We start from the raw sequence: 52,985 nt of genomic DNA on the forward strand, positions 1-52,985 counted from the left end.
CAACCGGGCCGGCGAAGACGCCACCGGCGAAGGCCAGACCAGCAACGGACAGCACACTCTTACGCATGATCGTGTTCATGGGGGTAGCTCCTTCGAGGGTAGGAAACACCCGCGTGACAAGCCGGGTGTGAGCACCTCGTCCGGCGCTGCACAAAGACTTTGAGGAAGGTCGGCGGCCTGCGAGCGGGGCTCGCGGCGCCGAGATCTGGGTGTAACCAACCGGGGGCCGGGGTCATTCCGGGGGTGGCCCATCCGGCGGCACCCACATTTCGGCGGTGCCTGGGGGTCTGTGTAACGACCGGCGGACCGGGGTCATTCCGGGGCCGGCGGCACCCACATCGAGGCGGCGCCCGGGGGTCTGCAACGACCGGCCGACCGGGGTCATTCCTGGCGGCGGCCCATCCGGTGGCACCCACATTGCGGTGCCTGGGGGGTCTGCAACGAGCGGGCAGGCCGGGCAGTGGGGCCGGGCGATGAGCCGTGGTCCTGCGATCGTCAGGGTATGTAACGACCCCCGGCCGGCCATGATTCCGCCGCACCGGTGCGACCGGTCACAACCCACACGAACCCAGACCGGACAAACACCCCAGCCGGACACGCCGGGCGGGCACCCAGGGCGCTCAGGGCGCTGATCCACTCCATATCGCCGATACGGCGGCATCGGGACGCCGGGACACCGCCATATCGGGGATGTTGTTTCGATCAAGGCCGGTCGATCATGACGAAAGGGATCCAAGGGACAACGCGCCCTTCGGGGGCCAATTGTCCGGACTCCGGAGGCCTGAAGCCGACCGGACCGGCGCGGCGCAACGCGCGCATCTCGGCCGACCGTCACGGATCGCCCGTCTAGCGGTCGTTGGCGGGCCACGAGCCGCTGCGGTAGAGAGTGCCGCGACCGCCCGGGTCGGGCACCCCGTTCGGCGAGCGCTGTTCGGGGGCGGTGGGTTCGGGGTTCCGTGCGGCGCGGCGGGCGCGAAGCACCCGGGATCCGACGAACCACGCGACGCCCGCCACACAGACCACGATGACCACCTTCTGGAGCGTGCCGACGTACCCCTCGACGAGGTGCCAGTTGTCGCCGAGCAGGTAGCCGGCGAGCACGAAGGTGGTGTTCCAGATCAGGCTGCCCAGCGTCGTGTAGAGCAGGAAGACAGGTACGGGCATCCGCTCCACCCCGGCCGGGATGGAGATCAGGCTCCGGAAGATCGGGATCATCCTGCCGAAGAAGACAGCCTTCACGCCGTGCCGCAGGAACCACGCCTCGGTCCGGTCCACGTCGCTGAGCTTGATCAGCGGCAGCCGGGCCGCGATGGCGCGCATCCGGTCGCGGCCCAGTGACGCGCCGATCAGATAGAGGGCCAGCGCGCCCACCACCGAGCCGAGCGTGGTCCAGAAGATCGCACCGAACAGGCTGATCCGGCCCTGCGCGGCGACGAACCCGGCCAGCGGCAGGATCACCTCGCTCGGGATCGGGGGGAACAGGTTCTCCAACGCCACCGCCAGGCCCGCGCCCGGGCCGCCGAGCCGTTCCACCAGGTCGCTGACGTAGCCGACGATGCCGCCCTGCGGCGGTTCCGCGGCGGCGGCAGGGGTTCCGGTGGCGAGCACGGCGTGCGACGTTCGAATCATGCCCACACGCTACGAACCGATCCTGAGAGCCAACCGAGAGACCGCCGTACGCGCGGCCGACCGTACCCCGCTGCGGCTCGCGGCAGCGCAGCCACTGTGCGTACCCCTTGATGTCGCGGCCAACGCGCGGGCGCACGCCGACGCGGTCCGCGCGGCGCGTGCCCGGGTGGTGGTCTTTCCGGAGCTGTCGCTGACCGGGTACGAGTTGGACGGCCCTGTCGTGCCCACCGACGACCCGCGGTTGGCGCCGCTGGTGCGGGCGTGCGCCGACACGGGGGCGCTGGCGCTGGCCGGCGCGCCGGTCGCCGGTGACCACATCGGGGTGCTGGCCGTGACCGGTGACGGTGTGAGTGTGGCGTACCGCAAGATGTGCCTGGGTGACGCGGAGGCCCGCCGGTTCCGGCCGGGTGACGTGCCGGGTGTGGTCACTGTGGACGGATGGCGGCTGGGGCTTGCCGTCTGCAAGGACACAGGCGTCGCCGCGCACGCGGAGCGCACGGCCGCGCTCGGCGTCGACGTGTACGCGGCGGGGGTGCTGGAGTCGGCGCGCGACGCCGCCGTGGTGGACCAGCGGGCGCACCGGATCGCCGTCACGCACCGGGTGTGGGTGGTGGTGGCGAGCTTCGCCGGGTCGACAGGTGGCGGCTACACGGAGGCGGCGGGGCGTTCCGGCGTCTGGACGCCACAGGGCGAGGTGTGCGCACGGGCAGGTACGGCACCGGGAGAGCTGGTTCGAGTGAGCATCGACTGAGCCCGGTTAGGGTGACGGGATGATCCCAGGACGGCTGGTGCAGCTGCGGCGATACCCGGTGAAGTCGTTGCTCGGCGAGCGGATCCCGGCCGCCGAGGTCGGTGTGGCCGGCGTCGTGGGTGATCGTGCGCTGGCCCTCGTGGACCGGGCCAGCGGACGGGTCGCCAGCGCCAAGCAACCGCACCGATGGCGCGACCTGCTCACCCTGCGGGCCACCGGCGGGGCACCCGACCCGGTCCGGATCACCCTGCCCGACGGGCGGCACCTGTCGGCCGTGGACCCCACCATCGACGTCGCGCTCAGCGCGGCGGTGGGCCACGAGGTGATCCTTGTCGACACCCTGCCGGACGGTGCCACCCTGCTGCGGTCCCACCCGGACGCGGTGCTCGCCGCCGGCCTGACCGACGAGCTCCCGGCCGACGAGAGCCGACTCGGGGCGGTGGCGCCCGGGACCTTCTTCGACTTCGCCCCCATCCACCTGGTCACCACAGCGACCCTGGACCGGATCGCCGGGAGCCTGCCGCCCGGGGCCGGCACTGTCGACCGTTACCGACCCAACCTGGTGCTCGACACGGACGCGGGGGCCTTCGCCGAGAACGAATGGGTGGGTCGGGAGCTGCGGGTCGGCCCCGACCTGGTGCTCGCCGTGCTCGCTCCGACGCCGCGCTGCGCGGTGCCGACGCTCGCGCACGGGCCACTGCCCCGCGAGGCCGAGGCGCTGCGGGTGCCCGCCCGACTCAACCGGGTCGAGCCGCTGCCCGGGATGGGCCCGCAGCCGTGCGTCGGCGCGTACGCCAGGGTGGTCCGCGCCGGCCGCGTGGCCGACGGCGACCGTGTCACAGTCGGTTGAGCGTGCCGTGGTTGCTCTCGACCGGCCGGCTTGGAATGCTTCCGTCATGACCGTTTTCCCGCCCACGTTCGCCGAGGATGTCGTCGGCCAGCCGGCGCAGGCGCAGTTCGAGGCGTTCATCGACGAGCACCGCCTGGCGCTCGACGGTTACCTGGATGGGTTGACCGAGGAGCAGGCGCGCCGGTCGTTGGTGCCGTCGCGGACCACGCTGCTGGGTCTGGTGAAGCACACGACGTTCGTCGAGAAGGTCTGGTTCGACGAGGCTGTCACCTGCCGCTCGCGGGCCGAGATCGGCATCCCGGCGACGCCCGACGAGTCGTTCGTCCTGGACGACGCCGACACGATCGCCACGATCCAGCGGGCGCATCGTGAGGCGTGCGAGGCGTCCCGCCGCGCCACGGCGTCGCTCGGGCTGGACGACCTGCTCCGGGGCAACCGCCGTGGCCCGTTGCCGCTGCGCTGGGTCTATCTGCACGTGCTGCGCGAGCTGGCGCAGCACTGTGGGCACGCGGAGATCCTGCGCGAGCAGATCCTGAACGACTGACCGGGCCGTCGCCATGACCGAGCTGACCGTGCCCACCGTCCGTCTGCACGACGCCTGATCGTCTGCGCGGAGGACAACGCCGCGTCGGCGCGGACGATAGAACGCTGCGGCGGCGTCCTGGAGGGCATCGGGGACACCGAGCTAGGCCCGGCGCGCAGTTACTGGATCACCCTCTAGCCCACCCGGCGGTGTCGCCGAAGCGGTGCAGGGCCCAGCGGGCCGGTGGCCAGGCGCCGGTGTCGTGGTCGGTGGTCCACTCGGTGATCGAGGCCGGCGCGATGACCAGGTCGAACCCCCGGTGCAGCGGCTGGGCGGCGAGCGCGTGGAAGGCGACCTCAACGGTCGCGGTGTGGCCGACGAGGACCACTGTGGAGCCCCGGTGCCGCTGGGCGATCTCCATGATCGCCCGGCTGATCCGGACGACCAGTTCGGCCCAGCTCTCGTTGCCTGTCTCGAACGGCCGGAACAGCCCTCCGCCCACCGCGGCGTGCTCGCTCCGGAATCGGGTGAGCGGCAGGCCGTCGGCGTACGGGGGCGTGTGCCAGGTGCACAGACCGCAGTCGGCCACGGCGCGCAGGCCGAACGCCGCGGCGATCGGTTGCGCGGTCTCGACGGTCCGGCGCAGCACCGACGAGTAGACCGCGACCGGCCGGTCGACGGCGTGGTCCTCGGCGAGTCGTCGGGCGAGCCGGTGTGCCTGGTCGTGGCCGAGCGCGGTCAGCCCGCGACATCCGTGCGGTCCGCCCACGGTCCCGTCGACCTGGTGGACCGACTCACCGTGACGCACGAAGATCAAGCGTGTCCGCATCGGCCCATCATGCCAGTGAGACAGGCAGATGGATCAGTCGTCCGTACGGTCGGTGGAGAAGGTGCTCGCCTTGCTGAGCAGTTCGTCGAGGTGGGCGGCCGTGCGCGGGGAGAGCCTGTCCCTGTCGACCAGCTCGGCGATGCGTTCGCGCAGGTCCGCGACGCGCTTGGCGCGGTCCCGGGACCGCCGGTTGGCGTCGGCGAGATCGTCGCGCAGGTCCTCGGCCGTCCTGCGGTCGATCTCACCGCGCGCCTGCGCCTCGGCGAGCGTCGCGGTGAACTCGTTGGTGACCTGGCGCAGGCTGACCGGTACCTGCTGACCGACGGTCGAGGGCGCGGCGCTGCTGGGGGCGGGGGACGCGGACGGCGCCGACGTCGGCGACTGGGTGCTGGGTCGGGGCGACGGGGTGTTGCTCGGCGGCGGGCCGGCGACCTGGGCGGGACGCTCGGGAGTGTCCAGGTTCTGGGCGAGCAGAGCGCCCCCGCCGACCAGCGCCGCGAGGCCGGCCGCGACCAGCACGGCGGCGCGCCGCCGAGAACGCCGGCGCGGTGGGGCCTCTACCGGTGCGGGGTGGGGGCGGGCCGCCGAGCGGTCGATCAGCGTGGGCGGGTGGGCGCTGGGCAGGATGCGCAGCAGCTCGGTAGGAGGCTCGACCGGCTGGCCGGCCCCGAACCGGCGGGCCAGGTGCGCAGCGGACGGGCGGCGGGCCGGGTCGGCGGCGAGGCAGGCGACTGTCAGCTCGGCGATGTCGGAGGGCAGACCGGCCACCCGCAGCGGCGGCACCGGCGTGCCCCGCCGGTGCACGTCGAGGGCGTCCTCCCAGCTCTGCACGGGCAGCGGCGCCTGCCCGGTGAGGGTGCGGTAGAGCAGCGCGCCGAGGGCGTACACGTCGCTTGCCGGGTCGGGTGGGCCGGCGGTGAGGCGTTCCGGTGCGAAGTACGCGGGTGTGCCCATCAGCGGCTCGCCGGACTGGCTGTCGAGCCCGCCGAGCGCGGCGATGCCGAAGTCGAGCACCTTGGCGCCGGTGTCGGTGAGCATGACGTTGCCCGGCTTGACGTCCCGGTGCACCACCCCGATGCGGTGTGCGGCGGCCAGCGCGGCGGCGATCTGCCCGGCCACCCGGACCGCCTCGGGCCAGGGCAGCGGGCCGGTACGCAGCCGGTCGGCCAGGTTGTGCCCCTCGACCAATTCCATGACCAGGTACGGGACGACGACGCCGCCGGCGAGTGTCGCTTCGGCGTAGTCGTACACCTGGGTGACGTGCGGGTGGGTCAGCCGGGCCGCGGCGCGGGCCTCGCGTTGGATGGTGGCCCGCAGTTGCGGGTCGGCGGCGAGTTGCCCGGCGAGCACCTTGATGGCGACCGGCCGGCCGAGCACCTCGTCGTCGGCCCGCCACACCTCGGACATGCCACCGAGACCGATCCGCTCGTGCAGTACGTAGCGGTCGTGGAGACGGAGGGTGGGCGTGAAGGGCGACATGGCTTCACCAGTCTGCCTGGCGAGTTCCCACTCGACCACCCTGCGTGCCCGGGCCGGCACCCTTCGTCCCGTTCATGCCCAAATGGGCGGTGGTCAGGAGCAGCGGGGCACCGGTCGGGGCTGGATCCGGTCGGCGAGCCGGCGCAGGGCGACGGCTGTCGCCTGCCGGCTCGGGGCGAGCAGCGGCCGGCGGACGCGCTCGACCTGGACGGGCGCGTCCGGGCGGGCCGAGTTGACGTGGCGGCTCATGGCGTCGAGAGCGGTGACGTATCCGGTCGGGTATTCCATGATCAACTCCTCGGGACAGGTCCGGTGGAGGTCCGGACGACGAGTGCGGTGGGTAGCAGGACGTGGCCGGCAGTGGCATCAGCGGGTGGGTCGAGCAGCAGTTCGGCGGCGATGCGGCCCTTCTCCTTCGCCGGTTGCCGGACGGTGGTGAGGCCGGCCGCCGCGGCCTCGGGGACGTCGTCGAAGCCGGTCACCGACACCGACGGGTTGGCGCCGCCGGGCCGCTGGGCCAGGACGTCCAGCACGCCCAGGGCGAGCACGTCCGAGCCGGCCAGCACGGCGGTCGGCGGCGCCGGCCCGTCGAACAGTCCGGCGACGGCGGCGGTCGCTGCCTGGCGGCTGTTGCCCCGGGCGTTGAGCAGGGTCAGGTCGGCCCAGTCGACGCCGACCTCGGCGAACGCGTCGGCGAAGCCGGTGAGCCGGCCCCGGGTCGTCGGGTGCCACACCTCGTGCGCCCCGGACAGGGTGAGCGGCCCGGCCGGCGCGTCGGGCAGCACCGCGTCGGCGAGCAGGGCCACCCGGCGGTGGCCGAGACCTGCCACGTGCGCGGCGGCGCTGTACGCCGCGGCCCGTTCGTCGATGCCGACGTACCGCTCGTCCGCGCCGGCGTCGTCGCGGGGGGCGGTGCTGACGTACGGCAGCCCGCGCGCCCGGATGACGTCCAGGGCCCATTCCTCGTCGGCCACGCAGTAGACGCAGAAGCCGTCGACCGCGGCGTTCTCCACCGCTCGTCGAGCGTCGGTCTGCGCCTCGGGCAGCGGCACGAGCAGCATGCTGGTGCCGTGCCTTTCGGCGGCCTCCCCCACGCCGGCGAGAAAGCGGACCGCGAACGGGTCGGTGAAGGCGTACGAGAGTTGGGAGGTGAACAGCACCCCGATGGAGCCGACGAAGCCACGCCGCAGGGATCGCGCGGTGGGGTTGGGGCCGGGGTAGCCGAGCTGGCGGGCGGCGTCCAGGATGCGCTCGCGCAGGGCGGCGGAGAGCTGGTCGGGGCGGCTGTACGCGTTGGACACGGTGCTGCGGGAGACGCCGACGGCGTCCGCCACGGCTTGCAGTGTTGGCTTCACCGGCACCCCTCTGTATCGATCCAGACTGTATCGATACAGAGACTAGCCCGACGAGTCGGCGACGGTCAATACGGAAGGCCCGCGAACGCTCGGTTGTCGCGGGCGGGCATCACGCCTGGTAGTGCTCCTCCAGCAGCCGCCCGAGGATCTCCGGCGTACGCTCCGGCGGCTCGGCCTCGACGCAGAGCCGCTCCATGGCGACGGCGTAATACTCCAGGTCGTCGCGCTTGTCGAGGTAGATCGCGCTCGTCAACTGCTCGATGTAGACGATGTCGGGCAGCTCCTGGTCACCGAAGCGCAGGATCGTGAAGGCGCCGCCGGCCGCGGCGTGCCCCCCGGCGGCGAACGGGATGACCTGGAGGCGGATGTGCGGTGACTTGGTCGCCTCGATGAGTGCGGTGAGCTGGCCGCGCATCACCTCGGCGCCGCCGATCGGCCGCCGCAGTGCCGCCTCGTCCACCACAGCCCAGAGCTGCGGTGGCTTGTCCCGCTGCAGCAACTGCTGGCGCTGCATCCGCAGCGAGACCCGCCTGTCGATCTCGGCGGAGCCGGCGGAGCCGTGCCCGAGCAGGACGACCGCGCGAGCGTACTCCCGGGTCTGCAACAGCCCGGGGACGAACTGCACCTCGTAGCTGCGGATCAGCGCGGCCGCCGCCTCCAGGCCCAGATACGACTGGAACCAGCTGGGCAGCACGTCGCCGTAGCGGTGCCACCAGCCGGGGCTGTTGGCGTCCCGCGCGAGCTTGAGCAGCGCCTCGCGCTCACCCTCGTCGGTGACGCCGTAGAGGGTGAGCAGGTCGGCCACGTCGCGTTCCTTGAAGCCGACGCGGCCCAGCTCCATCCGACTGATCTTGGATTCGGAGGACCTGATCTCCCAGCCGGCGCCTTCCCGGGTCACCCCGCTGGACTCCCGCAGACGACGCAGTTGGGCGCCGAGCAGCATGCGCAGCACGGTGGGCCCGGTTGTCGGGCCTCCCTCGGCGGGAACCATCGTCACGTGCGGACCTCCGCATACCGACCTCGCGGACGGGAACCCGGCCCGACCGACGTGTAAGCATGCCATGGACCGACAGTGAGGTGAACTCCTCCGGACCGGTGATTCGGGTCGGCCCGGCAGGGGGCGGGTCAGTTGATCAGATGGTCGAAGTCGCCGTCCCGCGCGCCGAGCACGAACGCCGCGATCTCGTCCACTGTGTAGATCAACGCCGGCCCGTCCGGATGTCGGGAGTTGCGGACCGCGATGCCGGCTCCCCCGGGCAGTTCGGCGAGTTCGACACAGTTGCCGCTGGGGTTGCTGCGGCGGCTTTTCTGCCAGGTCAACGGGGGCAACTGATGGATCGGCACACCATTGGGTGGCTGCTGCATGAGGGAGTCTTTCTGCTCACGAGCCCGCCGGTGCCCGTGGGAGGAGCGGTGACGGCGAGGGGTGCGGTAACGACGTCGGACAATTCTGCACGTGCATCTGCTATTGCATCTGCACCGGACGGCGAGCATGATAACGCACGTGAATGGTGCGCATCCGTTCACGTTGAGTAACTCTGGGCTGGGCAACCACCCGGGGGAAACGGGCCCGGCACGGTGTGCGCCGCGTCGGCCGGAGACTGGAGGCGGTCGCGCTGATGGGAGGGCTCCTGCCGGATCCGATGAGTGTCGCCTCCGGCATCTGCGCGGCGGGTGCGCTGCTCTCCTCCTGGCAGTTGCGCCGCAGAGCGGTGCGCGCCGAGGCCGAGATCGGCCACCTCCAGGCCGAGTTGGCCGCCGAGCGGCACGCGGCCAGCCACGACCCGCTCACCGGCCTGCCCAACCGCCGCGCCTTCTACCGGCTCGCGGCCGCCCTGCTCACCGACGCGGCCGGGGAACCGCTGATCGCCGTCGTGCTCGACCTGGACGACTTCAAGCAGATCAACGACAGGTACGGCCACGCGGCCGGCGACCAGGTGTTGATCAGCGTGGCTGAGCGGTTGGCCGGGTTCGCCGGCGACAACCTGGTCGCCCGGCTGGGCGGGGACGAGTTCGCCGGGCTGCTCGCCAGCCCCACCATCGACAGGCGGTGGATCGACCACGCCACGCGACGGCTCAGCGAGACAGTCGCCGCGCCGATCCGGCTGGCCGGGTGCAGCGTACGGGTGACCGCCTCGGTGGGGCTCGCGCCGGTGACCGGCCCGGCTCAGCTCACCGACGCCCTCAGTCGCGCCGACGCGGCCATGTACCAGGCGAAGAGCCTCGGCGGCGCCCGTTCACCCCGGCAGCTCGTCGACAGCGTCCCGCTGGCCGAGCTCTGAGCTGCCACACCGGCGCGGTCACCGCCGGGCGAGGTCACGCAGCGCCACCTCGGCGAGGGTGACCAGGCCGTCCGCCGACACCAGTCCCCGTACGATCCGGCGGGCGAAGGCCCGCTCGGCCTCGTCGGCGCCCGGATCCAGAGCCTGGCGGGTCCAGTCGCTGAGGTCGTCGAGCGCGCGGACCGCGAGGAACCAGGCAAGCCGCGTCGGGTCCGGTTCGGTCCCGCCGTAGCCGCCGAGCACCACCTCCCGCTGCTCGGCGGTGACCGGCGCGAAGGCGAGCACCCCACCGGTGACGAACATCAGGTCGCACTCGGGTGGCGCGAGCACCGCGTCGTCCCAGTCGATCAGCCAGACCTGACCGTCCGGGGCGAGCAGCAGGTTGCCCAGGTGCGGATCGCCGTGGCAGACCACAGGCGTCCCCGCGGGCTGGTCGACGGCGAGGCGTTCGACGGCGCGGATCAGCAGGGACACCCGGTCGGCCGCCGCCGACCAGACCGCCGCCAGGTCGGCGGCCACCGGATCCGGTGCCGGGTCGCGCAGCCGTCGGGCCACCGTCCGGGTCGCGGCCACGATCCGGGGGTACGCGGACCCGCCGCGCGGCAGCAGCCGCGCCAGCTCGTCGGTGACCGGCACGGCGTGCACCGCCGCCAGCACCTCGCCGTACGAGCGCCAGTGCGCCACGGTCACCGGACCGTCGAGCGCCCGGGTGTCGGAGACCCACGGCACCACGGTGAGGCGGCGGCCGTCGCGGTCGGCCCACAGCCGCCCGTCCCGGGTACGCAGCGGCGCGGCTACGCCCGGCACGCCCTGCCCGGCGAGGTACGCGGACACCGCCAGCCCCGCCGAGGTGCCGCCCCCGCTGAGTTTCACGGCGTACCGGGTTCCGTCGACGGCCCGCGCCCGCCACATCTGGGCGTACCGGTCGGCGCCGTGGGTGACCGCGTCCATCGTGGTCATGTCGAGGCCGAAGTCGGTACGGACCCAGTCGGCCACCTCGGAGGGCATGCCGACACCCTGCCACCGGGTGGACGGCCGGCCCCACCGAATTACCGCTCGGGCAGCGGGCGGACGACGACGCTTACCGGATCGGCTCGCGTTGTGCCGCTTTCACCTGTCCGGGTGATTCGGCCCGGGTGATTCGGTCCGCGTGATTCGGGCCGGCGCCCGGGTATGGGGTGACGGTGAGAGTGCCCGACGGCCGAGAGGAACAGACGTGGCGAGCATCCGCGCCCTCGTACTCAACTGCACCCTCAAGCCGTCGCCGGCCCCGTCGAGCGCCGAGCAGCTCGGCCGGGAGGTCCTGACCGAGCTGGCCACGCAGGGTGTGGACGGCGACCTGGTCCGGGTCGTCGACCACGATGTGCGTTTCGGGGTGTCCACCGACGAGGGGCACGGCGACGGCTGGCCCGCGATCCGCGCCAAACTGCTGGCCGCGCAGATCCTCGTCATCGCCACGCCGATCTGGCTCGGTCAGCCGTCGAGCGTCTGCAAGATGGTCCTCGAACGCCTCGACGCCGAACTCTCCGAGACCGACGCCGAGGGCCGGCTCCTGACCTACGGCAAGGTGGGAGGCGTCGCCGTCGTGGGCAACGAGGACGGCGCACACCACACCATCGGCCAGGTGCAGCAGGCGCTCAACGAGGTGGGCTTCACCTGCCCCGCCGCCGGCGCGACGTACTGGGTCGGCGAGGCACTGCACAAGGTGGACTACCGTGACGCCGGGCCGAAGGACGACACCACAGGCCGTACGACGAAGGCTCTCGCGCTGAACAGCGCTCACCTCGCACGGCTGCTCGCCGACCAGCCGTACCCGCCGCCGGACGCGCGCGGCGCCGCGGTCGGCCCGAGCCGCGAACCGGCCTGACGGAGGTCAGCGCCAGCCGTAGCCGGCGCGCAGTGCCTGCCCGACCCGCTCGAACCGGGGCCGGTCCAGGATCGCGCCCTCGCGGCGGATGCTGTCCTCACGCATGGTGAGCACCCGGTCGAGCCGTACCCAGCTCGGCCTGTTGTCCCGGTCCCACTCGCCCGGGCCGAGCGCCAACCAGTGCCGCTGCCCGTCCCGTTCGCTCTGGCTGGACAGCATCAACCCGAACAGCGTCCGGCTGTGCCGCCCGACCACAAGCACCGGCCGGTCCTTGCCCTGCCGGGGGTCGTCCTCGTACGGCACCCAGGTCCAGACGATCTCGCCGGGGTCGGCCTGGCCGTCCTTCTCCGGGGCGTAGGTCAGCTCCCGGCGCTGCAGGGCGCTCACCTGGCGACGGCGGGCCACCTGCGCCGGACCCGGCCCGGTACGGCGGGGCGACGGGATCGCCGCGCCGACCCGGGAGATGCGCGCCGCCACGTTCCTCAACAGTCCAGCCACGGCGGGCAGCCTACCGGCCCCGGGCGGGCCACCGGCGCGGGCGGTGCTGCGGCAGACTGGCCCGATGAACGAGGTGCCCGACGACCTGCCGATCCTCGAACGGCGTGCCGTGCGGGTGGTGGTCCTCGACGACGCCGAACGGGTACTGCTGTTCCACACCCGGGACCCGGACCATCCCCGGCTGGGCACCTGGTGGGAGCTACCCGGCGGCGGCATGGACGCCGGGGAGACGTACCGGGACACGGCGGTGCGGGAGCTGCGCGAAGAGACCGGCCTCGTCGTTGCCGCCGACCAGATCGGCGAGCCGACCTGGCGGCGGCGGGCCAGCTTCCTGCACCGGCAGGTGCGGCACGTCCAGGACGAGGTCGTCGTTCCGGTACGGCTGACCGGCCCCGGCCCGGACGTGGACGAGGCGCACCGGCTCGACTACGAGTTGGAGGACTACTTCGGCTTCCGCTGGTGGCCGCTGCCGGAGGTGGTGGCCAGCCCGGACCGCTTCTACCCGGGTCAACTCCCCCGGCTGATCACCGGCTTCCTGGCCGGAGAGGAGATCGACGAGCCCTTCGAGCTGTGGTCGTGAGGCGGCCCGGCAGGCAGAGTGGGGGCATGACGACCGACCTGCACGGGCCGCTCGCCGCGTACGCCGCGCGGCTGCACACCACGATCGGCGACCGGCACCACGTCGCCTCGCCGCTCGGAGCCTGGCTGCTGCTCGCGCTGGCCGCCGCGACCGCACCCGACCGCGCCGAGGGGCCGCTGACCGAGGCCCTGGGCACCGACCCGGACACCGCCGCCACGATCGCCCGCGCGCTGCTGGACGCGCCGCACCCGCTTGTCGCGTCCGCCACCGCGCTCTGGCACCGGCCCGGCGAGGGCGACGGCGGGCCGGCCGACTGGCGGGCCGCCCTGCCCGCGACGACCGAGGTGGGCGTGCTGCCCGACCAGGCCGGGTTGGACGCCTGGGCGCGCGAGCACACACTCGGCCTGATCGAACACTTCCCGCTGAAAGTCACGCCGGAGGTGGTGCTCGCCCTCGCCAGCGCACTGGCCACCCGCATCTCCTGGGCCGAGCCGTTCGACGTCGCCGACGCCCGGGCGCTCGGCCCGGACAGCCTCTGGGCGGGCCGGCTGCGCCGGGTGCTGCGCACCCCGGAGCACGGTCACCGGTGCGCCATCGCCACGACACCGGAGGCCGGTGACGTGATCACGCACGCCGCGTCGGCCCAGGCGGACGACGGCGCCGGCCTGGTCGTCCTCTCGGTGGCCGCCGCGCCGGGGGTGCCGCCGGCCGATGTGCTGGCCGCCGCGTACCGGATCAGCGCCCGCGCCGCCGACGGCGCGCCACCGGCCGGTCACCGCGCGCTGTTCGACCTGCCGCTCGGCGACGCTCCCCTCTGGACGATCCGCGAGGAGAGGGTACGAACCAGCGCCCGCGACGGACGCGAGGAACGGCACACCGCCGTGCTGCCCTGCTGGTCGGCGCGCAGCGAGCACGACCTGACCGGGTCGTCGCTCGGCTTCGCCGCCGCGTCGGCGACCCTGGCAGAGGCGCTGGCCCTGCCGGTGCGGACCTTCGAGGCGCGCCAGGTGGCGATGGCGACATTCGGGCGGTACGGCTTCGAGGCGGCGGCCGTCACAGGCATGTTCGGGCTGACGAGCCTGCCACCGGAGGGCGTCCGCCGCACCGCCGAACTGCGCTTCGGCCACCCCTACGCGGTGGTGGCAGCCGCCACCGACAGGCGCTCCGACGGGACCACCGGCCCGTGGCACGGCGTGCCTGTCTTCTCCGCGTGGGTCGCCGAGCCCGAGGAGCTACCCGACGCCCACGCCTGACCGCCACGCTCTTGCGTGATCAGCTCAACATCGCCGATGTGGCGGTATCCGAGTGGCCCGGATACCGCCACATCGGCGATACGGAGTCGATCACCGGGGCTGCTGGGCCAGCCCTGCTACGGGCGTGCGGCGGTCGCGGTGACGAACGCCCGCCAGGCGGCCGGGGCGAAGGCCAGGGTGCCGCCGTCACGGTTCTTCGTGTCACGGACCAGGACGACGCCGGGCAGATTGTCGGCAACCTCGACGCAGTCACCGCCGTTGCTTCCGCTCTTGGTGCTCTTGCGCCACCGCGCGCCGGTCACGTCCATGATGCTGCCGCTTCTCTCAGGAGGTCCAGGGACCGCCCTCGGGGAAGGGCCTCGCCCCGGATGCGTTCCCATCGTCGCTCGAGGGTAGCAATTTCCGACGTCTGGTCGACTATCTGAGCCTGCGCCTGACTGTCCACATGACCCACTCGGGTGCCGTCTGGCAGCTCTGCGAGGGTGAACGGCCCGTTCAGTCCCGGGTAGGCGATCGCCTCGCTGGGCACGATGTGGAGCTGCACGCTCGGCAGATCGGCACAGGTGACGAGGTGAGCGAGCTGATCCGCCATGAGAGAGCGCCCTCCGGCGATACCGCGACGGATGATCCCCTCATCCAGCACCGCCACGAAAAGCGGCCCACGTTCACGGCTGAGGATCGCCTGCCGATCCATGCGAGCGGACACCAACTCGTCTACCTCTGTCGCTGTCAGCGCTTCCCAGGCGAGCGTGGCGCGGGCGTAGGCCTCGGTCTGGAGCAGGCCCGGCACCCAGGCGAGTTGGAACGCGCGCAGGGCGACCGCCTCGCGTTCGATGTCGACCCACGGCCGGAACCAGACCGGCTCCCTGCGGTTGACGATGTCCGGCCACAGGTCGACCACGTCCTTGCGGAGGATCTTCGCCACCTCGGCACGGTGTCGGGTCTGCGGGACACGTCCCGGGTTTGCCCAGCGGGCCACCGTCTTCGGGTGGATCCCCATGCGACAGGCGAGGCTCTCGGCCGTCTCGGAGGCTTCGGCGAGTGCCGCGACGAATGCATGGTTCATGCCCGCGTCCCTTCGGGAGCAAATGGAGCGTTCCGAAGAAATCATCTAACGCTGTGTGATTGTTCGACAACCCTCGGAAGGGTAGTCGGTGAGACGGCGCGAGCGGTGGAGGCGTACGGAGCCCACCGAGCGCGTTCGTAGCGGGGGCCCGGTCGACCCGACGGCGAGCACCGAGGCCGGGCCCCCTTCCACCACCGCACACGAGGGGAATCCATGTCGGACGCACGCAGGAGGCCCGCCCCGGGAGCGGCGGGACCGGACCCGCAGGCGCAGGCGCAGGCGCAGGCGCAGGCGCAGGCGCAGGCGCAGGCGCAGGCGCAGGCGGGGACGATCCGATCCGGCGACGTGCTGCGCCTGAGCCGGGACGCGAGCCCGCAGTTCGTCAGGCCGATCACGGTGCGCGTGATCCGGGTACTGGCCGAGCGGCACACGTACCACGGTTGGGCCTGGATCGAGTGCTACGAGTTGGGGCGCGACGGGGACGCGGTGGCCCGCCGGGAGTTGTACCTGATGCCCGCCGGCGCGCACCCGTTGGCGGGTCCGCCCGCGCCGCCGCGCCGCCGCCCCGCCGTACCCCGACGGGTGGCGGTGTGAGCCGCCGCCCGGCCCACCTGCCCGCGCGGCCCACCTGGCGTTGCCGGGCGTGCGGAATCGCCTGGCCGTGCTCGCCGGCGAAGCTGCGCCTGCTCGCCGAGTACCGGAACGACCGGGCGGCGCTGCTGGCCCACCTGACGGCGGTGGGCGCGGAGGCGGCAGTCGACCTCGGAGTGTCCGCATCGCCGGCCGGCCTGCGCGAACGGTTCACCGGGTGGGCATCGGCCCGATGACCGGACGGAGCGCCCTACGCGCGCTCACTCCCCGACCGGCGGCGGCACGGCGGGAGTCACTCCGCCTTCCTGATCACGGGCCACAGCGTCGACCATCTGCCGGAACTCGCGCACCGTGACGGCCTCGCGCAGCGTCGCGAACACCGCCCCCGTGCCCGCCCGGGCGGTCGCCTCGTCGACACCCGCCCGATCGGCGACCCGTCGCAGGAACTCCGCCGGCCCCGCAGTGGCGGCCGACGCGGCCGGCGCGCGATCCGGGCCGCGCAGGTACGGATGGAGTTCGTCAGGAAGCTGACCGGCGGGGTCGTGATTCCCGCCGCCGGTGACCCGTTCGGCCATCGTCTGGAGAACGGCACGCGCCACCACGGCAGCCTGCTCGGTCGGCAGCCCGGAGCGCCGGGACACCGCGTCGATGAAGCGGGGGAACCGCACGCCGCCCTCCTGTCCGCCACGGGTCCCGCGCTTACCCGGGCACACGCTCGGCAAACGGCGCTCAGCGCAGCAGACCCGCCGTCCGCAGGTACGCGAAGATGACCTGGTCGACCGGGGAGGTGCGGTGCCGGTCGGCGTACCCCAGCCAGGCCATCTCGGCGATCTCGGCGGCCGGCCGCAGGCGTCCCTCGTACCCGGCCCGGTAACAGGTCATCCGGACGGTGGTGCCGGCCGCGTGCCCGTGCGCCTGGGCGGTGAACGTGCCCAGGTGCACGGCGTCGCGTACGTCCACGGCGACGCTCAACTCCTCGTCGATCTCCCGGCGCAGGGTCTCCAGGTCGGTCTCCCCCGGCTCGCGCTTGCCGCCCGGCAGGTACCACACGTCCTTGCCCCGGGAGCGGGTGCTGAGCACCAGCCCGTCCCGTACGAGAATCCAGGCCACCTTGTCGATCTCGGCCATGCCGTCCCCTCCCCGAGCGTTGGGGCGGGCACGCTACCACGGGCGGCGGGGCCGCTCAGCGCGCCGGCCCGTCGGCCAGCAGGTCGAGCAGCAGCGCGGCGGTCCACGCGAACGCCGGTGAGCCCAGCCCGACGCCGGTGTCGGGGTGGAAGTACTCGTGGCATCCGGCGCCGGCGACGAGGCCGATCATGGATTCGCGCAACCCGGCCGCCAGGTCCGGATGCCCGTGCGCGGCGAGCCCCCGACGTACCAGCCAGCCGACGTTCAGCCAGCTCGGCCCACGCCAGTAGCGAAGCGGCTCGAAGTCCGGTGCGGTGCGGTCGTGGCTGGGCAGCGGCCGGTCCATCCGCCCGGCGATCCCGAAGCGCGCCGACGTCGCCTCGACGACGAGCGCGTCGACGTGCCGCGCCGGCAGGTCGGGCAGGATCAGCGGCGTCAGCCCCAGCACGGTCCGCGCGCCGAGCAGCCGGTCGGTGCGCAGGTCGCGGGGTTGGAACGTACCGGAGCCCGGGTCGTACAGCCGGCGGACCAGCGCCTCGGTGATCCGGGCCGCGTGGACCCGGTGCGGCCCGGGGTCGGCGCCGGTCAGCACGGCGATCTCGGCGAGGGCGTGTTCGGCCCCGCCGTACGCCGCGTTGAACAGCGGGCACTCCACCAGGAACGGGTGGCGCTCGGCGAGGCCCCGGTCGGTGTAGCCGTGCTCCCGGTAGGCGGCGACGATCGCCAGGTACCGCGCGTAGTCCAGGTCCGTGGGGCGGTGCGCGGCGTCGGCGTGCGCGGTGTCGTGCCGACGGTACGCGCGCATGACTGCCGCCTCGGCCGGCACCGCCGCCATCGGCTCGTCCCAGGCCGGGCTGTTGTCCAGTCCGGACTCCCACGGGTGCACGACGCAGACCAGTCCGTCGCCCGCCACGTCCCGCCGTCCGGCCAGGTAGCGCTGCTGGGCGACGAGCGCCGGGTAGAGCCGGCGCAACGCGGTCAGGCTGGCCTGCCCGGGTGCCCGCCGGTACGCCAGCAACGCGGCGAGCGCGTGCACCGGCGGCTGGACCAGACCGGAGGTGTGCACGGCAGGCGCCCCCTCGGCGGTCGCCGAGCCCCACAGCTCCGGCCCCGGGAAGTACGAGCCGACGCGAAGCGCCGGGTTGAACACGATGTGCGGCACCCGCCCGTCGGCCCACTGCGCCCGGAACAGGCTGTCCAGCTCCGTCCAGGCCCGCTCGGGGCGGATCTGGGCCAGGCCGATCGCCATGAACGCGGAGTCCCAGCTCCACTGGTGCGGGTAGAGGGTGCGCGACGGCACGGTGTGGTCGTGTTCCCAGTTGGAGTCGAGCGTGTCGATGGCGATCCGGCGCAGCCCGGCCAGGTCGGCGGGACCACAGGTACGGGCCACGGCGGTCCCGCCGACGCGTGCCGGCCCGACCTCGGCGCTCATGCGGCGGCCCGCCGGGGCAGCGCGTGCCGCAGCACCGTGGCGGCCTGTTGCAGGGCGCGGACCGGGTCACCGCGCAACCGGCACTCCAGGGCCAGCCAGCCCCGGTAGTCCAGCTCCAGCAGGGTCCGCATCAGCGCCGGCCAGTCCAGGTGCCCGGCACCGGGCTGGTACCTGTTGGAGTCGCTGACCTGCACGTGCCCGAGGTACGGCGCGGCGGCGCGCAGCGCCCGGTGCACGTCGTCCTCCTCGATGTTCATGTGGAAGGTGTCGGCGACCACCCGCACCGAGGGCAGCGCGAGCGCCGCGCACAGGGCGACCGCCTCGTCGAGCCGGTTGACCATGTGGTCCTCGTACCTGTTGAGGGGTTCCAGGAAGAGGGTGACCCCCTCGGACCGGGCGTGCTCGCCCAGCTCGCCGAGCGCGTCGAGGAGGACCTGTCGGTCGCCGGCCGGCGGACGGGGCGGCTCGAACGGCGGCAGCCGCCGGGAGAACATCCCCCAGGCGGCAGGGGTCATCACTCCGACGCCGCCCAGCTCGGCGATCACCGACAGTTGCGAGCGCAGGTTGCGGACCGCGTCGGCGGACCGGGCCCTGTCGAAGTCGCCGATGAAGTGGTCCATCTCGACGCAGACGGTGGGCATCACCACCCCGGCGGCGCGGGCCCGGCGCAGCTCCGGCAGCCGGCGGGCGAACGCGAGGTCGCCGCGTCCGCGCAGTTCGATGCCCTGGTAGCCGAGGGCCGACGCGAGGGCGTACTTCTGGATCAGGTTGGTGCCCGGCAGGAGTTGTTCCTGGCAGGCCAGCGCGATGGTGGTCATCTAGAACCTCAACACCACTTGGAGGACGTCACCGGCGCCGCGGTCGAGCAGCGCGAGGGCGTCGGCGACCGCGCTGGCGTCGACGATGTGGCTGACCAGCGGCAACGGGTCGACGCTGCGCTCAGCCACCAGGTCCATGAAGGTCTGCGCCACCCGGTCCCCGGTCCACCGGCCGGCCATGCTCGGCGCGGGGGTGGGGCCGGAGACCTGGGCGGCCACCAACTGGATGCGGTTGTGGTGGAACTCCTCACCGAGGCCGAGCGCGTCGGCCTGGCCCTGGTAGAAGCCGGCGGCCACGACCCGACCGGCGTGGGCGGTCGAGCGGATGGCCTCGTGCAGGGCCGGGTACGCCCCGGACAGCTCCAGGCAGACGTCCGCGCCCCGGCCGCCGGTGGCCCCGCGCAGAACGGCGGCGGCCGACTCGACGCCGGCGTCCACGATGCTCCGCGCGCCGTAGCGGGCGGCGTGCTCCAGCCGGTCGGGCACCCGGTCGACGGCGACCACCCGGGCGCCGGAGAGCACGGCGAGTCGGGTGGCGAGCAGACCGATGACGCCCTGCCCGAAGACACCCACCCAGTCACCCAGGTGCAGGTCAGCGGCGAGCACGGCGGTCAGCGCGATGGCGCCGGGCCGGGCGAAGACGCCGGCCAGCGGGTCCAGCCCGGCGGGGAGCGGACGGACCGCGTCGGCGGCGAGCACCGCCTCGGCCCGGTGCCCCCAGATGCCCCACACGAGCTGCCCCGGGTGCCTGTCGGTGACCTCCGGCGACACCTCGACGACCTCGCCGACCTCCTCGTAGCCGAAGCCGACGAGCGGGTAGGGCACCGGCGTCTGCCGGGGGACGAACATCCGGGCGGCGTCGTCCCAGTCCTTGCTGAGTCGGGGGTTGCTGCCCCGGTAGAGGGTCAGCTCGGTGCCGGCGGAGATGCCCGAGTAGCAGGTGCGGACGCGGACCTGGCCGGGGCCGAGCGGATCCGGGGGGCAGGGCTCGAGGCTGATCCGTCGAGGCCCGGCGAGAGAGACCACCCAGTTGCCCATGTGTCACATCCCGGTAGCACTGGGCTCCAGGATAGCAAAAAATCGCTATATGTCTTGTCATTGATCTATCGAACGTGTTGGATCCCGTATGTACCCTTCGAGAGGAGTGCCACCGATGTCAGCACCTCCGAGGCGGATACTCGCCACCACCCTGATCATGGCACTGACCGCGTCCACCCTGCTGGCCTGCGGAGACGACGAATCGGACAGCAACAGCAAAAAGATCACCGTCTGGAGCCTGGAGGACGTCGCCGACCGCGTCACCGCCACCAAGGCGATCATCGCCGACTTCACCGCCAAGACCGGCATCCAGGTCGACCTGGTCACCGTCAACGAAGACCAGTTCCCCTCCCTGATCGCCGCAAACGCGGCCGCCGGCGACCTGCCCGACGTGGTCGGTTCGGTCTCCCTGGCCGGCATCCGTACGCTCGCCGGCAACGAGCTGCTGCACGCCTCGGCGAACGCGGAGGTCGTCGACAAGCTGGGCCGGCAGACGTTCTCCCCCCGGGCGCTGGAGCTGACCGCCGACGACGGCAAGCAGCTCGCCGTACCCAGCGACGGGTGGGGGCAGCTGCTCGTCTACCGAAAGGACCTGTTCGCCGCCGCCGGCCTGCCAGCCCCCGACACGTACGAACGCATCACCGACGCCGCGGCGAAACTGAACACCGGTGGCGTCGCCGGGATCACCGCGGCCACCGCCCCCAGCGACGTGTTCACCCAGCAGACCTTCGAGCACCTGGCGCTTGCCAACGGCTGTCAGCTCACCGACGACTCCGGCAAGGTCACCCTGGACTCACCGCAGTGCGTCGAGGCGTTCCGCTTCTACGGCGACCTGATCCGCACCAGCTCGATCAAGGGCGCGCAGGACGTGGACACCACCCGGGCCACCTACTTCGCCGGCAAGGCGGCAATGGTGATCTGGTCGCCGTTCATCCTCGACGAGCTGGCCGGGCTGCGCAGCGACGCCAAGCCGACCTGCCCGCAGTGTCAGGCCGACCCGACGTTCCTGGCGAAGAACAGCGGGTTCGTCACCGCCATCAAGGGGCCGAACGGCACCGAACCGGCCCAGTACGGCGAGATCAGCTCGTGGGCCGTGCTGGACGGCGCCGTGACCGACCCGGCGAAGTCCTTCGTGGAGTACATGCTCAGCGACGGCTACCCGCGCTGGTTCGGCATGTCCCCCGAGGGCCGCTTCCCGGTGCGCAAGGGCACCCAGGCCGAGCCGGAGGCGTACCTGACGGCCTGGAACACCAGCCAGGCCGGCGTGGACGCCAAGAAGCCCCTCGCCGACGTGTACGGCGACGAGGTGCTGGCCACCCTGCGCCGCAGCCCGGACACCTTCGGGCGGTGGGGGCTCACCCAGGGCCAGGGCAAGCTGGTCGGCGCCATGCTCGGCGAACTGCCGGTGCCCAAGGTGCTGGGCGACCTCATCGCCGGCAAGTCCGACCCGGCGGCCACCGCCGGACGGGCCAAGAAGGACGTCGACGCCATCAAGTCGGGCGTCAATTGACCACCACTGCGCCCGGCCCCGGCCGCTCCCCCACCCGGGAGCGGCCGGAGCCTCCACGGCGCCGACCACTGACCCTGCGCCGCCGCGAATCCCGTGCGGGGCTCGCGCTCGTCGCACCCACCCTGCTCGTCACCATCGCGGTCATCGGCATCCCGATCGTGTGGACATTGGTGCTCGCCTTCCAGCGGGTCCGGCTCGCCACACTGCGCAAGACCGGCCTGTTCGGCGAGTTCACCATGGACAACATCGACCGGGTGCTGCACACCCCCGGCTTCGCCGACACGCTGTGGGTCACGCTGATCTACAGCATCGGCGGCACCGTCGGGTCGATCGTGCTCGGCCTCGTCGCCGCCCTGGTCGTCCGCCGGCCGTTCCGGGGCCGCACACTGGTCCGGGCGTCCATGCTGCTGCCGTACGTGGCGCCGGTGGTCGCGGTCACCTTCGTCTGGCAGGTGATGCTCGACCCGCAGCTCGGCATCGTCAACCACTGGGGTCAACGGCTGCTCGGCTGGGACGCCCCGGTGCCGTTCCTCACCCAGGAGTCGACAGCCCTGGCCACGGTGATCGCCTTCGAGGCGTGGCGGTACTTCCCGTTCGCGTTCCTGTTCCTCCTGGCCCGGCTCCAGGCGGTGCCCGGTGAGCTGGAGGAGGCTGCCCGGGTCGACGGCGCCACACCCACCCAGCGGTTCCGGCACATCCTGCTGCCGCAGCTGCTCCCGGTGATCGCCCTGCTGGGGGTGCTGCGCTTCATCATGACGTTCAACAAGTTCGACGACGTCTACCTGCTCACCGGCGGTTCGGCCGGCACCGAGGTGGTGAGCGTCCGGGTGTACGACTTTCTCACCGCGCGGACCGACATCGGCGCCGCCGCCGCGCAGGCGGTCGTCCTGGCCGTCGTCCTCATCGTGTTCGTGCTGATCTACCTGCGCTTCTTCGGACGGAGGGTGGGCTGATGGACCGCGACACCGTCGAGACGGTGAGCCTGCGCTGGCTGCGCCGACTGGTGATCGCCGTGTTCCTGGTAGTCACCGTCTTTCCCTTCTACTACATGCTGGTCCTGTCGGTACGCCCCATCGAGCGGCTGCTGCTCGACCCCGGGGCGCTTGTGGTCGGCTTCGGTGAGCTGACCGTCGCCACGTACGCCGAGGTGCTCAAGGCCACCGCCGACGGCGGCCAGGGGTTCCTCACCTTCATCCGCAACAGCGGCCTGGTGGCCGTCGCGGCGACGGCGCTCACCCTCGTGGTGGCGATCCCCGGCGCGTACGCGGTGGCCCGGCTGCGCTTCTTCGGCCGGCGGCAGGTGGACTTCCTGTTCCTGGCGGTCTACCTGTTCCCGTCGATAGTCATCGCGATCCCGCTGTTCGTGGTCTTCACCCGGGCCGGTCTGCGCGGTTCGCTGTTCGGGCTGGTCCTGGTCTACATCTCGCAGACCCTGCCGGTCTCGGTCTACATGCTGAAGAACTACTTCGAGACCATCCCGGTCAGTCTGGAGGAGTCCGCAGCCATCGACGGGGCCGGTCGGCTCGGCATCATCCGCCGGGTCAGCCTGCCCCTGGCCATGCCGTCGATCATGGCGGTCGCGCTGTACGACTTCATGATCGCCTGGAACGAGTTCCTCTTCGCCCTGCTGTTCCTTGTCGACAAACCGGACAGGTGGACGGTGTCTCTTGGGCTATCCCTACTCGCCGACGGGGTGGAGGTGCCCAAGACGGTGCTGATGGCCGGATCGGTAGTCCTCACCCTGCCCATCGTGATCCTCTTCTTCGCCAGCGAACGGCTGCTCACCGAGGGGCTGACCAGCGGCGCCGAGAAGGGCTGACCCGTCCACAGGTAGCCGGGCCGGCTCCCCGGGCCGCCCGCCGCGCCCCCGCCGGCCCGGCTACCGTGACCGTATGGCCAACCCGACCCGCTGGGCGACCGACACCGGTCCCGAGCACTCGCAGTGGTACATCGACCGGTTCCGCAAGCTCGCCGCCGAGGGCGCGGACCTGGCCGGCGAGGCCCGTCTGGTGGACACACTCGTCGCACCCGGGTCGCGCATCCTCGACGCCGGCAGCGGCACCGGCCGGGTCGGCGCCGCGCTGGCCCAGCGCGGGCACACAGTCGTCGGCGTGGACGCCGACCCCGCGCTGGTGAAGGCCGCCCGCGCCGACTACCCCGGCCCGCACTGGCTCGTCGCCGACCTGGCCGAACTGGACCTGCCCGCGCTGGGCGAGGCCGAGCCGTTCGACGCCGCCGTACTCGCCGGCAACGTCCTCGCGTTCGTCGCCGTCGGCACCGAGCCGGAGGTGCTGCGCCGGCTCGCCGGGCACCTGCGACCGGACGGCGTCCTGGCGGTCGGCTTCGGCACCGAACGCGGCTATCCGCTCACCGCGTTCGACGCCGACGCGGTCGCCGCCGGCCTGCGCCTGGAACACCGCTTCGCCACCTGGGACCTGCGGCCGTGGCGCGACGACGCGGACTTCGCGGTGAGCGTCCTGCGCCGCCCGGCCGACTGACCCCGCCCGCCCCGCCTCAGCCGGGGGCGGCGACGGCCCGCGCGGCCGCCGGGTCCAGGGTCGCGCCGGCCGGCACCAGGCTCACCAGGCCGGCCGGCAGCCGCACCGGACGCACGTCGCGGTAGCCGAGCATCGCGAGGACGGCCCGGTCGGCCACCACGTACCGCCGGCCCAGGTCGGTGACCACGGACACCGTGCCGCCGGACGCGCCGGGCGCCGCCACGGCCTCGACCACCGCGCCACGACCCGGCTCCACCACCACGTGGTCGGCCAGGACCGCGCCGCCGGCCGGCGCGGTCCGTGGAACGGCCGCCAGGTCCGGCAGCGGTACGCCCCAGCGCACCTCGCCCACCCCGCCGTCGTCACCGACGCGCGTGCAGAGGCCCGCGCCGTCGGCCCCGGCGAGCCGGGGCGGGACAGGTGGTGGGGCCGTCGGGCCGCTCGGGGTCAGGTCGGGCACCGTGGGCAGCGCGGCGAACTGCCCGAGCGTCATGGGCGCCGGCTCACCCTGGGCGGTGGTGGCCAGCAGCAGGCCGGCCTGCAACTCGGTGATCCCCGCCAACCCGGCGTCGAGCGCCACCGCGTACTGCCGACCGCCGCCGGAGTTGCGCACGAGGTAGACCTGGCCGACGCTGGCGCCCGGCACACCGGTGCTGGGCCGGCCCAGGTCGGGCAGGTCGAGCGGTGCCAGGTCGACGCCGGCGGGCAGGGCGTTGAGCAGGGCGGGCGCCACCGGCACCGCACGCGTACGGGTGGTGGCCAGGGCCGCCAGCACCCGGTTGGCGTCGCGGACCAGATAGCGCCGCTGGTGCCAGACCAGGTGCAGCCCACCGTCGGGGTGGCGCAGCAGCAGCGCGTCGTCGCCGAGCGGCCGCCCGCCGCCGGGCTCGGCGCCGATCAGCAGCGCGGAGCGGGGCCCCTCGCCGTCAGCACCGGCCGGGACCGCCGAGCAGACAGTCCACCCCGTCGTCGCCAGGCGGCCCGCGGCGGGCAGCGAGTCGGGTGCGTCGGCGATTCCCAGCGGCAGCCCGCGCGGCACGCCGTCGATCGAACGCCGCGAGACGAGCACTGTCTTCGAGGTGTCCGCGCCGACGATCAGCAACGCCGAGGCGTAGTTGAGCACCGGGTGCAGCTTCTGCTCGCGGTAGACGAACCGGGCGCCGGACTCCTTCTCGACGATGACCGCGCCCGGGTCCCGCCACCCCTTGCCACCGCCGGCGAACAGACCGTACAGCGCCGAGCCGCCCAACCCGATCGCCGCGACCAGGACGCTGGCCAGGCCGGCGCCCGCCAGCCGTCGAAACGGCGACTGCGCGGGGTCGGTCTCCCGCATGACCAGGGCGGCGACCGCCCGCTGGACGCTGAACTGGTAGGAGTGCAGCTGGTCCTGCCGCGACGGCATGAGGTCCCTTCCCACTGGATCGGCCGGGCACAGGATATGCGGTGCGTCGATGTCCCGTGGACCCTGCGTGGCCGGCGCGGCCCCGACGGATACCATGCGGGGACGAATCCGGCGGCGAGAGGGCACCGTGGGCGCGCGTTTCGAGGAGCTGGCCTGGCGGGAGACTCCGATCGGCGAGATCAGCCTGCGTCGGCGTCTCGACCCGGCACTGCAGGTCGAGGTGTACGAGGTCAAGCTCGACGACGAGTACCTGATGTCCAGCCTCTTCCCGGTCGCGGAGATCGAGCTGGCCCGGCTGGGCCTCGCCGCGCTGACCGGCGACGCCCTGGACGTGGTGGTCGGCGGCCTCGGTCTCGGTTACACGGCCAAGGCCGCGCTTGACGACCCGAGAGTCCGGTCGCTGCTGGTGGTCGAGGCGATCGAGGATGTCATCGACTGGCACCGGCGCGGCCTGCTGCCGTTCACCGCGGGGCTCGCGGAGGATCCGCGAACCCGCTTCGTCCAGGCCGACTTCTTCGCGGCGGTCGCCGGAGGCACCGGCTTCGACGCCGACGAGCCCGGGCGACGGTTCGACGCCGTGCTGCTCGATGTCGACCACTCACCACGCAACGTGCTGCACCCCAGCCACGCCGACTTCTACACGTCGCAGGGCCTCCGCCGGCTGGCCGCGCTCCTGCGCCCGGAGGGGGTCTTCGCGCTGTGGTCGGACGACCCACCCGACGACGCGTTCACCGCGACCCTCGGTGAGGTGTTCGGCACCACGCAGGCGCACGTCGTACCGTTCGCCAACCCCCTCACGGGCGGCCAGTCCGCCAACACCATCTACGTATCCCAACCCTGACGCCGCCCCTCTCTCCCCGCGCGCCCCGCGCCCCCTCGCCGCGTCGATCTTGCAGTTGCTGTCGCCGTCATGCCCTTCTCGGGTGTTTTTGTCGCGGCGGAAAGTGCAAGATCGGCGAGCGAGGGCGGGTTTGGGGTTTGTGGGGGCGGGAAGGTTGTTTTCGGGCTCGTCGCGTGGCGCGGCGACCGTCACTGGAGGTCGGGATGCGTGCCATGCTCTGGGTCGTCGGCGTGGTCGCCGGTGTGCTGATCCTGCTCGGGCTGATCCTCGAAGCGGTCCGCTGGCTGATCATCATCGGGCTGATCGCGCTCGTCGTGGTGATCGTGCTGGGCGTCGTCAAGGGACGACAGGCGATCAATCACCACACCCGACGACGCTGAGTGCGCGGGTCGGCTCAGAACCACTCCGTACGCATGTCCAGCACCGTGCGGTCCCGGTTGTCCAGCAGGTCGAACTGCGGGCCGGTACGGGGCAGCTCGACGGTGAGGAAGTAGCGGGCGGCCTGCCGCTTGCCGGCGTGGAACGCGTCGCCCGCGTCTACCGGCGGCAGCGCCAGCACCTGCTCCAACCACATCCACGCCACCACCACATGCCCGACGGCCTCCAGGTAGGTGCTGGCGTTGGCCAGTGCGAGCACCGGGTCGCCATCCGCCCAGAGTCGACGCGTCACCGCGACCACCCGGTCCACCGCGTCGGCGAGCCGGTCGGCCAGGTCGGCGGCCTCCCCACCGGCCTTGCGGCCCCGGGCCACGGTGTCCCTGATCGTTTCGGTCAGCAGCGACAGACCCGCGCCGTCACGCATGGTCATCTTGCGGCCGAGCAGGTCCAGGGCCTGGATGCCGTGGGTGCCCTCGTGGATCGGGTTGAGCCGGTTGTCCCGGTAGTGCTGCTCCACGTCGTGGTCGCGGGTGTAGCCGGCGCCGCCGAGCACCTGGATCGCCAGGTCGTTGGCGGCCAGACACCACTGCGACGGCCAGCTCTTGGTGATCGGGGTGAGCACCTCCAGCAGCAGGTGTGCCCGCTCACGGTCGGCGTCCGCCGGGGCGGTCTTCTCCTCGTCGAGCAGCTTCGCGCAGTAGAGCACCAGCGCGAGAGCCCCCTCCACGTAGCTCTTCTGCGCCAGCAGCATCCGTCGTACGTCGGGATGGTCGACGATCGGCACCTGCGGCGCGGCCGGGTCCTTGGCGCCGACCGGCCGGCCCTGCGGCCGTTCCCGGGCGTACGCGAGGCTCTTGAGATAGCCGGTGTAGCCCAGCGCGGTCGCACCGGCCCCCACGCCGATGCGTGCCTCGTTCATCATGTGGAACATCTGCGCCAGCCCCTGGTGCGGGGCGCCGACGAGGTGGCCCACCGCCCCGGGCCGGCCGTCGGGGGTGTGCCGGCCGTCGCCGAAGCTCAGCAGGGTGTTGGTGGTGCCCCGGAAGCCCATCTTGTGGTTGAGCCCGGCCAGCACCACGTCGTTGCGCTCGCCGAGCGACCCGTCCGCGCCGACCAGCACCTTGGGCACGATGAACAGCGAGATTCCCTTGACTCCGGGCGGCCCGCCGGGGATCCGGGCCAGCACCAGATGGACGATGTTCTCGGCCAGCTCGTGGTCACCGCCGGAGATCCACATCTTGGTGCCGAAGAGCCGGTAGGTGCCGTCGTCCTGCGGCTCGGCACGGGTGGTGATGTCGGCGAGCGAACTGCCCGCGTGCGGCTCGGACAGGCACATGGTGCCGAAGAACCGGCCGTCCAGCATGGGCCGTACGTAGGTGTCCACCTGGTCGGCGCTGCCGTACGTCAGCAGCAGATTGGCGTTGCCGAGGGTGAGCATCGGGTACGCGGAGGTGGCCACGTTGGCGGCCTGGAACCAGGCGAAGCAGGCAGCGGCGACGGCGTGCGGCAGTTGCAGGCCGCCGACGGACTCGTCCAGCCCGGCGGTGAGCAGGCCGGTCTCGGCGAAGCTGTCCAGTGCCGCCCGGATCTGCGGGATGAGCCGCACCCGCTGCCCGTCGAAGGTGGGCTCGGTGAGGTCGGCCGCCCGGTTGTGCGGGGCGAACTGCTCGGTGGCCACCCGCTCGGCGAGGTCCAGCGCGTCGTCGAACGTCTCCCGGGAGTGCTCGGCGTAGCGGGGACGCTCGACGAGGTGGGCCACCCGCAGCCAGTCGTACAGCAGGAAGTCCAGGTCACGGCGGGAGAGCAGGGTGGACGACACGGTACTCCTCAGCGGGCACGGGGCGGGTCGGCGCGGGCGACGGCCCGACATCGCCCCGGCCCATACTGGCGGATCGACCGGGCGCACACCACAGCCGGCCACTCGGGGACGTGTCGTACCCGGTCACTAGGGTCCGGCCCGTGAGCGCGCCCGGAGACGTCGACCCCGAGATCCTCGACCGGCTGCGTCCGATCTGCCGTGGGCTGCCGGAGACGTACGAGGAGCCGGCCTGGGTGGGCGTCCGCTGGCGGATCCGCAGACGGACCTTCGCCCACGTGCTCACCGTCGATCCGGCCCGGCAGGCGGTGCACGCGCGCGCGGCGGCGCTCGACCGGCCGGCCTGCCTGCTGGTCTTCCGGTCGCCGCTCGACGAGATCGCCGGCCTCCTGGGCTGTGGGTACCCCTTCTACAAGCCGGACTGGGGCCGGGACGTGATGGGCATGGTCCTGTCCGACGACACCGACTGGGACGAGGTCGGCGAGCTGCTCACGGAGAGCTACTGCGTGCTGGCGCCCAAACGGCTCGCCGCCCTGGTCGACCGCCCGGTGTGAGAGCGGCGGGCGTTTCACGGCCACCGCCGCTGGACCACCGCTGAGCGACGGGGCGGGCGGGGCGGCGGAGTCGTCGATATTCTGCCTCGCATGCATCGAAGCCGTGTGTACGCGTTGCTCATCGACGCGCCGGAGGCGGAGGCGGCCCGGGCGGCGGAGTTCTGGTCCGCGGCCCTGGGTGCGCCCACCCGCACCCATCCCGAGGAGCCGCAGTTCGTCGGTCTGCACGAGGCCCTGCCGGGGCTGGTCACCGCCGTTCAGGCGGTCGACGACGCGCCGCGCTACCACCTCGACATCGAGACCGACGACGTGGCGGCCGAGACCGCCCGGCTGATCGGTCTGGGCGCGACCGAGGTGACGCGGTGGCTGGAATGCCGGATCCTTCGGGCGCCCGGTGGCCACCTGCTGTGCGTGCTGCCGGTGGAGAGCCCACCGGAGGTCTTCGCGGCGCAGGCCCGCACCTGGTCCTGAACCGTCGGGCTGTCACAGCTCGACGCTAGGGTCCCCGCCATGGCTGAATTCGTTTTGGTGGCAGGGGCGTGGCTGGGCTCGTGGGCGTGGGACGAGGTGGCTCCGCAGCTGCGTGCGGCCGGGCACGGCGTCCATCCGCTGACCCTCTCCGGTCTGGCCGAGAGGCGGGACGCGCCCGCCGGGCAGCAGACCCACGTGCGGGACATCGTCGGTGAGATCGAGCGACGGGACCTGCGCGATGTGGTGCTGGTCGGGCACAGCTACTCGGGCATCCCGGTGGGGCAGGCCGCCGAGCGGATCGGCGACCGGCTGACCCGGGTGGTCTTCGTCGACGCGGAGGTGCCTGTCGACGGCCTGTCGTTCGCGTCCGGCTGGTGGCAGGGTCGGGAGGTGTTCGAGGCGCTGATCGCCGACAACGGGGGTGTCTGGCCGCCGCTGGCCGCGGCCGAGTTCGACGGCCAGGGGCTCGCCGACGAGCAGGTCGCCCGACTGATCGAGGGCGCCACCCCGCATCCGGGGGCGACGCTTACCGAGCCGGCGGTGCTCGACCGCCCGCTGGGCGAGGTGCCGGCGACGTACATCAAGTGCCTGCTCGACGGCCCGGAGCCCAACGACACAGTCGCCGGCCTGCTGACCGGCGAGCAGTGGCGTCTGGTCACGATGGACACCGGCCACTGGCCGATGTTCTCCCAGCCGACCGAGCTGGCGCGGTTGCTGCTGGCGGCGGCCGGCTGACCGGCGGCCATTCCGTCGCCTCGTCGATGCTGGCGATGCGGCGTACCGGCGAGGCGAGCAGCCAGAGCACGGCGAGGGTGCCGCCCAGGCCGGCGACGACGAGGGCCGGCCGCAGCCCGACGGCGGTGCCCAGCGCGCCGCCGACCAGCGCCCCCAGCGGCCGGACGCCGTAGTTGACGGCGCTGTACGCACCGGCCCGGCGGCCGCGGGCGTCGTCGGGCGTGACAGCGGTCAACAGCGCGTTGAGGTTGATGTCCATCAGCATCACCCCGAAGCTGGAGACCAGCTCGATGGCCGCCAGCATGGTGATCTTCGCCCAGGTGGGGCCGGTGATCAGGGCGGTCAGCGCCAGCGGCGCGGAGAACAGCACCACCCCGATCATCGTGGTACGGCCCAACCCGATGGCCCGTGCGATGCGGGGGGCCAGCGCCGCGCCCACCAGCCCGCCGGGTGCCCCGGCGGCGAAGGCCAGACCGATGGCACCGGCCGACAGGTCGAGGTCACGGCTCGCGTACAGCACCAGCAGGGCCGAGGCGATGAAGGTGAAGAAGTTGACAGTGCTGGTGCAGCCGAGCGCGGCGCGCAGCACCGGGTGGCGCAGCACCATCACCAGCCCTTCGCGGACCATGCCGAGAGTGGACGTCCGGCGCGGCGGCGGGGGCGGCTCGGTCACCGGGATGCGGCGCAGCAGCAGCGCCGAGCCGAGGAAGGACACCGCGTCGACGACGATCGCCACCGGCGCGCTGAGCGCCTGGACCAGCCCACCGCCGACGGCCGGCCCGGCGATGAAGGACAGCGACCGGCTCATGCTCAGCTTGCTGTTCGCGTCCACGTACGCCGACCGGGGCACCAGCGCGACGAAGAACGCCTGGTGCGCCATGGCGAACAGCACCGCCCCGACGCCGGTGAGCAGCGCCACCAGGTAGAGCTGGGTGAGGGTGATCGCGTCGAACAGGTAGGCCACCGGCAGGCTCAACAACACGGCCGCCCGGATCAGGTCCGCGATGATCAGAAGCCGCCGTTTGTGGGTGCGCTGGTCCACCCACGCGCCCAGGAACAGGCCCAGCAGGTTGGGCAGCCAGATCAACGCGGTGAGGACACTCACCTGAAGGGGCGTCGCGGTGAGCAGGGAGACGGCGATCAGCGGCAGGGCCAGTTCGCTGATCCGGTCGCCGAACTGCGAGACCGTCTCGCCGATCCAGAAGGTGCGGAACCGCCTGTCCCGATGCAGGGCGGGCGGGGGCGCGGTGTCGACAGTGGTCATGACGTGGACGTGTCGTCGCCGGGTTCGGGCAGCAGGTAGCGCAGCATCCGCACGATCCGCGCGCCGTCCGGTGGTGTCTCGTCGTCCTTGCGCCGCACGTACGGGGCGAGCAGCTCCTCGATGGCGTTCTCCAGCTCCCGCAGCTCGTCGGGTGTGGCGACGAACTGGGTGTCGGCGACCCCGGCCAGCCCTCGCCATTCGGCGTCCAGCCGGGGCTCCTCGCGCAGCAGCCACTGCTGCGGGGTGTCCGCGTACCTGGCGAACATCTCGCCGCGCAGCTGCCGGCCGGCGGCCTGCCCCTCGGCGTCGTCGGGCAGGCTGAAGCGGAAGCCCCGGGCGGCTGCCTGCCACCAGCGTTCCCGCTTGCTGGCGGTGCCCTCGGCGTCGGTGACCAGGCCGAACGTGGCGAGGTGCCGCAGGTGCCAGCTGACCACCGACGGGGTGGCGCCGACGTGCGGTGAGAGCCCGGTGGCGGTGGCCGGGCCGTGCCGCTGGAGCCGGTCGAGGATGGCGAGCCGCACCGGATGGGCGAGCGCCCGCAGCGCCTGCGGCTCGGTGATCTCGAAATCCCCGTACGGGTTCTTGAGAGACATGTTTCGAAAGTAGTCTCTCACGTTATCCGGGGGCAACCCCCAGGGGCGGTCAGCTCACCCCCAACCGCGCCAACGGCTCGACCAGCTCGCGCTCCTCGTAGCTGAGGTGCGACAGCAGGGTGTCGGTCAGCAGGTTCACCGCGGCGCGCAGCTCGGCCAGGCCGTCCGGTGCTCCGACGTACGCCACCAGGGCGCGATCGACCCCCTCCAGCACGTCGTGGATGACGTGGTGCTCCTGCTCCAGCCGGTCGATGACCGGACGCAGCCGGGGATCGGCCTGCCGCAGGCGCGGGAAGAGCGCCTGGTCCTCGATGGTGTGGTGGGTGGTGACGATGCGGCAGTACGACTCGCAGTACGCGCCGAGCGTCCACCGGTTCTGCCGCATGGTCATCGTGTTGATGTGGGAACGGGCGGTGCCGGCGTCGATCTCACCTGCCGCGACCTGCTCGATGAGATCGTGGATCTGGGCCAACTCGCCCCGCAGCCCGTCGTGCACCTGCACCAGGTGCTGGCCGTTCGCCTGCTCGTGCGCGGTGTAGGTGCGCGTCGGATCGGGCGCCGGTCCGGTCGGGCGGGCCGACTCGTCCCACACCTGGCGGTCACTGAGCCGCCGGCCGTCGTCGGGGGTCGGCACCACGGCGAAGGCGCCGGCGGTCACCCTCGCCCGCGCCGGGGGCGCCGCCGGCGTGACGGCCACCGGCGGCACCGCGGCGGGCGCGTCGCCCCGCTCGCGCTCGGTGGCCACCAGCTCGCGGACGGCGGGCGCCACCTCGCCGGCGAACCGGCGCAGGTCGTCGGGGTCGTCGCTGGCGAGGATGAACGTGCTGACGCCGTCGCCCAGAGCCAGCTCGGCCAGCTCGCGCGCCCACTGCTCGGCGGGGCCGTTCAGCTGTCCGCGCCCGACCGTCGAGAACGTGCCGGAGATGTTGAGCAGCCGGCGCACATCCCGGGGCGAGCGGCCCGCTTCGCGCGCGGCGTCGTCGATGACGGCGTTGCCCTTGGCCAGATCACCGGGCTGGAGGTAGCCCAGTGAGGGCAGCCAACCGTCGGCGCGGCGGCCGGTGAGCGCCAGCATGCGCGGCTTGTACGCGCCCAGCCAGATCGGCACCGCGTGGGCGGGGGCCGGCCCGCGCTTGGCGCCGACCACCCGGTGGAACTCGCCGTCGACCCGGACGCCGCCGCGCGCCTCGGCGTCCCAGATCTGCCGGATGACCTCGATGCCCTCCTCCAGCGCCCGTACGCCCTCGCCGGCGGTCAGCCGTCGACCGCCCATCGCCTCGATGGCGTCCCAGAACGCGCCCGCGCCGAGACCCAGCGCGACCCGGCCGTCGGTGAGCAGGTCCAGGCTGGCGACGCTGCGGGCGAGCACCGCAGGTGGGCGCAGCGGCAGGTTCGTGACGTTCGCCGACAGCTGCACCCGGTCGGTGCGGGCCGCCACGAAGCTCAGCAGCGTCCAGGTGTCGAGGAACCGTGGCTGGTACGGGTGGTCCTGGAAGGTCACGAGGTCGAGCCCGACCTGCTCGGCCAGGACGGCGAGACCGACGGTGCGGTCCGGATCGTCGTTGCCGGGCGTGGTGAACGAGCCGAAGATCAGCTCGTGGCCGTAGTCGCTCATCGGCGAGCCTCCCGTTCCGCGCAATGCGTCATGCGCACAACCTTATGCCAGACAGAACATCTGTTGCCAACAAGGTATGCCGTGCTGCGCTATTGTCGTCCTATGACGGGTGCCACCGACCGGCCGGACCGGCCCGATCCGCTCGACGACGACCTGGGCTGGATGCTCGGGATCGTGTTCCGGGGCCACGTCAAGGCGGCCGAGCACGCCCTGGCCGACTTCCCCGGTGGCCCGCGCGGCTACCAGGTGCTCACCGCCGCCGCCAACGGCCCGGCCCGCAACCAGGGCGCGATCGCCGAGGAACTCGGCATCGACCGCACGGTGCTCACGTACCTGATCGACGACCTGGAGCGGCCCGGGTTCGTCGCCCGACGGGCGGACCCGGCCGACCGACGCAGCCGGCTGGTGGACGTCACCGACACCGGCCGGGCGGCCTGGGAGCAGCGACGGCGGGCGCTGCGACAGGTCGAGGCACACCTGCTGGGGGCGCTCACGCCTGCCGAGTCGGCGACGCTGCGGGCCCTGCTGCAACGCGTCGCCTGCTCGACCCAGGCGACCGACCCGCTGCGGAACCTCTGCGAGGTGGTCGAGCAGGTGCGGTCAGACACGACCGAGCCACCGACCGGCGCGCGCCGGGCCGGCCGCCGCACCGGCGCCTCCTGAGCACCAGCCGCCGGCGCCGGATTCGGCACGGGTCCGCTGGCGCCGCCCGACAGTGGTGCGTCGAGCGGCTCCGGCGGGCCCGCTGCGCCTGTGGGTCAGCGCACGTGCACGAAGACCGGGTTCGAGTAGAACCACAGGTCGTCCCACGGGCTCTCCAGCCCGTCGGCGAGCGGCTCGGCCTCGTCGGTGCTGGTGCCGCGCACCCGCGCGTACGTGTCGGCCTCGACGTTGCGCAGGGTGTGCCTGATGACGTACTCGTCGCCCTGTCGACGCCAGTCGCGCGGGCCGAACCGGGCCACCACGCTCGTGGTGGGGTTGGTGTCGGCGTCCGGGTTGGCGCTCGGCCCGGTGATCTGACCGACGATCAGGTCGACCCGGCGGACCTCGGGGCGGTCCCCGTTGGCGTTCACGCCACCCAGCGGGCGGAACCGGATCTCGATCTCGACGTCGGTGCGGCCGCGGCGGCTGAGGGTGATGGTCTCGCCCACCTCGGCCGTCCTCCCCTGCGACCTGGCTGTCACATCGAGGCCACGGATCAGGTCACCCGTGGTCACCCAGATCCGGCCGTTGCGCAGGCCGTCCATGATGTCGCCGTAGTCCTGACGGGCGTGCACGTAGGTCTTGCTGTACTCCCCCGGCCAGAAGTCCGAGCCGCCGCGCGTCCAGTGCACGTGCGAGTCCGACGTCGCGGTGATCCACCAGCGGCGGCCCTCACCGAGCAGCGAATCCCAGAGACCACCGACCCGCGCGGTCATCTGGTCGAAGCCGCCGTAGGTGGGGTGGTTGCCGTACCCGCCCCGCTTGCCCCCGTTGAGCGGCCCCGCCTGGTGCCCGGGAGCCCCCTCGAAGCCGATGTAGACGTCCGGCGCGGCGTTGTTACCGTTGCGGAACTCGCGTGGCGTGTCCTGGCCGTAGACGCCGAGGCCGGGCGCCGAGCGGGACGCGTGGTGGGCGATCACGAGCGGCTTGTGCGGCATCCCCCGCGCGACCTTGAGGAACTCCACCATCCTGGCCTCGGTGTCGCGGGCCGGGTCGGTGGGGAACGCGTCGTACTTGGCGAACCGGCTCTCCAGCTCGAAGAGCTGCTTCGCCTCGTCGTCGTGGCGCGGGATCATCAAAGTGTGGTGGTCGAGCGACGGCGCGTCGAACTCCATGCCCCAGAACTGGAGCACCTCGGGAACCAGCTTGCGCGAGCGCAGCAGGTCGGGGTACGCCTGCTCGATGTTCACCTTGGAATGCGTCGGTCCACCGTGGTCGGTGCACATGGCCCAGGTCAGGCCGAAGTTCTTGGCCATGATGGCGTTGGTGACGATCGGGTAGACGGCGTCCGCGCCCTTGTGGAAGACGATAGGGCTCTTCGTCGTGTCGAACTCGCCGCTGTACTCGGAGTGGACGTGGTGGTCGCCCGCACGCCACGACCGGTTCTTCGCGGCGCCCCTGTCGCTCGTGTCGCCGGCCGGCCGGCGCTCCTCGTCGGCCCACGCCGCGCCGGCCCCCACCAGCGGGCTGGCCGCGGCAAGCGTCGCGCCGACGCCTGCGTACTTGACCAGCTTGCGCCGCGACAGCTGCGCGTGCTCGGCCTGTTCGGATTGCTTGTCTCTCACCTGAAAGCCTCTCCTCGATCAAGCGGATGCTCTTTCGATCAAGAAGCCTCGAAGAGGGTGATGAACAGGTGTTGTACGTGGCGCGGGGCGACGATGAACTGATTCAGGGCACCTGCCGGTTGTCCGGCGCCGTCCGGGCCGACGACCGCTCGGCCGGCGCGGTTACCACCGACGGCGCGACGGCGACGCCGGGCAGCCCAGCCCGGCCGGTGACCGGAAGGACCAACTCGCTGCGACCCAGGTCGACCCGGACGGTGGCGTCGCGGTCGTCGGTCTCGGTGAAGTCCGGGTCGCTCTGACCGAGCACCAGGCCGAGCAGGTGCCCGGCCGGCACCACCGCGTCGTACGCGTTCAACGGCACCGTCACCGTGTGCCACCGGTCCGGGAGCAGCGGGCTGGTGAACCGCAGCGAGCGGTGGTGCGCGGCGTCGAGCCATCCCCGGGTCAGCACGGCGTGGTCGGTGACCGCGGTGATCTCCTCGGTGTCCCGGTAGCAGGCGTCGTCGGCGGCCGTCGACGCTCCCCAGCAGGACTCGGTGGTCAGCGTCCGCACACCCTCGGAGCTGTCGTAGCGGATCCGCTCGGCGCTGCCGTAGTCGACGAGCCGGGCGGTCAGCTCCGTGGTCGGGCGGTCCACCCGGATCCGCAGCCGCACCGACGGGCTGCCGGAGATTCGCAAAGGTGCGGTGAGCGCACCGGAGAGGAACACCAGCCGGCCGGAGGCCGCGCTGTTCGGCTCGGCCACCAGTGCGTCCTCGGACAGCGACTCGTCGACGTACGCCCGCTCCAGACCCGGCCGCGCGCCGCGCCCGCCGAGCGTCCCGGTCACGCCGTCGCCGGCGCCGAGGGCGACCCGCACGTCCCGGGTGCCGGGGGCGGGCCAGTCCCGCTGGGTCGTCCAGGTGCCCGGAGCGGTCTCCAGGTCGACCCGGGGCTCGTCCATCACGCCGTTGCGCAGCCCCTGCAACCAGTAGTCGAACCAGCGGTGCAGCGCGTCCACCCAGGCGCCGCGCCGGACGTCGAACGGGTCCTCGTGGCCGGCCTGGTAGAGCCAGAGCTTGCGGGGCACGCCCTGCTCGGCCAGCTCCTGCCACCAGCGGGCGAACTGGTTGGTCGTGACGTTCAGGTCGTTCACGCCGTGCGCCACGAACACGCTGGCCCGGACCCGCCCGGCCGAGGGCCGGTAGTCGCGCTGCGCCCAGAACCCGTTGCGGTCGCCGGTCTCCTCCGCGCTGTCCGACCGCAGTCGGGCCAGGACGTCGGCGCACGCCTGCTCGCCGCGCCCGTTGACGTACGAGTGCAGGTAGCCGGGGTAGTCGGCGGCGCGCAGGACACCGTTGTACCGCATGTAGTCGTACCAGCTGGAGATCGCCGAGATCGGCACGATCGTGGCCAGCCCCGGCACGCCTGTGGCGGCGACCCCGTTGGCGACCGAGCCGTCCCACGACTTGCCGATCATGCCGACCCGTCCGGTGCTCCAGGCGGCGCTCACCTGTCGCCCGTCGGCGGCGTACGCGCGGGCGCGCCCGTTGAGCCAGTCCACCACTGCGGTGGCGCTGCCCACCTCGGCCGGGCCGCCGACGTCCTCGCAGCCGGTGGAGCGGGCGGTGCCGGCCAGGTCGGCGGCGACGAACGCGTACCCGCGCGGGACGAAGTAGTTGTCGTAGAACAGCGGAGCCTTGGCGATCACGCCTGCCGCGTCGTACGTCTTGCGTTCGCTCTCGTTGCCCCGACCGCAGCAGAGGTAGTAGGGCGACGCGTCCATGATGACCGGTACCCGGACCCCGGCGGCGGCCGCCTCGCGCGGTCGGACGACGTCCACGGCCACCCGGTCCCGTACGCCGTCGCCGTCGCTGTCGGCCCGTGTCTCGACCCAGACGCTCTCGCGGATGGCGTCGGCGTAGGAGTAGACGGGGACCGTCTCGGTGCCGACGACGTGCGGCGGGGACGGCCGGTGCCGGGTGGTCGGGTCGGCGGCCGCGGGAGCGGCGGGAGCGGCGAACAGCGCCGCGACCAGCAGGCCGGCCAGGGTGCTGGCGACCCCGGCGCGGGTACGGGCGGTCGACATCGGTGTCCTCCCGGGGTGCGACGCGTGGATCACATTCCATCGCATCGATGTCCCCTTGCCTAGTGCCACGGCGGCGAGTCGTTGTCAGATCCGGGCGCGGGGCAGCCAGCCCAGGAACCGGAGTCGCGCCCGGGGCAGTGGCAGGGTCGGCAGATCCTCGGCTGCGGCGACGAGACAGGAGCCGAGGTAGACGGCGAGGGAGGCGCGCGCCCCACCGAACTCGGCGAGCAGTTGACTCTGCTTGGTGGCGCAGGGCCACTCCCGACCGCAGCCCGTGCAGGTCCAGCTCGGCGGGTTGGGAAGGTGTTCGGGCAGCTTCGGTCGCTGGTACCGGCCCACGACGCTGTTGTCGGCGCGCACGTCCCGTCGCCGGGGAGCGGGGCCGGCGTTGCGGTGCGCGGGTGGCCGGGGCGCGGGCAGATAGCGCCGGACGGTGCCCAGGAGCACCCCGACGCGGATCAGGGCGTCGGGTCCCACGTGCTGGGCCAGCAACGCGGTGAGCAGGTAGTGCCCGAGCAGGTCGAAGGAGTCCCGGTTCAGCCGCAGGTCGCGGCACAGGTCGACGAACTCGGGTGTGGTCAGTGGCACCCGGTCGTCCAGAGCGCGGCGGAGCACCTCGCGCAGCGCGACTCCCAGGTTCTCCAGGGCGTCGCCCTCGCCCAGTCCCAGGCTGTCCTCGTCCGCCACCCGCGCCAACGCCTCGGCCACCGCCAGTCGTACGACGCGATCCGGATCGCTTATGTCCAACGTCCACCCCCATCACGTGGCCGGATTCCCGGCGGCGTTCCCGGACTCCGGTGCGGCGTCCGGGAGATCATTGACAAGATTTCGTCGCGGTGGGCGGGGCGACTAGAACAACGGGCGCAGGATCGCCGCGTCGATAGCCGGAATGCGAAGTGGACTCAGGAGCCGGCCAAAAGGTCAGCGACACGCCGCTGGCTACCGTATGGTGGAATTCCCATTAATGGATATGCGAATAGTTGGGAATCCTTAAAGCCCGGTCCAGTCCGACAACGCTCGACCGCCACCACCGCCGAACCGCCGGTCAGCACCGTGCCGCGACCCACCGGCCCGTGCGCCCGGACACGTCCCGACCACACCGCCGGCCCTGGTGGACCACCGGCGGGTCCTTTCCCGGACGGAGACAGCGGATGACGTCATCAGTGCAGACCCGAGGATTCGACAGCCGCGACCCGGCGGCCATCCACCGTTTCCTGGCCAGCACGTACGAGGCGGACCTGCGCATCCGCGCCGAGGAGACCGGATACCACCTCGTTCACCAACGCGTCGACACCGGGCCGTTCGCCCTCGCCGCCACCGGCCAGACCGCGCATCTCGACATCGAGGTCGACGACATCGACGGGTTGGTCGTCTGCCGTAGCCGCACCGCCCTCATCGACCGCACCTGCGAGGGATCCACCCACCGGTTCGGTCCGGGCGACGTCTTTCTCACCACCCGGCCCGGCCGGCGGTTCAGCCTGCACTGGCAGCCTGGTCTGGTGGAACTCTGCGTCCTGGACCTCGCGATGCTGACGCAGGTGGCGACCGCCGCGCCGGGCCGGCGGCCCGGCCGGATCCGGTTCACCGACCTGGGCGCCGCAAACGCGCTCCTCGCCCGGCAGTGGCGAAAGACCACCAGCTACATCAGCGACGTCGTCCTGAGCAACCCGAGCGCCCGGGTCCAGCCGCTGGTGGTCGGCAACGCCGCGCGGATGCTCGCCGCGGCGGCGCTGGCGATCTTTCCCAACACGGCCTTCACCGACGAGACAGCCGCGGACCGCCGCGACGCCAGCACGGCCACCCTGCGCCGCGCCATCGCCTTCATGGAGGAGAACGCCGACCGGGACATCAGCGCGGCAGACATCGCCGGCGCCGCCGCCGTCTCCCTGCGGGCCGTGCAACTCGTGTTCCGCCGCCACCTCGGCACCACCCCGATGGCGTACCTGCGCGGGATCCGCCTCGACCGCGCCCACCACGACCTCGTCCGGGCCGACCCTCGACGGGAGACCGTGTCGGCGATCGCCAGCCGGTGGGGGTTCGCCAGCCACAGCAGGTTCACCGCCCGGTACCACGCCAGCTACGGCGTACCGCCCCGCGAGACGCTCCGCGCCTGAGACGGCTCCGGGACCCGCCTTGTGACACCGCCACGCACCGGCGACAATCGGCCCCGTGAAGCTCCCCTCGCGGGTCGCGGTGACGCTTGTGGGCCTGCTGATCCTCGCCGCGTGCGACACCGCGCCCGAACCGGCCGGCAGACCGACGGGTGGCACCACACCTACCACTCCCCCGGCCCCGTCCAGCGCGTCAGCCTCCCCTGTCGCCTTCGACAAGGCGCTGCACGACGAGTTGATCGCGATGCTGGAACGCGACCAGGCCGACCGCGAGGGCAGCCCGCAGGCCGAGTCCGACCAGGCGCGCACCGCCCGGCTCAAGGACATCGTCCGGGCCCACGGCTGGCCGACCTTCGCCCTGGTCGGCGAGGACGGCGGCAACGCCGCGTGGGCCATCGCCCAACACTCCGACCTGGATCCCGCGTTCCAGCAGGAGGCGCTGGACCTGTTACGCGCGGCCGTCGCCGCCGGCCAGGCGTCGCCGGGCAACCTCGCCTACCTCCACGACCGGGTCGCGACAGGCAGGGGCGAGCCGCAGGAGTACGGGACGCAGATCCGATGTGGACCCGGCGGCCCCGTCCCGGCCACCCCGATCAGGAACGAGGCCGATGTCGAACGACGCCGCGCCGAGGCCGGCCTGCCCACGCTCGCGAGCTACCTGGCCGAGATGACCACGATCTGCGCGCAGGACACCAACTAGACAGGTGCCCGTTCCGCGCGCAGAGCCCGGGCGAGGCGGCGGACGGCCTCGTCCATGAGGTCGGGCGCGGCGGCGGCGTAGGTGAGGCGCAGGTGCGGCGCCGGGGGTTCGGCCGCGTACCAGGGGCGACCCGGAAAGACGACGACGCCCTCGGCGGCAGCGGCGGCGGCCACCGCCACGTCGTCGACGCCGTCGGGCAGGCGGATCCACAGGTGCAGGCCGCCACGCGGGACCGACTGCGGGCAGAGGCTGGGCAGGTGTCGCCGCAGCGCGGCCACCAACGCCTCGCGGCGCGTCCGGAGCGACGTGGCGAGGGTCCGACGGTGCCGCGACCACGCCGGGGAGGTGAGGAACTCCAACGCCGCCTGTTGCAGTGGACCTGCCACGAAGAAGTCGTCGAGCAGCCGTGCCGCACGCAACCGGGCACCGGCCGGCCCGCGGGCGCCGATCGCCGCGACGCGCAGCCCGGGCGCTGTCGACTTGGTCAACGAACGCAGGTAGATGACGTGGCCGTCGGGGTCGTCGGCGGCCAGCGGCGGTGGGGCCGGACCGTCGATGGTCAAGTCGCGGGCGTAGTCGTCCTCGATCAGGAAGGCGCCGGCGTCGCGTACCGCGTCGGCGACCCGGGCCCGGCGGTCAGCCGCGAGCGTCGCGCCGTGCGGGTTGGCGTGCAGCGGCTGGCAGTAGAAGAGCCGCGCGCCGGTGCGGGCGAACGCTGCGGCGAGGTGGTCGGGGCGTACCCCGTCGGAGTCCGCCGGCACGGGCACCAACCGGAGTCCGGCGGCTCGTGCGACGGCCAGCGCGCCCAGGTAGGTCGGGGACTCGACGAGCAGGGCGTCGCCGGGGGCGGTGAGCGCCCGCACCGCCGAGGACAGCGCGGCCTGCCCACCGGGGCAGATCACCATGTCCTCGGCCCGCAGCCCGGTCCCGGCCTCGCGGGCGAACCAGGCGCGCAGGTCCTCGCGGCCCTCGACCGGCCCGCGCTGCCAGGTGGCGGGCTGGCGGGCGGCGCGGGCGAGGGCGGCGCCCAACGCGGCGGCCGGCTGAAGGTCGGCGTCCAGGTAGCCGCCGGACAACGGGATCGCACCGTCGCGCGGTAGCGCCAGCAGTGCCTGCATCTCGCTCTCGCCGGACGGGCGGGGGCCGAGCGCGACTGTCTGCCAGGACAGGTCGGGTACGCGCCGCACGTCCGGCCCGGCGGCCACGAAGGTGCCCCTGCCGGGCCGCGCCTCGATCAGCCCTTCGGCCACCAACCGCCGGATGGCCTCGGCGACGGTGACAGGTGAGGCATGGTGCCGGGCGGTCAACTCCCGGACCGAGGGCAGTCGGGCACCCGGACCCGCGGCGGCCACCAGCACCCGCAGATCTTGGATAACGCGAGCGGCTGCGTTACCGTCTTCCATGAAGGACGATAGTAGCGCTACTGCCGCCAGCACGGTAACAACGAGCCGGGCCGGCGGCCTCGCCCTCGGCGCGCTGGGCGTGCTCGGCTTCAGCCTCTCCCTGCCGGCGACCCGCCTGGCCGTCCAACAACTCGATCCGTGGTTCGTCGCCTTCGGACGCGCGGTCGGCGCGGGTCTGCTGGCCTGGGCGTACCTGCGTCTCACGGGCGCGCCACGGCCCTCGCGCGGCCAGTGGCGGCGGCTGGCGGTCGTGGCCCTGGGCGTCGTCGTCGGCTTCCCGTTGTTCACCTCGCTGGCGCTGCTCACCCAGACCTCGGCGCACGGCGCGGTCGTCATCGCCGCGCTGCCCGCGATGACCGCCGTGTTCGCGGTGCTGCGCGCGGGGGAACGCCCGCCGCCGCTGTTCTGGATCGCGAGCGCTGGCGGGCTGCTGGCGGTGCTGGCCTTCCTCGCCGTCAGCGGCGCGGTACGCGGCACGATCACCCTGCCCGACGTGTTCCTGCTCGCGGCGATCGTGCTCTGCGGCCTGGGCTACGCCGAGGGCGGCGCGCTGGCCCGCGATCTGGGCGGCGCCCGGACGATCTGCTGGGCGCTGCTGCTGTCGTTGCCCGTCACCGTGCCCGTTACTGTCGTCGCCGCGCTGGCCGACCGGCCGCACGCCGACACCGTCGGCTGGTCGGCGTTCGGCTACCTCACTGTCGTCTCGATGTTCCTGGGTTTCTTCGCCTGGTACGCGGGGCTGGCCCGGGGCGGCATCGCGCAGGTCGGTCAGGTCCAGCTCGCGCAGCCGGTACTCACCCTCGGGTGGTCGGCGCTGCTGCTCGGCGAGAACGTCACCCCCGCCTCGATCGCGGCGGCGGTGGTGGTGCTGGCGTGCGTCGTGCTGATCCAGCGCACCCGGCGGCCGGGGCCGGTGGTGCGACGGGAGCGGGCTGGCGTGCGTTAGGCCCGCTCGCGCTCGCGGGCCGTCTGCAACTCGGGCACCGAGGCCTCCAGCAGGTCCGCGAGACCGCGCAACTGCTCGGCGACGCGGGCGCCGAGGGGCGTCAGTGAGTATTCGACGCGCGGCGGGATCGCGGTGAGCACCTCGCGGGTGAGCATGCCGTCGCGTTCGAGCGTCTGCAGAGTCTGCGAGAGCATCCGTTCGCTGACCCCGTCGATGCGCCGCCGCAGCGCGTTGAACCGGTACCGGCCCTCGCCGAGGGCGAGCAGCGCGAGCGAGGCCCACTTCGAGGTCACGTCCTCGAAGGCGGCACGCGAGGTGCAGCCCCGCGCGAAGACATCGCTGACGAGTTCCTGGGTAGGCCCCGCCGGGTCGTGGGCCGGCTTGTCGTTCACCTCGCCAGCCTACCCGACGCTTACGGTTCAGCCTGTGCTGTAGATTCGTAAGTGCTTCCAGATTGCCACGATCGCTTCGGAGGTTTCCATGCCCACCTACGCCGTCACCGGCGCCACCGGCCGGCTGGGCCGCCTGGTCATCGAGCGCCTGCTCGACACAGGTGTGCCCGCCACCGAGATCGCCGCCGTCGTCCGCAGCCCGGAGAAGGCCGCCGACCTGGCCGCGCGCGGGGTCGAGATCCGACAGGCCGACTACGACGACCCGTCGACGCTGCCCGGGGCCGTGGCCGGCGTACGCCGAGTGCTGCTGATCTCCGGTGACACCCCAGGGCAGCGGGTCGCCCAGCACACCGCGGTCATCGACGCCGCCAGGCTCGCCGGGGTCGAGCGCGTCGTCTACACCAGCATCCTCAAGGCCGACACCACCACGAACCCCCTCGCGGCCGAGCACAAGGCCACCGAGGCGGTCCTCGCCGCGTCGGGCCTGCCGTACACGGTGCTGCGCAACAGCTGGTACACCGAGAACTACACCGATCAGCTACCGCAGTACCTCCAGACCGGCGCCATCCTGGGCGCCACCGGCGGCGGCAGCGTCTCCGCCGCGACCCGGGCCGACTACGCGGCCGCCGCAGCCGCCGCGCTGACCCGCGACGAGGACGGCAACGCCGTCTACGAACTGGGCGGCACCGCGTTCACCTTCGACGAACTGGCCGAGGCCGTCACCGAGGTCACCGGCACCACCGTCGTACACCGGGACATGTCGGCCAGCGACCTGGCCGCGACCCTGCAGAGTGTCGGACTGGACGCCGGCACCGCCGGCTTCGTCGCCGCGCTCGACCACTCGATCGCCCTCGGCGAGCTGGCGACCGACAGCGACGACCTCAGCCGGCTGATCGGCCGGCCGAACACCCCGCTGCGCGACGCCATCCGGGCCGCCCGGGGCTGACCGGCGGCGACGCCGAGGTAGCCGACCTCCACGGCGGCACAGCCCCCCGCGTCGCCGTCCGACGTCATGCCGGGTCGGTGAGCAGGCCACTCAGCACGCTGCGGAGCGTCCGCTCGAAGAGGTCCTCCGGGGGCGGCGGCGCGGAGGGTTGGCGGAGCGCCGCGACCAGATGCGGGTACGCCGCGAGGTCGACGCCCGCGAAACCGACCGCCCCGGAGGCGGCCTCGCTACGGGCGAACAGGGTCACCACGCCGGTCATCATGGCGATCGCCTCGAACTTGGCCGAGACGGCACAGGGCACCGGCTCCAGGACCCGGATGCAGTTGTCGAACCAGGCCAGGCCCTCGGGGCCGACACCGGAGCCGCGATGGATCACGTCCAGCAGCCACGGGTGGGCGCGGTGCAGTGCCAACTGCCGACGGGCCAGCAGCATCATCGTGTCCAGCCAGTCGCCCCGATCCGGCGGGTACGGCCGCATCTCCCCCACGACGCGGTCGGTCATCAGGTCCAGCAGATCGTCACGGGACGACAGGTAGCGGTAGAGCGATCCCGCACCGGTGCCGAGTGCGGTGGCAACGGCACGCATCGACACCGCGGCGAGCCCTTCGGCGTCGGCCAGGGCGATGGCCGCCACGACGATGGCGTCCCGACTGTGGGCCGGCGCCGGTCCACGGCTGCCCCGCTCGGGCCGGGCCCAGACCGACTGCCGACCGTCGGCGGCTGGGTCGCCGGATTTCCTGGGTGCGTCGGTCACCGATCCACTGTAAACTGCAAACGGCGTTCGCAGTTTGCTGACACGGAGAGGCGGACCGATGACGGAGCGGATCAGGGCGCGCGACGGGCAGACCGTGGCGTTGCACTCCACGGGCGACGGCCCGGGGATCGTCGTCGTACACGGCGGCGGCGTCACCATCGACGTCTACCGCCGGCTGACCGCCGCCCTCGCCGACGGGTTCACCGTGCACCTCTACAACCGGCGGGGACGGGCCGACGCGCCGCCCAGATCCGAGCCCTACACGGTCGGCCAGGAGATCGACGACCTCGCCACGGTGCTGGAATACACCGGAGCCAGAAACGTCATCGGCCACAGTGCCGGCGGGTTCATCGCACTCGAGGGCGCGCGTCATCTGCCGATCGACCGGCTCGCCCTCTACGACGCCGCCATCTCCGTCGACGGCGGCATGCCCTTCGCGTGGCTCGAGGCGGCCCGCGCGGCGGCACGCGATGGGGACATCGCCAGGGGTCTCGCCATCACGACCGCCGGAATCAACCCGCAGATGGCGGCGGCGAGGCTTCCGCTCGCCGTCCGGGTGGCGATCATCCGCGCTTTCCTGCGGACCCCGATCGGCCGCATGATGGGCGATCTGCTGCCGATGACGCTGGACGAGACGGCCCTGATCCTGGCGCACGACGGGCCCGCCACGCGGTGGGCCGGGGTGACCGCGGAGGTGCTGCTGGCCTGCGGCGCCGACGGCCCGCCCTACTACGTCGACACGAACGAGGCGTTGGCCCGCGCACTGCCGCGCGCACGGGCGCTGACAATCCCCCGCAGCGGCCACGACGCCATCAACCGCGCACACCCGAGGATCGTCGAACCGCTCGTCGACTTCTTCGCCGCACCCGTCACGCCGGACCCGGCAGGCCATTCCTGAGCGGTCGCGCGCTCGCCGGGCGAGCTTGATCTTGGATAGGCTGCTCGCCATGCCCCCGCACCGCCGGCCCGCGCTGGCCGACGCCTGCGCGCGGCTCGCCCGGTCACGCCCCTTCGAGATCGTCATCGTCGTCGCCATCCTCGCCAACGGCGTCGTTCTCGGCCTGGAGACGTACGACGGTCTGATCCCCGCGAACGCGGCGCTGCACGGGCTGGAATGGCTCTTCCGCGCGGTCTTCGTCCTGGAGATCGCCATCCGGCTGGCGGCCTACGGCCGCCGTCCGCAGGACTTCTTCCGGCATGGCTGGAACGTCTTCGACTTCCTCGTGATCGCGGCCATCTTCGTTCCGGGCCTGCACGGTGACTCGGCGCTGCTGCGCGTGGTCCGGGTCGCCCGGATGGTGCGGCTGGTGCGGTTCTCGCCGGGCCTGCGGACCATCGTGTCCGCCCTGTGGCGCAGCCTGCCGGGCGTCGCCGGATTCCTCGCCCTGGCCGTGGTGACGCTCTACGTGTACGGGATGGCCGGCTGGCTGATCTTCGGCGACCGCTATCCCGACGAGTACGGCGACATCGGCCGGTCGCTGCTGACGCTGTTCGTGCTGCTGTCGCTGGAGACCCTGCCCGACCTCATCGAGCAGGGACTGGCCATGTCGCCGTGGACGCTGCTCTACTACGTCAGCTACGTGATCATCACGGTCAACCTGCTCCTCAACATCCTCATCGCGGTCATCGTCAACTCGATGGAGGAGGCACGCCGGTTGGAGATGACCGAGCGGTTGGCCCCCGGCTACGACGAGGACGGCGACGGCGTCCCCGACGAGGTGGACCGCATCGCGCTCACCCAACGGCTGGACGACCTACGGGCGGTCATCGCCGAGTTGGAACGGGAACTGCGGATCGACCGTGCGGACGGGCACGGCCGCCCCCATCGCGAGGACCTCCGCTCCCGAGGGTGAGCGCGCACGGGGTCCCGGTCGTCCGGCGTACCGTTGAACCACCATGAACAGCGAATCCAGCGCGATCCGTGCGGACCTGCTCCGTCGCCGCGACGAGACGGCCAGCCAGGCCACCGCGCTGGAGGGCGACCTGCGGAGCCTCTTCGAGGCGTCCCGGTCGTCGAACGCCGACGACGAGCACGACCCCGAGGGCAGCACGATCGCGTTCGAACGGGCCCAGCTCACCGCCGTCCTGGACGCGACACGTCGACGCCTGACGGAACTGGACGTGGCACTGAGCCGGGTCGACGCGGGCAACTACGGCGTGTGCGAACGGTGCTCCCGCCCCATCCCCGCCGAACGGCTGGCCGCCCGCCCGTCGGCGCGTACCTGTGTGGCGTGCGCCAGCCGACGGTGACCGTGCCGCCCGGGACGGACGTCAGCTGGCGCAGCAGCCGCCGCTCTGACCCGCGTCGAGCGCGACGAGCCTGAGCGGCGCGGACCGGAGGCCACCGGAGACGCCGGTGGCCAGGCCGCGGCCGGCCGGCTCGGGCTCCGCCGCCGGCGCGCAGCAGCCGTCGCCGGACGCCGCGTCGGCGGCGTTGCTGGTGCACACGCCGGTCTCGGGCAGGTCGAGCTGGACGTCGCGGGCGGCGGCCCAGTCCCCGGCGAGGGCCGCGACGACGGAGCGGACCTGCTCGTAGCCGGTGGCCATGAGGAACGTCGGCGCCCGACCGTAGGACTTCATGCCGACCGCGTAGTAGCCCCTCTCCGGGTGGGCGAGTTCGTCGACGCCGTGCGGAGGGACCGTGCCGCAGGAATGCTCGTTCGGGTCGATCAGCGGCGCCAGGGCGCGGGTGGCGCCCAGGACCGGGTCCAGATCCAGGCGCAGTTCCGAGGCGATGGAGTGGTCGGGGCGAAAGCCTGTGGCGGCGACGATACGGTCGACGGTCACCGCCTCCTCGCCACCGTCGGCATGCCGCACCACAACGACCACCCGGCCGTCGGCAGGGGTGAGGGCGTGCACCGAGAAACCGGTGAGCAGGCGGATCCGGTCGGCGTCGACATGGTGGCGCAGCCGCGATCCGAGCGCCCCGCGCGCCGGCAGGGCGTCGGCGTCCCCGCCGCCGTACGTCCGCGCGGGCGAGGTGGTGCGGATCGCCCAGGTCACCTCGGTACCGGGCGTGGCGGCGGCCAGCTCCGCCAGGGACAGCAGGGTGTTCGCCGCGGAGTGGCCGGCGCCGACGACGAGTGTGTGCCGGCCGGCGAAGCGGTCCCGATCGGCGCCCAGGACGTCCGGCAGCGCGTGCTCGAGGTACGCGGCGACGTCGGCCTCACCCCGGGCGGGCAGGCCTGACGCGCCGAGGACGTTTGGGGTGTCCCAGGTCCCGGAGGCGTCGATGACGGCGCGGGCCAGCAGCTCGGTGCCGTCGGTGAGGCGGACCAGGAACGGCGTGCGGTCGCGTCCGGCGGTGCGCAGCCGGTCCAGGCCGAGGCGGCTGATCGCCCCGACCCGGGCGCCGCAGCGGACGTGCGGCTTGAGCTGGGGCAGCTCGGCGAGCGGTTGGAGGTAGTCGCCGACCAGCTCCGCGCCGGTGGGCAGGGCCTCCGGGTCGGGGGCGACCCAACCGGCCTCGTCGAGGAGTCGGCGGGCGGCCGGGTCGACGTTGTAGCGCCAGGGTGAGAAGACCCGCACGTGCCCCCACTGCCGTACGGCGGCGCCGGACGTGTCGCCGGCCTCCAGGACGACGAAGGGCAGACCGCGTTCGTGCAGGTGGGCGGCGGCGGCCAGACCGGTCGGACCGGCGCCGACGACCACGACGGGAAGGCTGTCCAGGGCGTTCATCGGGTGACTCCTTGTCAGGTGATGGTGGGGCTGCGCCGCTCCAGCAGGACGACGTCGCGCCAGCGGTCGTGGTGGCGGCCGACCCGCTCGCGGACCCCGATGACGCGGAACCCGGCCCGTTGGTGCAGGGCGAGGCTGGCGGCGTTCTCCGGGAAGATCCCGGACTGGATCGTCCAGATGCCCGCGGCTTCGGTCGAGGTGATCAGGGTGTCGAGCAGCAGTCGGCCGACTCCGCGTCCCCGGGCTGCCGGGTCGACGTAGACGGAGTGCTCGACCACTCCGGCGTAGACCTGACGGGTCGACGTCGGCGAGACGGCGACCCAGCCGAGGATGGTCTCGCCGTCGACTGCCACGAATCGGTGCGCGGGCAGGCGGCTGGCGTCGAAGGCCGCCCAGGTCGGTGCCACGACCTCGAAGCTCGCGTCACCACCGTCGAGTCCGGTCTGGTAGATGGCAAGGACGCGGTCGGCGTCGCGGACGCTCATCGGACGTACGGTGAGGTCGGGCATCGGCGAGGCTCCGTTCTGGGTGCGGCTACCTGAGACACTGTCTCGACGTCTGTCGAATCAGAGAGTTGCACGCTGATTAGATAGCTGTCAACCTAGACGCATGTCGAAACAAGCGGCCGTCGACGTGTCCTGCTGCCCGCCCCTGGCCGAACGGCGCCTACCGACCGAGGCCGCCGCCGCGCTCTCCCCCGCGTTCAAGGCCCTCGGCGACCCGGTCCGCCTTCAGCTGATGTCGATGATCGCCTCCGCCGAGGGCGGGGAGATCTGTGTTTGCGACCTCACCCCCGCCTTCGACCTCACCGGCCCCACCATCTCGCACCACCTGCGGACCCTGCGCGCGGCGGGGCTCGTCGACGCCGAGCGCCGGGGCACCTGGGTCTACTACCGCGCCCGCCCGGCGATCCTGCGCCAGCTCGCCGCCCTGCTCACGGTCCCGCAGGGCCGGTGAACACCGCGTCGATTCCCCGGGCCGCCAGCGCCGACAGCGCGGTTGTCCGCCGCCTTTCCCGACTCGACCGCCTGCTGCCGGTCTGGATCGGCCAGATGGCCGCCGGCTGGCTGCGCCAGCTCGCCGGCGACACCGTCGAGGTCCGCTCGGCCGGCTCCGCGCCGGCCGAGACCGTCAACCCCGCCGGTAAGAGCGTGGAGTCGGTACGCCCGATCCGCGACGAGATCCGCACGCGGGTGGAGAAGCTGCTCGCCGAGTTGCGCCGCTAGGACGCTCTGATCAACGGCGCGTAGTCGGCGCGGGTGAGCGGACGGGTCGACAGGGAACCGTCGGCCCGGGGCACACCGAGCGGCCGGCCGTCGCGCAGGAACACCACTGTCGTGACGTCGTCGCGGCCGGTCAGGGTGCAGACGATCTGCCCGAAGGCGAGGACCTCGTCACTGCGTCCGGCGTCGGTGCCGGGTTCGTCCACGACGACGTGGGCCTGCGTACCTGTCACCCTCACCCCGGCGGCGTTGACGGCACCCGGCAGGGCGCTGGCCAGGTCGTCGTCGCGTTCGCCAGCGGTGGGTCCGGCCAGCAGGTGCCGGAGTTGCTCGTCGGCCCCGGACGGGCGGTGGACCCGCCGCAGAACCGGGACGATGTGGTTGTCGCGCACGAGGCAGACCGTTTCGTCGAACCGCCCCGCCGGGACTGTCGCGTCGGTGGGGACGGGGGCGGGGAACGGACCCGGCGGAGGCTGGACCGTCCGCGGCGCGGCGTCGGTGGGCACACCGCAGCCCGACAGCAGCGCGACGAGCGCCAACGCGGTGAGCCGGCGGCCGGTCACGACAGGCTCCCCGGCAGCGTGACGCGGAAGCGGGCGCCTCCGCCGGGGCGGTCGGTGACGCTGACGTGTCCGCCGTGGGCCGCCGCGTGCTGGGCGACAAGCGCGAGCCCGAGCCCGGTGCCGTCGCCCGCGCCGCGCGTGTGGGCGGCACGTCCGCGTACGAAGCGACCGAAGATCGCCGTACGGTCCTCGACAGGTACGCCGGGGCCCTCGTCGTCCACCTCGATGACCCCGGCGTCGCCGTCCCGGTCCAGCCGCACGGCTGCGGCGCCGCCGCCGTGGGTGACGGCGTTGTCGAGCAGGTTGGCCAGGATCTGCGCGATACGGCGACGCTCCACGTGCCACACCTGCGCCGTCTCCGGTGCGAGTCGGACGAGGCCCGCCGGCAGGTCGTGGGCCTGGCAGGCGTCCCGGGCCAGCGCCGTGACGTCGACCGGGGCGCGGTGCGCGGGCTGGTCGCTGCGGGCCAGGTCGATCAAATCGTTCACGAGCTGTTGGAATCTGTCGATTTCGTCGGCGACGAGCCCGGCGGCGACGGCCGTGCGCTCGTCCTGGTGCTCCCGGCGGCGGGCCAGGACGCTTGCCGCCGCCGCGAGGGTCTGCAGGGGCGACCGCAGTTCGTGACTGACGTCGGCGGCGAAGCGGCGGTCCCGCTCGATGCGGTGCGCCAACTGGTCGACCATCTGGTTGAACGACGAGGAGAGGCGGGTCAGGTCGGGGTCGGTGGCGGGGTCGAGGCGGGCCGTGAAGTCACCGGCGGCGATTTTCTCGGCGGCGTCGGCGACCGCCGTGAGCGGGCGAAGCCCGTGCCGGGTGGCGTACCAGCCGAGCGCCGCGCCGGACCCGGCGACCATGATCGCGACGGTGGTCAGCGCCAACGCGAGGACCTGGAACGTCTGCTCCAGCTCCCGCAGCGAGTTGACCTCGAAGTAGGTGGCTGTCGCGGACAGCGGCACCCCCACCACCAGGGCCGGCTGGCCGTCGATGCGGACGCGCTGCACCGCCGGATCGCCGGCGGTGACGATCCGGCGCAGGTCGGCGGGTATCGCGGCGGTGGTGCCCGGGTCGGCGGCGCGCGCGTACCACTCGCCGTTGAGGTGCAGCACCGGCCGCCGGCTGCCGCCGGTGTCCAGCGAACGGAGCACCTCCACCACGTCGGGAGTGTCGGTGTCGAGCCCGGCCCGTACGACGGCGGCGTCGAAGTAGGCGGCGCGCAGCGCGGTGCGTTCCCGCTCGTCCATCAGGCTCCGGCGGGTCAGCTCGTAGGAGACCAGGGCCATCGACGCGGCGAGCAGGAGCGCGCCGACGGCGAACGCGGCGGTGACCCGGGTCCGCAGTCCGAGACGTCTCATCGCTGCAACTTGTAGCCCAGGCCCCGCAGGGTGACCAGGTGCCGCGGGTTCGCCGGATCCGGTTCGATCTTCTGCCGCAGCCGCCCGACGTGCACGTCGACGAGGCGTTCGTCGCCGCTGTCGTAACCCCAGACCCGTTGCAGCAACTGCTGGCGGGACAGCACCCGACCGGCGTGTTCGGCCAGCTCGCACAGCAAGCGGAACTCGGTGCGGGTGACCGGGACCGGCTGGCCGACCCTGCGTACCTCCCCCGCGTCGGGGCTGATCTCCAGCTCGCCGAACGCGAGGACCGGGACGACGTCAGGCGCGGCGACGGTGCGGGCGCGGCGACGCAGCGCGCGCAGCCGGGCCGTCAGCTCCTTGATCGCCACCGGCTTGACGACGTAGTCGTCCGCGCCCGCCTCCAGCGCGGCGACGATGTCGTGGGTGTCGTCACGGGCGCTGACCACAACGATCGGCACGTCGTCGTCGCGCCGCAGCTGCCGGATGCACTCGAAGCCGTCGAGGCCGGGCAGCATCAGGTCCACCAGCACGTAGTCGGCCCGGTCGCGGCGCTGGACGCGCAGGCCCTCCTCGGCGGTGGCGGCGCCGAGGACGTCGTACCCCTCGTCCTCCAGAGCGAGCAGCAGCGCCCGGCGGATGCGGTCGTCGTCCTCGATCAGCAGTACGGCCGTCATGCCGGAAATCATTACCGGCCGTCCGCCGAGCGACCAACCGTGACCGTCGGACGGCGGATTTGTCACGCAACTGTCATAGATCCGCGCGGAGACCGCCAAGCCCGCGCGGCACGGTGGTGGCTGAGCCGAGGTGCGCGAGGCGAGGGGGTACGACAGATGACCGGGCCACTGACGTCCGCGCGGTGCACCCTGCCGCTTGTCGAGGTATCGGTCACCGAGCTGGATCTGGCCTGCCTGCCGGAGGCCGGCACGGTCTTCG

Annotated in this window: 61 protein-coding genes (1 of these 61 running past the window's edge); 29 read left to right on the top strand and 32 right to left on the bottom strand. The window is 72.8% G+C overall.

Going from position 1 to position 52,985, the window contains the following annotated elements; genetic code table 11:
• Positions 1 to 846: 846 nt before the first annotated feature.
• The gene (locus AB0N27_RS28675) at positions 847 to 1,629 is read right to left on the bottom strand and encodes a DedA family protein (RefSeq protein ID WP_364376445.1); all 783 of its coding nucleotides are present in this window, start codon (positions 1,627 to 1,629) and stop codon (positions 847 to 849) included.
• Between AB0N27_RS28675 and AB0N27_RS28680 the strand changes: the two genes are divergently transcribed.
• From AB0N27_RS28680 to AB0N27_RS28690, 3 genes are read left to right on the top strand one after another with little or no spacing between them, the layout of a single operon-like run.
• Positions 1,628 to 2,380 carry a carbon-nitrogen hydrolase family protein gene (locus tag AB0N27_RS28680; protein ID WP_364376448.1) on the top strand — a complete coding sequence of 251 codons (753 nt, stop codon included), beginning with the start codon at positions 1,628 to 1,630 and terminating at the stop codon, positions 2,378 to 2,380. The two genes, AB0N27_RS28675 and AB0N27_RS28680, sit on opposite strands and share 2 nt — an antisense overlap.
• Before the next feature lie 19 nt (positions 2,381 to 2,399).
• On the top strand, positions 2,400 to 3,230 hold the full coding sequence (locus AB0N27_RS28685; RefSeq protein WP_364376451.1) for an MOSC domain-containing protein: 831 nt from the start codon (positions 2,400 to 2,402) through the stop codon (positions 3,228 to 3,230).
• 46 nt (positions 3,231 to 3,276) lie between these two features.
• A complete protein-coding gene (locus AB0N27_RS28690) occupies positions 3,277 to 3,774 on the top strand; it encodes a DinB family protein (protein ID WP_364376454.1) in 498 nt (165 codons plus the stop codon).
• A 166-nt stretch (positions 3,775 to 3,940) separates the two neighbouring features.
• On the opposite strand, the gene AB0N27_RS28695 is transcribed toward AB0N27_RS28690, so the two are convergent.
• From AB0N27_RS28695 to AB0N27_RS28720, 6 genes are all read right to left on the bottom strand, one after another.
• A complete protein-coding gene (locus AB0N27_RS28695; RefSeq protein ID WP_364376457.1) occupies positions 3,941 to 4,582 on the bottom strand; it encodes a histidine phosphatase family protein in 642 nt (213 codons plus the stop codon).
• Between the two features lie 33 nt (positions 4,583 to 4,615).
• Positions 4,616 to 6,061 (bottom strand): serine/threonine-protein kinase, encoded by a 1,446-nt coding sequence (locus AB0N27_RS28700; RefSeq protein ID WP_364376460.1) that lies wholly within the window; start codon positions 6,059 to 6,061, stop codon positions 4,616 to 4,618.
• Positions 6,062 to 6,154: 93 nt separating this feature from the next.
• Positions 6,155 to 6,349: a hypothetical protein gene (locus AB0N27_RS28705; RefSeq protein WP_364376463.1), complete on the bottom strand. Its 195-nt coding sequence runs from the start codon at positions 6,347 to 6,349 to the stop codon at positions 6,155 to 6,157.
• Positions 6,350 to 6,351: 2 nt separating this feature from the next.
• Positions 6,352 to 7,395 carry a substrate-binding domain-containing protein gene (locus AB0N27_RS28710; RefSeq protein WP_364376466.1) on the bottom strand — a complete coding sequence of 348 codons (1,044 nt, stop codon included), beginning with the start codon at positions 7,393 to 7,395 and terminating at the stop codon, positions 6,352 to 6,354.
• Between the two features lie 130 nt (positions 7,396 to 7,525).
• Positions 7,526 to 8,413, bottom strand: a complete 888-nt coding sequence (locus AB0N27_RS28715; RefSeq protein ID WP_364376469.1) for a helix-turn-helix transcriptional regulator — start codon at positions 8,411 to 8,413, stop codon at positions 7,526 to 7,528.
• Positions 8,414 to 8,541: 128 nt separating this feature from the next.
• Positions 8,542 to 8,781, bottom strand: coding sequence for a DUF397 domain-containing protein (locus tag AB0N27_RS28720; protein ID WP_151488475.1), 240 nt, complete (start codon positions 8,779 to 8,781; stop codon positions 8,542 to 8,544).
• 266 nt (positions 8,782 to 9,047) lie between these two features.
• On the opposite strand from AB0N27_RS28720, the gene AB0N27_RS28725 reads away from it, so the two are divergent.
• Positions 9,048 to 9,698: a GGDEF domain-containing protein gene (locus AB0N27_RS28725; RefSeq protein WP_364376710.1), complete on the top strand. Its 651-nt coding sequence runs from the start codon at positions 9,048 to 9,050 to the stop codon at positions 9,696 to 9,698.
• A gap of 18 nt (positions 9,699 to 9,716) precedes the next feature.
• Here AB0N27_RS28725 and AB0N27_RS28730 read toward each other — a convergent pair whose 3' ends face one another.
• Entirely contained in the window at positions 9,717 to 10,706 is a 990-nt protein-coding gene (locus tag AB0N27_RS28730; protein WP_364376473.1) for a phosphotransferase, read from the bottom strand.
• A 208-nt stretch (positions 10,707 to 10,914) separates the two neighbouring features.
• On the opposite strand from AB0N27_RS28730, the gene AB0N27_RS28735 reads away from it, so the two are divergent.
• Positions 10,915 to 11,565, top strand: a complete 651-nt coding sequence (locus AB0N27_RS28735) for an NAD(P)H-dependent oxidoreductase (RefSeq protein WP_364376476.1) — start codon at positions 10,915 to 10,917, stop codon at positions 11,563 to 11,565.
• Positions 11,566 to 11,571: 6 nt separating this feature from the next.
• Here AB0N27_RS28735 and AB0N27_RS28740 read toward each other — a convergent pair whose 3' ends face one another.
• The gene (locus AB0N27_RS28740) at positions 11,572 to 12,063 is read right to left on the bottom strand and encodes a type II toxin-antitoxin system PemK/MazF family toxin (RefSeq protein WP_364376479.1); all 492 of its coding nucleotides are present in this window, start codon (positions 12,061 to 12,063) and stop codon (positions 11,572 to 11,574) included.
• Between the two features lie 64 nt (positions 12,064 to 12,127).
• Between AB0N27_RS28740 and AB0N27_RS28745 the strand changes: the two genes are divergently transcribed.
• Both AB0N27_RS28745 and AB0N27_RS28750 read left to right on the top strand, forming a co-directional pair.
• Positions 12,128 to 12,643, top strand: coding sequence for an NUDIX domain-containing protein (locus AB0N27_RS28745; protein ID WP_364376482.1), 516 nt, complete (start codon positions 12,128 to 12,130; stop codon positions 12,641 to 12,643).
• 26 nt (positions 12,644 to 12,669) lie between these two features.
• Positions 12,670 to 13,896: a hypothetical protein gene (locus tag AB0N27_RS28750; protein ID WP_364376485.1), complete on the top strand. Its 1,227-nt coding sequence runs from the start codon at positions 12,670 to 12,672 to the stop codon at positions 13,894 to 13,896.
• A gap of 116 nt (positions 13,897 to 14,012) precedes the next feature.
• Here the strand turns inward: AB0N27_RS28750 and AB0N27_RS28755 are convergent, their stop codons facing one another.
• Both AB0N27_RS28755 and AB0N27_RS28760 read right to left on the bottom strand, forming a co-directional pair.
• Entirely contained in the window at positions 14,013 to 14,204 is a 192-nt protein-coding gene (locus AB0N27_RS28755) for a DUF397 domain-containing protein (RefSeq protein WP_364376488.1), read from the bottom strand.
• Positions 14,195 to 14,962: a DUF5753 domain-containing protein gene (locus AB0N27_RS28760; protein WP_364376491.1), complete on the bottom strand. Its 768-nt coding sequence runs from the start codon at positions 14,960 to 14,962 to the stop codon at positions 14,195 to 14,197. Before AB0N27_RS28760 ends, AB0N27_RS28755 begins: the two co-directional genes overlap by 10 nt.
• Before the next feature lie 213 nt (positions 14,963 to 15,175).
• On the opposite strand from AB0N27_RS28760, the gene AB0N27_RS28765 reads away from it, so the two are divergent.
• Positions 15,176 to 15,556 (top strand): hypothetical protein, encoded by a 381-nt coding sequence (locus tag AB0N27_RS28765; RefSeq protein ID WP_364376494.1) that lies wholly within the window; start codon positions 15,176 to 15,178, stop codon positions 15,554 to 15,556.
• On the top strand, positions 15,553 to 15,789 hold the full coding sequence (locus tag AB0N27_RS28770; protein WP_364376497.1) for a flavin reductase: 237 nt from the start codon (positions 15,553 to 15,555) through the stop codon (positions 15,787 to 15,789). The genes AB0N27_RS28765 and AB0N27_RS28770 overlap by 4 nt, the downstream gene beginning before the upstream one ends.
• Positions 15,790 to 15,813: 24 nt before the next feature.
• On the opposite strand, the gene AB0N27_RS28775 is transcribed toward AB0N27_RS28770, so the two are convergent.
• From AB0N27_RS28775 to AB0N27_RS28795, 5 genes are all read right to left on the bottom strand, one after another.
• Positions 15,814 to 16,221 carry a DUF2267 domain-containing protein gene (locus tag AB0N27_RS28775; RefSeq protein WP_364376500.1) on the bottom strand — a complete coding sequence of 136 codons (408 nt, stop codon included), beginning with the start codon at positions 16,219 to 16,221 and terminating at the stop codon, positions 15,814 to 15,816.
• Positions 16,222 to 16,282: 61 nt separating this feature from the next.
• Positions 16,283 to 16,681, bottom strand: coding sequence for an NUDIX domain-containing protein (locus AB0N27_RS28780; RefSeq protein WP_364376503.1), 399 nt, complete (start codon positions 16,679 to 16,681; stop codon positions 16,283 to 16,285).
• Positions 16,682 to 16,736: 55 nt separating this feature from the next.
• The gene (locus AB0N27_RS28785) at positions 16,737 to 18,113 is read right to left on the bottom strand and encodes a hypothetical protein (protein ID WP_364376506.1); all 1,377 of its coding nucleotides are present in this window, start codon (positions 18,111 to 18,113) and stop codon (positions 16,737 to 16,739) included.
• The gene (locus AB0N27_RS28790; protein ID WP_364376509.1) at positions 18,110 to 18,931 is read right to left on the bottom strand and encodes a sugar phosphate isomerase/epimerase family protein; all 822 of its coding nucleotides are present in this window, start codon (positions 18,929 to 18,931) and stop codon (positions 18,110 to 18,112) included. The genes AB0N27_RS28785 and AB0N27_RS28790 overlap by 4 nt, the downstream gene beginning before the upstream one ends.
• Positions 18,932 to 19,969 carry a zinc-binding alcohol dehydrogenase gene (locus AB0N27_RS28795; protein ID WP_364376511.1) on the bottom strand — a complete coding sequence of 346 codons (1,038 nt, stop codon included), beginning with the start codon at positions 19,967 to 19,969 and terminating at the stop codon, positions 18,932 to 18,934.
• Between the two features lie 115 nt (positions 19,970 to 20,084).
• Here AB0N27_RS28795 and AB0N27_RS28800 point away from each other — a divergent pair, with 115 nt between their 5' ends.
• The 4 genes from AB0N27_RS28800 to AB0N27_RS28815 all read left to right on the top strand — a co-directional run bounded on the left by AB0N27_RS28800 (position 20,085) and on the right by AB0N27_RS28815 (position 23,977).
• The gene (locus AB0N27_RS28800) at positions 20,085 to 21,479 is read left to right on the top strand and encodes an extracellular solute-binding protein (protein ID WP_364376514.1); all 1,395 of its coding nucleotides are present in this window, start codon (positions 20,085 to 20,087) and stop codon (positions 21,477 to 21,479) included.
• Positions 21,476 to 22,432: a sugar ABC transporter permease gene (locus AB0N27_RS28805; protein WP_364376517.1), complete on the top strand. Its 957-nt coding sequence runs from the start codon at positions 21,476 to 21,478 to the stop codon at positions 22,430 to 22,432. Before AB0N27_RS28800 ends, AB0N27_RS28805 begins: the two co-directional genes overlap by 4 nt.
• Complete coding sequence (locus AB0N27_RS28810; RefSeq protein ID WP_364376520.1) at positions 22,432 to 23,298, top strand: carbohydrate ABC transporter permease; 867 nt, start codon at positions 22,432 to 22,434, stop codon at positions 23,296 to 23,298. Before AB0N27_RS28805 ends, AB0N27_RS28810 begins: the two co-directional genes overlap by 1 nt.
• A 73-nt stretch (positions 23,299 to 23,371) precedes the next feature.
• Positions 23,372 to 23,977, top strand: coding sequence for a class I SAM-dependent methyltransferase (locus AB0N27_RS28815; protein ID WP_364376523.1), 606 nt, complete (start codon positions 23,372 to 23,374; stop codon positions 23,975 to 23,977).
• Between the two features lie 16 nt (positions 23,978 to 23,993).
• Here AB0N27_RS28815 and eccB read toward each other — a convergent pair whose 3' ends face one another.
• On the bottom strand, positions 23,994 to 25,379 hold the full coding sequence (gene eccB, locus AB0N27_RS28820) for a type VII secretion protein EccB (RefSeq protein WP_364376526.1): 1,386 nt from the start codon (positions 25,377 to 25,379) through the stop codon (positions 23,994 to 23,996).
• 127 nt (positions 25,380 to 25,506) lie between these two features.
• Between eccB and AB0N27_RS28825 the strand changes: the two genes are divergently transcribed.
• Together AB0N27_RS28825 and AB0N27_RS28830 are read left to right on the top strand one after the other, a co-directional pair.
• The gene (locus AB0N27_RS28825) at positions 25,507 to 26,220 is read left to right on the top strand and encodes a spermidine synthase (protein ID WP_364376529.1); all 714 of its coding nucleotides are present in this window, start codon (positions 25,507 to 25,509) and stop codon (positions 26,218 to 26,220) included.
• Positions 26,221 to 26,423: 203 nt separating this feature from the next.
• Positions 26,424 to 26,600: a hypothetical protein gene (locus AB0N27_RS28830; protein ID WP_364376533.1), complete on the top strand. Its 177-nt coding sequence runs from the start codon at positions 26,424 to 26,426 to the stop codon at positions 26,598 to 26,600.
• 14 nt (positions 26,601 to 26,614) lie between these two features.
• Here the strand turns inward: AB0N27_RS28830 and AB0N27_RS28835 are convergent, their stop codons facing one another.
• Positions 26,615 to 28,417, bottom strand: coding sequence for an acyl-CoA dehydrogenase (locus tag AB0N27_RS28835; RefSeq protein WP_364376536.1), 1,803 nt, complete (start codon positions 28,415 to 28,417; stop codon positions 26,615 to 26,617).
• 140 nt (positions 28,418 to 28,557) lie between these two features.
• Here AB0N27_RS28835 and AB0N27_RS28840 point away from each other — a divergent pair, with 140 nt between their 5' ends.
• The 3 genes from AB0N27_RS28840 (at position 28,558) to AB0N27_RS28850 (ending at position 30,174) form a co-directional block, all read left to right on the top strand.
• Positions 28,558 to 28,968, top strand: a complete 411-nt coding sequence (locus AB0N27_RS28840) for an MmcQ/YjbR family DNA-binding protein (protein ID WP_364376539.1) — start codon at positions 28,558 to 28,560, stop codon at positions 28,966 to 28,968.
• A 90-nt stretch (positions 28,969 to 29,058) separates the two neighbouring features.
• A complete protein-coding gene (locus AB0N27_RS28845; RefSeq protein ID WP_364376542.1) occupies positions 29,059 to 29,439 on the top strand; it encodes a VOC family protein in 381 nt (126 codons plus the stop codon).
• Between the two features lie 39 nt (positions 29,440 to 29,478).
• On the top strand, positions 29,479 to 30,174 hold the full coding sequence (locus tag AB0N27_RS28850; protein WP_364376545.1) for an alpha/beta hydrolase: 696 nt from the start codon (positions 29,479 to 29,481) through the stop codon (positions 30,172 to 30,174).
• On the opposite strand, the gene AB0N27_RS28855 is transcribed toward AB0N27_RS28850, so the two are convergent.
• Genes AB0N27_RS28855 through AB0N27_RS28865 form a run of 3 tightly spaced genes read right to left on the bottom strand, consistent with a single transcriptional unit; the run spans position 30,095 to position 33,646 of the window.
• Positions 30,095 to 31,438 (bottom strand): MFS transporter, encoded by a 1,344-nt coding sequence (locus tag AB0N27_RS28855; protein WP_364376548.1) that lies wholly within the window; start codon positions 31,436 to 31,438, stop codon positions 30,095 to 30,097. The genes AB0N27_RS28850 and AB0N27_RS28855 overlap by 80 nt on opposite strands.
• Positions 31,435 to 32,031, bottom strand: coding sequence for a helix-turn-helix domain-containing protein (locus AB0N27_RS28860; protein WP_364376551.1), 597 nt, complete (start codon positions 32,029 to 32,031; stop codon positions 31,435 to 31,437). The genes AB0N27_RS28855 and AB0N27_RS28860 overlap by 4 nt, the downstream gene beginning before the upstream one ends.
• Before the next feature lie 49 nt (positions 32,032 to 32,080).
• Positions 32,081 to 33,646, bottom strand: coding sequence for an LLM class flavin-dependent oxidoreductase (locus AB0N27_RS28865; RefSeq protein WP_364376554.1), 1,566 nt, complete (start codon positions 33,644 to 33,646; stop codon positions 32,081 to 32,083).
• A 102-nt stretch (positions 33,647 to 33,748) separates the two neighbouring features.
• Here AB0N27_RS28865 and AB0N27_RS28870 point away from each other — a divergent pair, with 102 nt between their 5' ends.
• A complete protein-coding gene (locus AB0N27_RS28870; protein WP_364376557.1) occupies positions 33,749 to 34,309 on the top strand; it encodes a MarR family winged helix-turn-helix transcriptional regulator in 561 nt (186 codons plus the stop codon).
• 95 nt (positions 34,310 to 34,404) lie between these two features.
• On the opposite strand, the gene AB0N27_RS28875 is transcribed toward AB0N27_RS28870, so the two are convergent.
• The 3 genes from AB0N27_RS28875 to AB0N27_RS28885 form a co-directional block, all read right to left on the bottom strand.
• Positions 34,405 to 35,913 carry a phosphoesterase gene (locus tag AB0N27_RS28875; protein WP_364376560.1) on the bottom strand — a complete coding sequence of 503 codons (1,509 nt, stop codon included), beginning with the start codon at positions 35,911 to 35,913 and terminating at the stop codon, positions 34,405 to 34,407.
• A gap of 103 nt (positions 35,914 to 36,016) precedes the next feature.
• Complete coding sequence (locus AB0N27_RS28880; protein ID WP_364376563.1) at positions 36,017 to 37,981, bottom strand: Xaa-Pro dipeptidyl-peptidase; 1,965 nt, start codon at positions 37,979 to 37,981, stop codon at positions 36,017 to 36,019.
• 84 nt (positions 37,982 to 38,065) lie between these two features.
• Positions 38,066 to 38,728 (bottom strand): hypothetical protein, encoded by a 663-nt coding sequence (locus tag AB0N27_RS28885; RefSeq protein ID WP_364376566.1) that lies wholly within the window; start codon positions 38,726 to 38,728, stop codon positions 38,066 to 38,068.
• 404 nt (positions 38,729 to 39,132) lie between these two features.
• Here AB0N27_RS28885 and AB0N27_RS28890 point away from each other — a divergent pair, with 404 nt between their 5' ends.
• Positions 39,133 to 40,095, top strand: a complete 963-nt coding sequence (locus AB0N27_RS28890) for a helix-turn-helix transcriptional regulator (RefSeq protein ID WP_364376569.1) — start codon at positions 39,133 to 39,135, stop codon at positions 40,093 to 40,095.
• Positions 40,096 to 40,150: 55 nt separating this feature from the next.
• The gene (locus AB0N27_RS28895; protein ID WP_364376572.1) at positions 40,151 to 40,792 is read left to right on the top strand and encodes a DUF6624 domain-containing protein; all 642 of its coding nucleotides are present in this window, start codon (positions 40,151 to 40,153) and stop codon (positions 40,790 to 40,792) included.
• Here the strand turns inward: AB0N27_RS28895 and AB0N27_RS28900 are convergent.
• Entirely contained in the window at positions 40,789 to 42,195 is a 1,407-nt protein-coding gene (locus AB0N27_RS28900) for a PLP-dependent aminotransferase family protein (protein WP_364376575.1), read from the bottom strand. The genes AB0N27_RS28895 and AB0N27_RS28900 overlap by 4 nt on opposite strands.
• On the opposite strand from AB0N27_RS28900, the gene AB0N27_RS28905 reads away from it, so the two are divergent.
• Complete coding sequence (locus AB0N27_RS28905; RefSeq protein WP_364376578.1) at positions 42,194 to 43,141, top strand: DMT family transporter; 948 nt, start codon at positions 42,194 to 42,196, stop codon at positions 43,139 to 43,141. The genes AB0N27_RS28900 and AB0N27_RS28905 overlap by 2 nt on opposite strands.
• Here the strand turns inward: AB0N27_RS28905 and AB0N27_RS28910 are convergent.
• Positions 43,138 to 43,533 (bottom strand): helix-turn-helix domain-containing protein, encoded by a 396-nt coding sequence (locus AB0N27_RS28910; RefSeq protein WP_364376581.1) that lies wholly within the window; start codon positions 43,531 to 43,533, stop codon positions 43,138 to 43,140. The two genes, AB0N27_RS28905 and AB0N27_RS28910, sit on opposite strands and share 4 nt — an antisense overlap.
• Positions 43,534 to 43,621: 88 nt before the next feature.
• On the opposite strand from AB0N27_RS28910, the gene AB0N27_RS28915 reads away from it, so the two are divergent.
• Complete coding sequence (locus tag AB0N27_RS28915; RefSeq protein WP_364376584.1) at positions 43,622 to 44,479, top strand: SDR family oxidoreductase; 858 nt, start codon at positions 43,622 to 43,624, stop codon at positions 44,477 to 44,479.
• A gap of 64 nt (positions 44,480 to 44,543) precedes the next feature.
• Here AB0N27_RS28915 and AB0N27_RS28920 read toward each other — a convergent pair whose 3' ends face one another.
• Complete coding sequence (locus AB0N27_RS28920) at positions 44,544 to 45,233, bottom strand: TetR/AcrR family transcriptional regulator (protein ID WP_364376587.1); 690 nt, start codon at positions 45,231 to 45,233, stop codon at positions 44,544 to 44,546.
• A gap of 58 nt (positions 45,234 to 45,291) precedes the next feature.
• Between AB0N27_RS28920 and AB0N27_RS28925 the strand changes: the two genes are divergently transcribed.
• The 3 genes from AB0N27_RS28925 to AB0N27_RS28935 are packed head-to-tail and all read left to right on the top strand — an operon-like array spanning position 45,292 to position 47,483.
• Entirely contained in the window at positions 45,292 to 46,131 is an 840-nt protein-coding gene (locus tag AB0N27_RS28925; RefSeq protein WP_364376590.1) for an alpha/beta fold hydrolase, read from the top strand.
• A gap of 49 nt (positions 46,132 to 46,180) precedes the next feature.
• Entirely contained in the window at positions 46,181 to 47,086 is a 906-nt protein-coding gene (locus tag AB0N27_RS28930; protein ID WP_364376593.1) for an ion transporter, read from the top strand.
• A gap of 43 nt (positions 47,087 to 47,129) precedes the next feature.
• On the top strand, positions 47,130 to 47,483 hold the full coding sequence (locus AB0N27_RS28935) for a TraR/DksA C4-type zinc finger protein (protein WP_364376596.1): 354 nt from the start codon (positions 47,130 to 47,132) through the stop codon (positions 47,481 to 47,483).
• A 21-nt stretch (positions 47,484 to 47,504) separates the two neighbouring features.
• Here the strand turns inward: AB0N27_RS28935 and AB0N27_RS28940 are convergent, their stop codons facing one another.
• Both AB0N27_RS28940 and AB0N27_RS28945 read right to left on the bottom strand, forming a co-directional pair.
• The gene (locus AB0N27_RS28940) at positions 47,505 to 48,911 is read right to left on the bottom strand and encodes an FAD-dependent oxidoreductase (protein ID WP_364376599.1); all 1,407 of its coding nucleotides are present in this window, start codon (positions 48,909 to 48,911) and stop codon (positions 47,505 to 47,507) included.
• A 14-nt stretch (positions 48,912 to 48,925) separates the two neighbouring features.
• Positions 48,926 to 49,420, bottom strand: coding sequence for an N-acetyltransferase family protein (locus tag AB0N27_RS28945; protein ID WP_364376602.1), 495 nt, complete (start codon positions 49,418 to 49,420; stop codon positions 48,926 to 48,928).
• A 100-nt stretch (positions 49,421 to 49,520) separates the two neighbouring features.
• Between AB0N27_RS28945 and AB0N27_RS28950 the strand changes: the two genes are divergently transcribed.
• Both AB0N27_RS28950 and AB0N27_RS28955 read left to right on the top strand, forming a co-directional pair.
• On the top strand, positions 49,521 to 49,868 hold the full coding sequence (locus AB0N27_RS28950; protein WP_364376605.1) for a metalloregulator ArsR/SmtB family transcription factor: 348 nt from the start codon (positions 49,521 to 49,523) through the stop codon (positions 49,866 to 49,868).
• Between the two features lie 71 nt (positions 49,869 to 49,939).
• On the top strand, positions 49,940 to 50,137 hold the full coding sequence (locus AB0N27_RS28955) for a hypothetical protein (RefSeq protein WP_364376713.1): 198 nt from the start codon (positions 49,940 to 49,942) through the stop codon (positions 50,135 to 50,137).
• Here AB0N27_RS28955 and AB0N27_RS28960 read toward each other — a convergent pair.
• From AB0N27_RS28960 to AB0N27_RS28970, 3 genes are read right to left on the bottom strand one after another with little or no spacing between them, the layout of a single operon-like run.
• Positions 50,134 to 50,697 carry a GerMN domain-containing protein gene (locus AB0N27_RS28960; protein ID WP_364376608.1) on the bottom strand — a complete coding sequence of 188 codons (564 nt, stop codon included), beginning with the start codon at positions 50,695 to 50,697 and terminating at the stop codon, positions 50,134 to 50,136. The two genes, AB0N27_RS28955 and AB0N27_RS28960, sit on opposite strands and share 4 nt — an antisense overlap.
• The gene (locus AB0N27_RS28965; protein WP_364376610.1) at positions 50,694 to 52,049 is read right to left on the bottom strand and encodes a HAMP domain-containing sensor histidine kinase; all 1,356 of its coding nucleotides are present in this window, start codon (positions 52,047 to 52,049) and stop codon (positions 50,694 to 50,696) included. Before AB0N27_RS28965 ends, AB0N27_RS28960 begins: the two co-directional genes overlap by 4 nt.
• Positions 52,046 to 52,726, bottom strand: coding sequence for a response regulator transcription factor (locus AB0N27_RS28970; RefSeq protein ID WP_364376613.1), 681 nt, complete (start codon positions 52,724 to 52,726; stop codon positions 52,046 to 52,048). The genes AB0N27_RS28965 and AB0N27_RS28970 overlap by 4 nt, the downstream gene beginning before the upstream one ends.
• A 156-nt stretch (positions 52,727 to 52,882) precedes the next feature.
• On the opposite strand from AB0N27_RS28970, the gene AB0N27_RS28975 reads away from it, so the two are divergent.
• Positions 52,883 to 52,985 carry the start of an STAS domain-containing protein gene (locus tag AB0N27_RS28975; RefSeq protein ID WP_364376616.1) on the top strand. The gene runs 335 nt beyond the window's last position, so only the first 103 of its 438 coding nucleotides appear in the window; the start codon lies at positions 52,883 to 52,885; its stop codon lies off the right edge, out of view.

It is taken from the genome of Micromonospora sp. NPDC093244 (genome assembly GCF_040683695.1).
GTDB lineage: Bacteria > Actinomycetota > Actinomycetes > Mycobacteriales > Micromonosporaceae > Micromonospora.

Coding starts and splice junctions, on each gene's coding strand:
- AB0N27_RS28720 (WP_151488475.1), bottom strand. CDS start 8,781: ATGCAGCAGCCACCCAATGGTGTGCCGATCCATCAGTTGCCCCCGTTG.
- AB0N27_RS28755 (WP_364376488.1), bottom strand. CDS start 14,204: ATGGACGTGACCGGCGCGCGGTGGCGCAAGAGCACCAAGAGCGGAAGC.
- AB0N27_RS28795 (WP_364376511.1), bottom strand. CDS start 19,969: ATGGGCAACTGGGTGGTCTCTCTCGCCGGGCCTCGACGGATCAGCCTC.
- AB0N27_RS28935 (WP_364376596.1), top strand. CDS start 47,130: ATGAACAGCGAATCCAGCGCGATCCGTGCGGACCTGCTCCGTCGCCGC.
- eccB (WP_364376526.1), bottom strand. CDS start 25,379: ATGCCGTCGCGGCAGGACCAGCTGCACTCCTACCAGTTCAGCGTCCAG.
- AB0N27_RS28830 (WP_364376533.1), top strand. CDS start 26,424: ATGCGTGCCATGCTCTGGGTCGTCGGCGTGGTCGCCGGTGTGCTGATC.
- AB0N27_RS28810 (WP_364376520.1), top strand. CDS start 22,432: ATGGACCGCGACACCGTCGAGACGGTGAGCCTGCGCTGGCTGCGCCGA.
- AB0N27_RS28745 (WP_364376482.1), top strand. CDS start 12,128: ATGAACGAGGTGCCCGACGACCTGCCGATCCTCGAACGGCGTGCCGTG.
- AB0N27_RS28915 (WP_364376584.1), top strand. CDS start 43,622: ATGCCCACCTACGCCGTCACCGGCGCCACCGGCCGGCTGGGCCGCCTG.
- AB0N27_RS28765 (WP_364376494.1), top strand. CDS start 15,176: ATGTCGGACGCACGCAGGAGGCCCGCCCCGGGAGCGGCGGGACCGGAC.
- AB0N27_RS28905 (WP_364376578.1), top strand. CDS start 42,194: ATGAAGGACGATAGTAGCGCTACTGCCGCCAGCACGGTAACAACGAGC.
- AB0N27_RS28950 (WP_364376605.1), top strand. CDS start 49,521: ATGTCGAAACAAGCGGCCGTCGACGTGTCCTGCTGCCCGCCCCTGGCC.
- AB0N27_RS28925 (WP_364376590.1), top strand. CDS start 45,292: ATGACGGAGCGGATCAGGGCGCGCGACGGGCAGACCGTGGCGTTGCAC.
- AB0N27_RS28965 (WP_364376610.1), bottom strand. CDS start 52,049: ATGAGACGTCTCGGACTGCGGACCCGGGTCACCGCCGCGTTCGCCGTC.
- AB0N27_RS28815 (WP_364376523.1), top strand. CDS start 23,372: ATGGCCAACCCGACCCGCTGGGCGACCGACACCGGTCCCGAGCACTCG.
- AB0N27_RS28760 (WP_364376491.1), bottom strand. CDS start 14,962: ATGAACCATGCATTCGTCGCGGCACTCGCCGAAGCCTCCGAGACGGCC.
- AB0N27_RS28860 (WP_364376551.1), bottom strand. CDS start 32,031: ATGTCTCTCAAGAACCCGTACGGGGATTTCGAGATCACCGAGCCGCAG.
- AB0N27_RS28705 (WP_364376463.1), bottom strand. CDS start 6,349: ATGGAATACCCGACCGGATACGTCACCGCTCTCGACGCCATGAGCCGC.
- AB0N27_RS28855 (WP_364376548.1), bottom strand. CDS start 31,438: ATGACCACTGTCGACACCGCGCCCCCGCCCGCCCTGCATCGGGACAGG.
- AB0N27_RS28800 (WP_364376514.1), top strand. CDS start 20,085: ATGTCAGCACCTCCGAGGCGGATACTCGCCACCACCCTGATCATGGCA.
- AB0N27_RS28785 (WP_364376506.1), bottom strand. CDS start 18,113: ATGAGCGCCGAGGTCGGGCCGGCACGCGTCGGCGGGACCGCCGTGGCC.
- AB0N27_RS28870 (WP_364376557.1), top strand. CDS start 33,749: ATGACGGGTGCCACCGACCGGCCGGACCGGCCCGATCCGCTCGACGAC.
- AB0N27_RS28940 (WP_364376599.1), bottom strand. CDS start 48,911: ATGAACGCCCTGGACAGCCTTCCCGTCGTGGTCGTCGGCGCCGGTCCG.
- AB0N27_RS28865 (WP_364376554.1), bottom strand. CDS start 33,646: ATGAGCGACTACGGCCACGAGCTGATCTTCGGCTCGTTCACCACGCCC.
- AB0N27_RS28780 (WP_364376503.1), bottom strand. CDS start 16,681: ATGGCCGAGATCGACAAGGTGGCCTGGATTCTCGTACGGGACGGGCTG.
- AB0N27_RS28900 (WP_364376575.1), bottom strand. CDS start 42,195: ATGGAAGACGGTAACGCAGCCGCTCGCGTTATCCAAGATCTGCGGGTG.
- AB0N27_RS28695 (WP_364376457.1), bottom strand. CDS start 4,582: ATGCGGACACGCTTGATCTTCGTGCGTCACGGTGAGTCGGTCCACCAG.
- AB0N27_RS28850 (WP_364376545.1), top strand. CDS start 29,479: ATGGCTGAATTCGTTTTGGTGGCAGGGGCGTGGCTGGGCTCGTGGGCG.
- AB0N27_RS28675 (WP_364376445.1), bottom strand. CDS start 1,629: ATGATTCGAACGTCGCACGCCGTGCTCGCCACCGGAACCCCTGCCGCC.
- AB0N27_RS28700 (WP_364376460.1), bottom strand. CDS start 6,061: ATGTCGCCCTTCACGCCCACCCTCCGTCTCCACGACCGCTACGTACTG.
- AB0N27_RS28750 (WP_364376485.1), top strand. CDS start 12,670: ATGACGACCGACCTGCACGGGCCGCTCGCCGCGTACGCCGCGCGGCTG.
- AB0N27_RS28930 (WP_364376593.1), top strand. CDS start 46,181: ATGCCCCCGCACCGCCGGCCCGCGCTGGCCGACGCCTGCGCGCGGCTC.
- AB0N27_RS28790 (WP_364376509.1), bottom strand. CDS start 18,931: ATGACCACCATCGCGCTGGCCTGCCAGGAACAACTCCTGCCGGGCACC.
- AB0N27_RS28880 (WP_364376563.1), bottom strand. CDS start 37,981: ATGTCGACCGCCCGTACCCGCGCCGGGGTCGCCAGCACCCTGGCCGGC.
- AB0N27_RS28690 (WP_364376454.1), top strand. CDS start 3,277: ATGACCGTTTTCCCGCCCACGTTCGCCGAGGATGTCGTCGGCCAGCCG.
- AB0N27_RS28845 (WP_364376542.1), top strand. CDS start 29,059: ATGCATCGAAGCCGTGTGTACGCGTTGCTCATCGACGCGCCGGAGGCG.
- AB0N27_RS28945 (WP_364376602.1), bottom strand. CDS start 49,420: ATGCCCGACCTCACCGTACGTCCGATGAGCGTCCGCGACGCCGACCGC.
- AB0N27_RS28970 (WP_364376613.1), bottom strand. CDS start 52,726: ATGACGGCCGTACTGCTGATCGAGGACGACGACCGCATCCGCCGGGCG.
- AB0N27_RS28680 (WP_364376448.1), top strand. CDS start 1,628: ATGCCCACACGCTACGAACCGATCCTGAGAGCCAACCGAGAGACCGCC.
- AB0N27_RS28685 (WP_364376451.1), top strand. CDS start 2,400: ATGATCCCAGGACGGCTGGTGCAGCTGCGGCGATACCCGGTGAAGTCG.
- AB0N27_RS28730 (WP_364376473.1), bottom strand. CDS start 10,706: ATGCCCTCCGAGGTGGCCGACTGGGTCCGTACCGACTTCGGCCTCGAC.
- AB0N27_RS28890 (WP_364376569.1), top strand. CDS start 39,133: ATGACGTCATCAGTGCAGACCCGAGGATTCGACAGCCGCGACCCGGCG.